Origin of the sequence: Micromonospora sp. NPDC049275, assembly GCF_043197115.1 — a bacterium.
Classification (GTDB): Bacteria; Actinomycetota; Actinomycetes; order Mycobacteriales; family Micromonosporaceae; genus Micromonospora.
Genome location: NZ_JBICSN010000010.1, coordinates 115,344 through 173,014, shown reverse-complemented (window position 1 = coordinate 173,014; position 57,671 = coordinate 115,344). Strand labels below are relative to the sequence as shown.

General features: G+C 72.3%; 8 protein-coding genes and 1 pseudogene (2 of these 9 cut by a window edge). 4 read left to right on the top strand and 5 right to left on the bottom strand.

Features of this window, described 5'->3' with window-relative positions; translation table 11 throughout:
* The 4 genes from ACGFIE_RS25530 to ACGFIE_RS25515 all read left to right on the top strand — a co-directional run.
* Positions 1-1,550 carry the 3' portion of an amino acid adenylation domain-containing protein gene (locus ACGFIE_RS25530; RefSeq protein WP_393298943.1) on the top strand. The gene continues 1,498 nt to the left of window position 1, outside the view, so the window shows 1,550 of its 3,048 coding nt (coding positions 1,499-3,048); the start codon falls outside the window, past its left edge; its stop codon occupies positions 1,548-1,550.
* Between the two features lie 32 nt (positions 1,551-1,582).
* A complete protein-coding gene (locus ACGFIE_RS25525; RefSeq protein WP_393298940.1) occupies positions 1,583-3,055 on the top strand; it encodes an FAD-dependent monooxygenase in 1,473 nt (490 codons plus the stop codon).
* A gap of 43 nt (positions 3,056-3,098) precedes the next feature.
* Positions 3,099-3,713 (top strand): TetR/AcrR family transcriptional regulator, encoded by a 615-nt coding sequence (locus tag ACGFIE_RS25520; protein ID WP_363689570.1) that lies wholly within the window; start codon positions 3,099-3,101, stop codon positions 3,711-3,713.
* Positions 3,714-3,834: 121 nt separating this feature from the next.
* The gene (locus ACGFIE_RS25515; RefSeq protein WP_393298937.1) at positions 3,835-5,379 is read left to right on the top strand and encodes an MFS transporter; all 1,545 of its coding nucleotides are present in this window, start codon (positions 3,835-3,837) and stop codon (positions 5,377-5,379) included.
* Between the two features lie 51 nt (positions 5,380-5,430).
* Here ACGFIE_RS25515 and ACGFIE_RS25510 read toward each other — a convergent pair whose 3' ends face one another.
* The 5 genes and pseudogenes from ACGFIE_RS25510 to ACGFIE_RS25490 form a co-directional block, all read right to left on the bottom strand.
* Positions 5,431-6,495 (bottom strand): methyltransferase, encoded by a 1,065-nt coding sequence (locus tag ACGFIE_RS25510; RefSeq protein WP_393298935.1) that lies wholly within the window; start codon positions 6,493-6,495, stop codon positions 5,431-5,433.
* Positions 6,496-6,524: 29 nt separating this feature from the next.
* Positions 6,525-7,691, bottom strand: a complete 1,167-nt coding sequence (locus ACGFIE_RS25505) for an acyltransferase family protein (RefSeq protein WP_393298933.1) — start codon at positions 7,689-7,691, stop codon at positions 6,525-6,527.
* Positions 7,688-16,030, bottom strand: a complete 8,343-nt coding sequence (locus ACGFIE_RS25500; RefSeq protein WP_393298980.1) for an SDR family NAD(P)-dependent oxidoreductase — start codon at positions 16,028-16,030, stop codon at positions 7,688-7,690. Before ACGFIE_RS25500 ends, ACGFIE_RS25505 begins: the two co-directional genes overlap by 4 nt.
* A gap of 3 nt (positions 16,031-16,033) precedes the next feature.
* A pseudogene (locus tag ACGFIE_RS25495) lies at positions 16,034-26,665 on the bottom strand (SDR family NAD(P)-dependent oxidoreductase); the annotation flags it as partial.
* A gap of 22 nt (positions 26,666-26,687) precedes the next feature.
* Positions 26,688-57,671, bottom strand: the 3' portion of a protein-coding gene (locus tag ACGFIE_RS25490; RefSeq protein WP_393298930.1) for an SDR family NAD(P)-dependent oxidoreductase. 4,092 nt of this gene lie beyond the right edge of the window; 30,984 of the gene's 35,076 nt are visible here — the last part of the coding sequence; the start codon falls outside the window, past its right edge; it ends in the stop codon at positions 26,688-26,690.

Below are 57,671 nucleotides of genomic sequence, written 5' to 3'. Positions count from 1 at the left end.
TGGTCGCCGCGGTGTTCGGGGTCTGGCTGGCCGGCGCCACCTATCTGCCGCTGAGCCCCGAGCATCCGGAGGAGCGGATCGCCTACCAGCTGGACGACTCCGGCGCGGCGATCGTGCTGGCCGGGCCGGGCGTCACGGTGCCCGGGGACCGGCGGGCGCTGCCACTGGTCGGCGTCGACGACGTGCCACCGGCCGCGGCCACGGTGCTCGCCGAGCCGCCGGTGACCGCCGACGACCTGGCCTACCTGATCTACACGTCGGGCTCGACCGGACGGCCCAAGGGCACCCGCATCACCCACCGCGCGCTGGCCAACCTGGTCACGCACTTCGCGGACGCGTTCGACGCCCGTGGCCGCTCGATGCTGTGGGTGACCACGTTCAGCTTCGACATGTCCACCCTGGAGCTGTTCCTGCCGCTCACCGCCGGCGGGACGCTGGTGATCGCCCCGGACGAGGCTCGCACCCGGGGCGCCGTGCTCGCCGAGGTGCTGGACCGCCACGACGTGTCGATCGTCTCGGCCACGCCCACCACCTGGCGGCTGGTCGCCGGCGACGTGGCCGACCGGCTGGACGGCCGCACGGTGATCACCGGTGGCGAGCCGCTGCCGCCGACGCTCGCCCGCCGGCTGACCGCGACCGGATGCGTGTTGTTCAACCTCTACGGCCCGACCGAGACCACGGTCTGGTCGACCGGCGGCGTGGTCAAGCCGGGTGACGAGGACGCGATCACCGTCGGCACGCCCATCGCCAACACGCGCGTGCACGTCGCCGGGCCGGACGGCGCGCCGCTGCCCCTCGGGGTGCGCGGCGAGTTGTGCATCGCCGGCGCCGGCCTGTCCGCCGGCTACCACGACCGTCCGGAGCTGACCGGGCAGCGGTTCGGCGAGAGCCCGGCCCTCGGTCGGTTCTACCGCACCGGAGACCTGGCCCGGTGGACGCACGACGGCCGGCTGGAGCTGCTCGGCCGGATGGACCGGCAGGTCAAGCTGCGCGGCAACCGGATCGAGCTGGGCGAGGTGGAGGAGGTCCTGCTGTCCCATCCGGATGTCACGGGCGCCGCCGTCGTCCTGGTCGGCGATCCCAGCGGCGACGGCGCGCTGTGGGCGTTCGTCACCGCGCCCGGCCGCCCCGACATCGCCGGCGAGCTCTGGGAGCACGCGCACCGGGTGCTGCCCAACTCGGCCGTCGCCCACGAGTTCGTTGTCCTGGAGGCCCTCCCGATGACCGGCAGCGACAAGGTGGACCATCCGGCGCTGCGCCGGCGGGCGGAGGAGCTGCGGGCGGCCCGGGAGGCGCCCGCCGGCGTTCCCGCCGGGGCCGCCGACGACCTCGCCGGCACGCTGACCGGCCTCTGGCAAACGCTGCTCGAGCGCGGCGACGTCGAGGAGGACAGCAACTTCTTCGCCCACGGCGGCCACTCGCTGCTCGGGGTCAAGCTGCTGCAGCAGGTGCACGAGAGCACCGGGGTGCGGCTCACGCTGAAGGACCTGTTCGACAACCCGACACCGGCCGGCCTGGCCGACCGGGTCCGTGCGGGCGTCGCGAGTTGAACGAGCACCGAAGGTACGCCACGATCGGCGCCATGGAGACCGACGTGGTGATCTGCGGGGGCGGCCCGGTCGGCCTCATGCTCGCCGGCGAGCTGCGGCTCGCCGGGGTGGGTGTGCTGGTGGTGGAGCGGCGTACCGGGATCGACCCGACGATCAAGGCGGGTGGCATCAGCACGGCCACCGTGGAGGCGATGTACCGGCGCGGGTTGCTGCCCGCCCTGGCCCGGCAGCGCCCGGCGTTCGCCCGGACGCGCCCCCCGGGAGTCCCCCGGCCGGCCGGGCAGTTCGCCGGGATTCCCATCGACGGCGATCTGATCGACACCGGCGATCCGGCGTTTCGCGACACCGGTCCGGCCGGCGAGCTCATGGTCGCGCAGCAGCGACTCGAGCAGGTGCTCGAGGACCACGCCATCTCCCTGGGCGCGGTGGTGCGCCGGGGTGTCGAGCTGACCGGGTTCGAGACCGATGACGGCGGCGTGACGGTCCGGCTCGGCCGCGAGAGCGTACGGGCAGGCTGGCTGGTCGGTTGCGACGGCGGCCGGAGCACGGTGCGCAAGCTCGCCGGGTTCGCGTTTACCGGCACCGGCCCCACGCTCACCGGCCGCCAGGCCGTGGTCGAGCTGGCCGACGCCGGGGGCCTGCGTCCCGGCTGGCATGCCGCGGCCGGCGGGCAGATCGCCTACTGGCCGATGCCGGGGCGGATCGTCACCGTCGAGTTCGACGGCCCGCCCGCCGACCGCGACGCACCGGTCACCGCCGCCGAGATCGAGGACAGCGTACGGCGGGTCAGCGGCACCGAGATCCGGATCGGCGAGGTCCGGACCGCCACCCGCTACACCGACAACTCGCGCCTGGCCACGACCTACCGCATCGGCCGGGTGCTGCTGGCCGGGGATGCCGCGCACGTGCACTCGCCGTTCGGCGGCCAGGGGCTCAACCTCGGTCTCGGTGACGCGGTGAACCTGGGCTGGAAGCTGGCCGCGACGATTCGCGGCGGGGCGCCCGGCGGCCTGCTCGACACGTACTCCAGCGAGCGCCGCCCGATCGCCGGGTGGGTGCTGGAGTGGACCCGCGCGCAGGCCGCCCTGATGCGCCCCGACGCCCACTCGGCCGCGTTGCGCGAGGTCGTCACCGGCCTGCTGGCCACCCGGGACGGTGCCACCTACGTGGCCACCCGCCTGTCCGGGCTCCGGCATCGCTATCCGGGCCTCGGGAGCCACCCGCTCGCCGGCACGTCGGCCCCCGACCTTGAGTTCGCCGACGGCACCCGCCTCGGCGAGCACCTGACCGCTGGCGGCGGGCTGCTGCTCGACCTCGCCGGGTCGGCGGCCGTGCGGGATCTCGCCATGGGCCGGGTCCGGACCCAGACCACCAAGTGTCCGGGCCGTCCCGGGCTCACCGGCGTGCTGGTGCGCCCGGACGGGATCGTCGCCTGGGCCGGTGAGGACGGCGCGACCGAGGGCCTGGAGACGGCGCTGACGACCTGGTTCGGAACTGCCTTGTAGGCAAAGTTGCCTTCAGGGCAATCGCGCGGGTACTGTTGCTCCCATGCCGGAGGAAGCATCGTTCGGGCTGCGCGAGCGCAAAAAGCTCGACACCCGCAAGGCCCTCAGTGATGCCGCACTCGAACTGATGTTCGAGCGCGGCCTCGACAACTTCGTCCGGGAGGACGTCGCGGCGCGAGCCGGGGTGTCCCTGCGGACGTTCAGCAACTACTTCGCCAGTAAGTACGACGCCCTGGCCTACCGAGTCAATCACCGCATCCACCGCAGTGCCGAGCTGTTGCGCACCCGCCCGGCTTCCGAACCGCTGTGGACCGCGATCGCCGAGGCCCTGATCGAGCCGCTGCGCGACGACGGAGTCCCGTTCGGCCGGCCGACCGACGAGCAGATCCTCGAGATCCGCAAGCTCAACGCGACGCCCGAGATGCAGGTCGCCCTGGCCCGCAACACCATCGACGACCTGGTCGAGGCGATCGCCGAGCGCACCGGCACCGACCCCAAGGTCGATCTGTACCCACGGCTCGTCGCCAACGTCACGATCGGCGCTGTCAACGCGGTCCTGAACCGTTACGTGCAGACCGACCCAACGGTGGCGATGTCGCGGGTGCTGCGCGAGGTGTTCGACGGCATCGCCGAAGGGCTTCCTCCACCACCCACGTAATCCGGCTCTTTCTCTTTTCGACGGCAGGCGGGCGCCATCGTGCGCCCGCAATGCCGCCTGCCCTCAGGAGCAACTCACAGTGACCAGTCAGCAACAAAATGCGACAGAAGGGCGAGACGCGATGTCCGAGACGACCACCGCCGCCACGGCCCCGCCGCCGGAGCAGGCGGCGGCATACCCTCGCTTCTTCAAGCTCGGGATCGCCGGCGCGCTGTTCGGCATGTTCCTCGGCATGATGGACAGCTACATCGTCGCCACCGCGCTGCCGAGCATCGTCGGCGACCTCGGCGGACTCAAGTCGATGACCTGGATCATCACGTCGTACGCGCTGGCGATCGCCGCCTCCACGCAGGTCTGGGGCAAACTCAGCGACCTCTACAACCGCAAGACCATGTTCCTGCTGTCGGTGGCGGTCTTCCTGGCCGGCTCCATGCTGTGCGGCCTGGCCCAGAACATGAGCGAGCTCATCGCCTTCCGGGCGTTGCAGGGCGTCGGCGCGGGCGGCCTGCTGGTCGGCGCGGTGGCGATGGTGCAGGCGCTCCTGCCGCCCAAGGAGTCCACCCGGATCTCCAGCTGGACCGGACTGCTGCTGGGCATCGCGCTCATCGCCGGCCCGCTCGTCGGCGGCGTCATCACCAGCTCGCTCAGCTGGCGCTGGATCTTCTACGTCAACGTCCCGTTCGGGCTGCTCTGCCTGCTCGGCACGGTCATCGGGGTCAACGTCCCGATGCGGCCGAAGGCGGCCAAGGTGCGCATCGACTACCTCGGCACGGTGCTGCTCACCGCAGCGGTGGTCTGCCTCACCCTGGTCACCGGCTGGGCCGGCACGAAGTACGCGTGGGGCTCCCCGCTGATCATCGGGCTGACCGCGGTGGTGGTCGTCGCCACTGCGGCGTTCGTCCACGTCGAGCGCCGCGCACCCGAGCCGCTGGTGCCGTTCCGGATGTTCGGCACCCGCAACTTCTCGCTCGCCCAGGTGCTCGGCTTCGCGTTCAACGTGACGATGGTCGCGACCGTCAACTTCCTGCCGCAGTACTTCCAGAGCGCCCGCGGCGTCGACCCGATCAAGAGCGGCTTCCTGCTGATCCCGATGATGGTCGGCATGGTGGTGGTCATGAACCGCAGCTCCGCCTACATCCGTCGGACCGGCCGTTACCGGATCCTGCCGATCATCGGCGGCGCCGGGGTCGTGGTCGGCATGCTGCTGGTGCTCCTGCTCGGGCCGGACACCAACCCGATGCTCGCCTCCCTGGTCGGAATCCCGCTCGGTGTCGGGCTCGGCTGCCTCATCCAGAACACGATCCTGATCATCCGAATGAGCGTGGAGCCGCGCGACATCGGCGCCGCCATGGGCATGGGCTCGCTGACTCGCACCATGGGCAGCGGCATCGGCGCGGCACTCTTCGGGGCTCTCTACCTCGGCGCCCTGACCAACACCTTGACCGACAGGCTCGGCTCGGCCGACCTGCTCTCCTCGGGCAGCACCCGGCTGGACCCGGAGGAACTCCATTCGATGGCCCCGGCGGTGCGGGCAGCCTGGTCGGCGGCGGTGACCCACGGCCTGCACGTCGTGGCCATCGGCACCGCGGTGGCCGGCGCCATCGCGCTGCTTTCCGCGTACTTCATCCGTGAGGTGCCGCTGGTCGACAACCGGCCGACGCGGTAGGACCACAGCGAAAGGGCGGGCCCGGTCACCCGGGCCCGCCCTTGTTCGTGCTCACTCGCCGGTGAGCTCACATTCGAACACGGTGTGGTTGCTGACCAGCTGGTCGACGGAGACCACGGTCAGGCCGGCCGCCTCGATCATCTTCTCCAGGTCCGCGCGGGTGAAGCCGGTTCCCTCCTCGCACACCACGCGCTGGAACATCGCGCGTACGGCGTCGAAGTCGGTCTCCACCAACGGCTCCAGCACCAGCAGCCGGGACGCGGCGCCGGTGCGGCGCATCGCCTCGGCGATCGACGTCAGGATCCGCACGCCGCTGTCGAACGTCCAGTCGTGCAGGACGTTCTTGAGAAGGTAGAGATCACCACCGCTGGGCACCTCGGTGAAGATGTCCGCGGGCTGGAAGCTCACCCGCGCGCTGACGTCCTCCCCGCGCACCTTCGCGAGCTGCTGCGGGCCGCGCTCGCAGACGCTGGCCCGGTCGGCGCACACCCCGTGCAGGTGCGGATGGGCGGCGACCAGGCCGGCCACCATGCCCGCCCCGCCGCCGCCGACGTCAACGACCGTTTGCACCCCGGAGAAGTCCCGCTGCCGCGCCAGCAGGGCCGCGACCGGACGGGACAGCTCCGCCATCGCCCGGTCGAAGATGGCCGCCGTCTCGGCGTTCTCCGCACGTTCGAGCCACTCGTAGAGCGACACGCCGAACACCGCCCGGAAACCCGAGCCGCCCGTACGCAGGGTCTCGCCCAGGCCGGCGAAGGCGTCGTCGTAGGTCTCCGCCATGAGGATGCAGTAGTTGCGCATCGAGAACGGGTGGTCCTCGCGCAGCGGCGCGAACTTCTCGGTCAGGCTGTAGCGGCCCTCCTCGTCCCGCTCGAACACGGCCCAGACCTTGAGCATCTGCAGGAGCCGGCGCATCACCTGGGGCTCCGAGCCGGTTCGGGCGGCGATCTCCTCGGCCGTCATCGGCTGCTCGGTGACCAGGTCGGCGATGCCGAGCCGGGCCGCGACCGCCAGGGCACGGGAGAACCAGCCGCTGCCGGCCAGCCGAGTCACGTGCATGTGGTTCATCTCGCTGCGATAGGCCTCGTCGAGACCGGTTGCGGTGCCTTGGGTCATGGTGACCTTCCGTTGGTCGTGGATGAGAATCACATCCCCGGCTCGGGGACGAGCTCGCGGGCGGCAACGGCCGGAGCGGACTGGCGGGGCCGCGGCTTGCTCCACCGCTTGCGGATCGGGTTCTCCACGTACGTGTAGAGGAGGCCGGCCGCGGCCACCGCGACGACGAGGATGAACACGGCCATCGCGATCGCGACGTGGGTGCTCCACGGGCCGCCGCCCAGCCAGTTCTGCAACGACTCCATGATCCGGCCGTGCAGCAGGAAGAACGCGTACGAGCAGGTGCCCAGCCACACCATGGCGCGACCACGCAGCGGCGACCACCGCTCCTTGAGGTCGAGCATGGCCAGCGCCGGGATGAGCAGCGCCACCGGGATCACAGTGACGGCGACCTGACGATACGACCACGGCAGCCCGGTGACGTCCGGCACGACGTACGCGACGGCCAGCAACACCAGCACCGGGAGCACGCCGAGGAGGCGGGGCCAGCGTTCGGTCTGGACGATCCGCGCCATGGCGATGCCGAGCGCGAACTCGAGCAGCCGAGTCGCCGGGAAGATGTAGACGAACCAGTACTGCGGCGCCGACACCGGGCCGACCATGCTGTGCGGCTGGTCCGGCACCACCAGCCGGCCGACCAGCGGCACCAGCCACACCGCGCCCATCAGCGCGACGGCGGCCGGCCACAGCGCGCCGCCCGGGACCCGCCGCGCCAGCCGGATCAGGAACGGGAAGCAGAGGTAGAAGAACGCCTCGGCGGACAGCGACCAGGCGATCGTGTTGACGCCGAACTCGATGCGCTGGTCCGGCGACCACGCCTGCAGCATGAGCAGGTTGATGAGGCCGTCCCAGATCCGCATGGTGGTGCTCCGGTAGTACAGGAGCACCAGATGGCCGACGAGGACGGCGAACAGGAACGCGACCACGTAGTTCGGGTAGATCCGGAAGAAGCGCCGGCGCCAGAATGTCCGGGCCGTGTCGTCCGGCCGCGCCGCCCAGGTGAGGCCGAAGCCGCTGGCGATGAAGAAGAAGTCGACAGCGGTCCAGCCGCCCTGGAAGAACAGCCGGTCGAAGGTGTGCTGGGCGGAGCTGTCGGAGAAGATCTGCGAGTTGCCGATGTGGCCCAGGAAGACCAGCATCGCGGCGACGAACCGGACGCCGGTGAGGGATGGCAGTCGGGACAGTGTGGCGGTCATCGGGGGGAAACCTCCAGTAGTCGTAGTAGATGCTCGGCCAGCTCCGACGCGGTCGGGCACTCGTAGACCACGTCCGGCGCGAGCTCGACTCCGATCTGCGCCGCCAGCCGGTTCCGCAGCTCGACCGCGGACATCGAGGACATCCCGAACTCGATGAACTGCACCTCCGGGTCGATCTCGGCGGCCGAGTCGAAGCTCAGCAGCGCTGCGGCCTGCTCGCGGACGAACTCGACCAGGAACAGCCTGCGGTCCTCAGCGGCGTCGAAGCGCCTGTGGAACGGCGACTCGTCTTCCTCTCCCTGATCGCCGCCGGTGGGGGCCGGTGCGTCGCGGAGTCCGGCCAGGGCGGCGAGCAGATCCTCGGGGCGGTGGTCGGCGGGCAGCCCGAGAACCTCGAGCAGGGCGGCCGGGTCACCGCTGTCCACCGCGTCCCACAGCGGGCCGCTCTCGCGGGCGGCCGGCGCCGCGAAGTCCGGCCAGTAGCGGGCGCGTTGGAAGGCGTACGTGGGCAGTGGAACCACCTCGCGCGCGCCGGCGACGGCAGCCCAGTCCACGGTGGCGCCCCGGGTGTGGGCCACGGCCAACGCGCCGAGCAGCGACGCCACCGGGTCGCGGTCGCGGCGCTGAACCGCCGCGCAGCCCTCCGGCACCATCGCCGAGAGCACCGCGTCCGGCCCCAGCTCCAGGAACGTGGAGACCCCGGCGGTCCGCAGCGCCGCCACACCGTCGTGGAACCGCACCGTGTCGCGCAGGTGCCGGGCCCAGTACTCCGGTGCGGTCAGGTCCGCGTCGCTCGCCACCGCGCCGGTCACGTTGGACACGATCGGAATCTGCGCCGGCCGGAACGTCAGGCTCTCGGCCACCGCGGTGAACTCGGCCAGCACCGGGTCCATCAGCGCGGAGTGGAAGGCGTGGCTGACGTCCAGCCGCCGGGTGCGGTGCCCCCGCGCCGCGAGCAGCCCGGCGACCTCGCCGACCGCCGCCTCCGGCCCCGAGACGACCACCGACTCCGGCCCGTTGACCGCGGCGACGTCCACCCCGCCGACCTCGTCCAGCGCCTCGCGGACGATCTTCTCGGATGCGCGAACCGACACCATGGCTCCGCCGGCCGGCTGGGCCTGCATCAGCGCGCCGCGGGCGACCACCAGCGTGGCCGCGTCGACCAGCGAGAGCACGCCGGCCACGTGCGCCGCCACCAGCTCGCCGATGGAGTGTCCGGCGAGGAAGTCGGGCCGGACTCCCCAGTGGCGCAGCAGGCGGTACAGGGCGACCTCGACGGCGAACAGCGCCGCCTGGGTGTAACCGGTCTGCCCGAGCAGCTCGGCGTCGCTGAGGATCACCTCGTGCACCGGCTTGTCCAGGTGCTGGTCGAGCTCGGCGCACACCTCGTCGAACGCGGCCGCGTAGACCGGGTACGCCTCGTACAGTCCCTGTCCCATCCGTAGCCGCTGGCTTCCCTGCCCGGTGAACAGGAAAGCCAGCTTGCCGGCCTGGGCCGTGCCAGTGACCAGGCCGTCCGCAGGCTCACCGGCGATCAGCGCGTCGAGCCCGGCGGCCAGGTCGTCGCGCCCAGTGCCGACGACCACCGCGCGGTGCCGGAACACCGACCGGGTGGCGGCCAGCGAGTAGGCGAGGCCGGCGACGTCGGCGTCCAGGTGGTCGCGCAACCGCCGGGCCTGCCCGGCCAGCGCGGCGGCGCTCTTGGCCGACAGCGCCCAGCCGAGCATCGGCGGGTGTTCCGGGTCGTCGGCCGGCCGGGGCGCCGCCGGGGCCTCCTCGATGATGGTGTGCGCGTTGGTGCCCCCGATGCCGAACGAGGACACCCCGGCCCGGCGCGGCCGGTCGGTCGCCGGCCAGTCCCGCGCCTCGGTGAGCAGCCGGACGGCACCCGCGGCCCAGTCCACGTGGGTCGACGGCTGGTCCACGTGCAGGGTGCGGGGCAGCACGCCGTGCCGTATCGCCTGCACCATCTTGATGACGCCTGCCATTCCGGCGGCGGCCTGGGTGTGGCCGATGTTGGACTTCACCGAGCCCAGCCACAGCGGCCGGTCCTCGGGCCGGTCCTGGCCGTACGTGGCGAGCAGCGCCTGCGCCTCGATCGGGTCGCCCAGCGTGGTCCCGGTGCCGTGTCCCTCCACCACGTCGACGTCCGCCGCCGCCAGGCCGGCCGTGGCCAGCGCCTGCCGGATGACCCGCTGCTGTGACGGGCCGTTCGGCGCGGTCAGCCCGTTGCTGGCGCCGTCCTGGTTGATCGCGCTGCCGCGCACGACGGCGAGCACGGGGTGACCGTTGCGGCGCGCGTCGGAGAGCCGCTCCAGCACCAGCAGCCCCATGCCCTCGCTCCAGCCGGTGCCGTCGGCGGCGTCGGCGAACGACTTGCAGCGGCCGTCCGGGGCGAGGCCGCGCTGGCGGCTGAAGTCGATGAACACGCCGGGGGTGGACAGCACGGTCACCCCGCCGGCCAGTGCGAGGGTGCACTCGCCGCGACGCAGCGCCTGCCCTGCCTGATGCAGCGCCACCAGCGAGGAGGAGCAGGCGGTGTCGATCGTCATCGACGGCCCCTCGAAGCCGAACGTGTAGGACATCCGGCCCGCCGCGACCGCGGCCGAAACCCCGGTGCCGACGAATCCCTCCAGCTCGCTGGGCAGGTTCTGGAGCTGCATGCCGTAGTCGTGGTAGGTGAGGCCGACGAACACGCCGGTCCGGCTGCCCCGGACCGAGGCCGGGTCGATGCCCGCGTCCTCCAGCGCCTCCCACGCGCCCTCGAGCAGCAACCGCTGCTGCGGGTCCATGGTCAGTGCCTCGCGCGGCGAGATCCCGAAGAAGGCCGCGTCGAACCCGGTGGCGTCCTCGACGAACCCGCCGTGCCGGGTGTAGGTCGCGCCCTGCTTCTCCGGGTCCGGGTCGTACAGCTCGTCGAGGTTCCAGTTGCGGTCGTCCGGGAACTCCGCGACGACGTCGCCACCGTCGGCGACCAGCCGCCACAGCTGCTCCGGGGAGCTGACGCCGCCCGGCATTCGGCAGCTCATGCCGACGATGGCGATCGGCTCGTCGTCCGCGGCGGCGACGGTCACGGACACGTTCGCCGCCCCGGGCACGTCGAGCAGCTCGGCCCGCAGGAACTCGGCGAGCACCGCCGGGGTCGGGTAGTCGAACACCAGGGTCGCGGGCAGCCGCAGTCCGGTGGCCGCGTTCATCCGGTTGCGGAACTCGACCGCGGTCAGCGAGTCGAAGCCGGACTCCCGGAACGCGCGCTCGTCGTCCACCGCGCCGGCGTCAGACAGGCCGAGCACCGCCGCGACGCGCGTGCGGACCAGGTCGGTCAGTGTGCGGAGATGTTCCGTCGCCGGCATCCGGGCCAGCCGGTCCCGCAGCTCGGAGGCCGCCGCCGCGTCGGTGCCGACGACCCGGCGGGACGCGTTCGGCACCAGGCCCCACAGGATGGACTGCACCGCGCCGAGCCGGGCAGCCGCCCGGAGCGCCCCGAACTCCAGCCGCACCGGCACGACGGTGGCCCCGCCGGCGGCGCACGCCGCGTCGAACAGTGCCAGGGCGGTCGGGGTGGACAGCGGGCCGACCCCGATCCGGCTCAGTCGTGCCCGGTCGCTCTCGTCGAGCCCGCCGGACAGCCCGCTGGCCTCGTCCCACAGGCCCCAGGCGAGCGACAGGGCGGGCCGCCCCTGCGATCGGCGGTGCTGTGCGAGCGCGTCGAGGAAGGCGTTGGCCGCGGCGTAGTTGCCCTGGCCGGGCCCGCCGAAGACGCCCGCCGCCGAGCTGAACAGTACGAAGGCGGTCAGCGGCAGGTCGAGGGTGAGCTCGTGCAGGACGACCGCCGCGTCTGCCTTGGGCCGCAGCACCGCGTCGATCCGCTCGGGGGTGAGCGAGCCGATGACGCCGTCGTCGAGGGCGCCCGCGGCGTGCACCACACCGGTCAGCGGATGCTCGGCCGGCACGTCCGCCAGCACGGTGGCCATGCGGGTGCGGTCGGCGGCGTCGGCCGCGACCATGGTCACGGCCGCGCCGAGCCCGGCGAGCTCCGCGCGCAACTCGGCCGCACCGGGGGCGTCGGGACCACGCCGGCTGGTCAGGATCAGATTGCGTACGCCGTAGCCGGTGACCAGGTGCCGGGCGAGAATCGCGCCGAGGGTGCCGGTGCCGCCGGTGATCAGCACCGTGCCGGACCCGCCCCACACATCCGCCGGCTCCTCCGGCGCGGGGACACGAGCGAGCCGGGGCACGTACGCGACTCCGCCCCGCAGCGCGATCTGCGGCTCACCCGATCCGATCGACGCCGTCAGAGCCGCCCATGACTCGGGCGTGCCGTCGGAGTCGATCAGCACGATCCCGCCGGGGTTCTCCGACTGTGCCGAACGGATCAGCCCCCAGACCGCCGCCTGCGCCAGGTTGGCGGGAGCCGGTTCGCCCGCCGCGACGGCACCCTCGGTCAGCACCACGAGCGGCACCCCGGCATGGCGATCGTCGGCTAGCCACTCCTGCACCCCGGCCAGCGCCTGCCCGGTTGCCGTCCGCGTCTCTTCCCCCGCGACGATCAAGAAGCCGAGGTCCGGAACGGTCTCCCCGGCTGGCACGACGCGCGCGCCGGCGGCCTCGAGGGCCGATCCGAGCCCGTCCGAGCCGGCGCCGAGCACGACGCAAGTCGCCCCGGCCGGTGCCGGCGCTGCGGCCGCCACCCGCACCCAGTCCATCTGGTACAGGCCGCCGCGCAACGGGTCGCCGGAGCGGCCCAGGGCGTCGGCCGTCAGCGGCCGCACGGCCAGGGACTCCACCGACGCGACCGGAACGCCGGCGCTGTCCGCCACGTCCACCCGCACCGAGTTGCCGGCCCCGGGCGACAACCGCACCCGCAGCGCGGCCGCGCCGGTGGCCTGCACCCGCACGCCGGCCCAGGCGAACGGCAGCTGCGCGCCGTCCCCGGCGGTGCTACGGACGGCGAGCGGGTGCAGGGCCGCGTCCAGCAGTGCCGGGTGCAGCGCGAAGCCGTCGGCCGGCCCGCCCTCCTCGGGCAGGGCGACCTCGGCGAAGATCTCCTTCCCGCGTTGCCACACCGCGCGCAGGCCACGGAACGCCGGCCCGTAGCCGACGCCGACCGCGGACACCCGGTCGTAGACGTCGGCCGGCGCCAGCGCGGTCGCCCCGGCCGGCGGCCAAGAGTCCACCTCGAACCGGGCCGGCGGCGCGTCGGTGGCCAGCACACCTGTGGCGTGCCGGGTCCACGGCTCGTCCGGGGCAGCGTCGTCGGGCCGGGAGTTCACGGTGAGCTCGTGCCGGCCCGCGCCGGCCGCGCGCACGGCCAGTTGTAGCTGCACGCCGCCCCGCTCGGGCAGCAGGAGCGGTGCCTCCAGGGTCAGCTCCTCGACGAGACGGCAACCGACCTCGTCCCCGGCCCGGACGGCCAGCTCGACGAACGCGGTGCCGGGCAGCAACACGTGGTTGCCCACCGCATGGTCGGCCAGCCACGGGTGGGTGCGCACCGACAGCCGGCCGGTCAGCAGCACCCCTTCGCCGTCGGCGAGCACCACGGCCGCGCCGAGCAGCGGGTGCGCAGCGGCGGCCAGTCCGAGCCCGGAGGCGTCGACGGCGCGGGCGGCGACCTTGGGCCAGTACGGCCGGCGCTGGAACGCGTACGTCGGCAGGTCGACGCGGGGCCGGGGGCCGATCAGGCCCGTCCAGTCGATGTTCCCGCCGTGCACCCACACCTCGGCCAACGAGGCCAGCATGCGGTCGGGGCCGCCGCTATCCCGGCGCAGCGAGCCGGCCACCAGCGCGGTGCGCACGCCCGCCCGGTCCAGGTTGTCCTCGATGTCGATCTTCAGGGTGGGGTGCACGCTCGACTCGACGAAGAGGCGGAAGCCCTCCCCGGCGAGGGCCTGGACGGCCGAGCCGAAGCCGACCTGTTCGCGCAGGTTCTCGTACCAGTACCCGGCGTCGGCCTCGGTCCCGGTGAGCCAGCGGCCGCGGACCGTCGAGTACCACGCGACGTCGCACGGGCGAGGCGTGACCGGGGCCAGCATCTCGGCGAGCCGTGCTTCGAGCACGTCCACCTGTGGCGAGTGCCCGGCGCAGGACGAGCCGACGCGGCGCACCCGGACCTGATCGGTGTCGTACGCGGCCACCAGCTCGTCAAGGGCGTCCAGGTCGCCAGAGACCACAGTCGCCGACGGCCCGTTCACCGCGGCGACGCAGAGCCGCCCGGACCAGCGGGTCAGCCGGTCCTCGACCTCGCCGACCGGCGACGGCACCCACGCCATGCCGCCGAGGCCGGCGATGTCCAGCAGCAATCGCGACCGCAGCGCCACGATCCGGGCGCCGTCCTCAAGCGACAGCGCGCCGGCGACCACGGCCGCGGCCACCTCGCCCTGGGAGTGCCCCACTACAGCGGCGGGCGTCACTCCGCTCGCGCGCCACACCTCGGCCAGGGACACCATCATCGACCAGAGCACCGGCTGGACCACGTCGATCCGGTCCAGGCCCGGGGCGTCCTCGTCGGCGCGCAGCACGGCCGTCAGCGACCAGTCGATGAACGGCGCCAGCGCCCGCTCGCACTCCGCCAGGCGGGCCCGGAACACCGGGTCGGCCTCGGCCAGCGCCAGGCCCATGCCCGCCCACTGGCCGCCCTGGCCCGGGAAGACGAAGACGGTCTTGCCCGGCTCGGCCGCGACGCCGCGCACCACGCCTGCGGCGGGTTCACCCGCGGCCAGCGCGGTCAGCCCGGCGAGCAGCTCCGCCGAGCAGGTGCCGACGACCACCGAGCGGTGCTCGAAGGCCGACCGGCCGGCGGCCAGGGACGCGGCCACCGCGGCCGGGTCGGCACCCGCCGCCTCGTGCTCCAGCAGGGCGCGGGCCTGCGCGCGCAGAGCGTCGGCACTGCGGGCGGACACCAGCCACGGCACCGCGGGCAGGCTCGGGGACTCCGACGTAGCGGCGGCGGGGGCGTCGTACTCCTCGATGACCACGTGCGCGTTGGTGCCGCTGAACCCGAACGACGAAATCCCGGCCCGCCGTGGCTCGTCGCCCCGGTCCCACTGGCGGGCCTCGGTGAGCAGCTCGACGTCGCCCTCGGTCCAGTCGATGTGCGGAGACCGCCGTTCCGCGTACAGCGTCCCGGGCATGACCCGGTGCCGCAGCGCCTCGACGGCCTTGACCAGGCCGGCCGCGCCCGCCGCGGCCTGCGCGTGCCCGATGTTGGACTTGACCGAGCCGATCCACAGCGGGCGGCCCGCCGGCCGGTCCTGGCCGTAGGTGGCCATCAGGGCCTGCGCCTCGAGCGGGTCGCCCAGCGGAGTGCCGGTGCCGTGCGTCTCCACCATGTCGACCTGGGCGGCGGACAACTTCGCGTTGGCCAGCGCCTGCTGGATCACTCGCTGCTGCGACGGGCCGTTCGGCGCGGTCAGCCCGTTGCTGGCGCCGTCCTGGTTGATCGCCGAGCCGCGGATGACCGCGAGCACCGGATGTCCCCGCCGCACGGCGTCGGAGAGGCGCTCGACCAGGAACATGCCGGCGCCCTCGGCGGCGGCCATGCCGTCCGCGTCGGCCGAGAACGCCTTGCACCGGCCGTCTCGGGCGAGCGCCCGCTGCCGGCTGAACCCGATGAACGTCCCGGGGGTGGAGAGCACCGTGACCGCGCCGGTGAGCGCCATCGTGCAGTCGCCGTCGCGCAGCGCGCGCACCGCGAGGTGCACGGCGACCAGCGAGGACGAGCAGGCGGTGTCGACGGTCGCGGCCGGGCCCTCGAGTCCGAGGGTGTAGGAGATGCGGCCGGACACGACACTGGTGGCCACGCCGGTCATCAGATAGCCCTGAAGCTCCGGTTCGGCCTGCGTCATGATGTTCATGAACTCGCCGCTGTTCGCGCCGATGAACACGCCGGTGCGGCTGCCGCGCAGGGTCTCCGCGTCGATGCCGGCGCTCTCGATCGCCTCCCACGCCGTCTCCAGCGCGAGCCGTTGCTGGGGGTCCATCCCGGCGGCCTCGCGCGGGCTGATGCCGAAGAACGCGGGGTCGAAGCCGGTCACCCCGTCGACGAAACCGCCCTGGCGGACGTACGACGTGCCCGGGTGCTCCGGGTCGGGGTGGTACAGCGACTCGATGTCCCAGCCCCGGTCGTCCGGGAAGCCGCTCATCGCGTCGGTCCCGTCGGCGACTACCCGCCACAGGTCGGCCGGCGAGCTGACCCCGCCGGGGAACCGGCAGGCCATGCCGACGATCGCGATCGGCTCGTGGTCCTTGTCCTGGGCCTGTTCCAGGCGCTTGCGGGTGTCGTGCAGCTCCGCGGTGACCCGCTTGAGGTACTCGACCAGTTTCTCCTCGGTCGCCATCAGCGGCTACCTCTCCTCGTTCGTGGTGGCCAGACCGAGCTCGCTGTCGATGAACCGGAGCACCTCGTCCGCGCTGGCGTTCTCGAGCTGGCCGGAGACATCGGATTCGGCGTCGCGCGTCTGTTTGCGCCAGGTCGACGACAGCTGACGTAGCCGTTCGGTGATCGTGTCGCGGCTGGTGGCCGTGCCGGCCGCCGCGGTCAGCGCCGCCTCGATCCGGTCGAGCTCGGCGAGCAGCAGTTCCTCGGGCGTCCGCGTCGGCGGGGCGATCTCGGCGAGCAGGTGACCGGCCAGCGCCTCGGGGGTCGGATAGTCGAAGACCAGCGTCGCCGGCAGCCGGATCCCGGTCGCCGCCACCAGGCGGTTGCGGAACTCGACTGAGGTCAGCGAGTCGAAGCCGATCTCGGTGAACGGGTTCCGCGCGTCGACCGACTCGGGCCCCGGGAACCCGAGGACCGCGGCGACATGGTCCCGGACGAGGTCCAGTACGGCCGGCATCCGGTCGCCCTCGCCGAGGCCGCTGAGCCGGTCGAGCAGCGTCGCCGCGCCGGAACCGCCGGACTCCAGCGTTCGCCGCGACGGCGCCCGGACGAGGCCGCGGAACAGCGCGGCCACTCCGTCGGCGGCCGCGGCCGTCCGCATCGCGGCGAGATCGAGCCGGATCGGCACCAGGGCCGGCTCGTCCGCGGCGAGTGCCATGTCGAACAGGGCCATGCCCTGGTCCGGGGTGAGCGCGCCGAAGCCGCCCCGCCGCAGCCGCCGCCGATCCGTGTCGTCGAGGTGGCCGGTGATGCCGGCGCCGGCGGCTTGTTCCCACAGTCCCCACGCGAGGGAGGTCGCGGCGTGGCCGGCCGCGTGCCGATGCTGGGCCAGCGCGTCGAGGAACGTGTTGGCCGCGGCGTAGTTGCCCTGCCCGGCGTTGCCCAACACGCCGGCGGCGCCGGAGTACAGGACGAACGCGTCGAGGTCGAGGCCCGCCGTCAGCTCGTGCAGATTGACCGCCGCGTCGACCTTGGGCCGCAGCACCCGTTCGACCTGCTCGGCGGTCATCGAGGCGACGACGCCGTCGGCGAGCACCCCGGCCGTGTGCACGACGGCGGTGAGTGGATGTGCCGCCGGGATCTCGGCGAGCACGCCGGCGAGCCCGGCTCGGTCGGCCGCGTCGCAGGCGACCACCCGGACGGTAGCGCCGAGCGCGGTCAGCTCCTGCGCGAGCGCGCCGGCGCCGGGTGCGTCCGGGCCGCGCCGGCCGGTCAGCACCAGATGGCGTACGCCGTGCGCGGTCACCAGATGGCGGGCGGCCAGCGAACCGAGCGCGCCAGTGCCGCCGGTGACCAGCACGGTGCCGTCCGGCCGGAGCGAGCGGGGCATCGTCAGGACCACCTTGCCGACGTGCTGTGCCTGGGCGAGGTGACGGAACGCGTCTCGGGCGCGCCGAATGTCCCAGGTCCGAACCGGCGGCAACGTCAACGAGCCCCGCTCGAACAGGGCGACGACCTCGCGGAGGATCTCGCCGATCCGGGCCCCGGGCAGCGCGGCCAGGTCGAAGCTTCGGTAGCGGACACCGGGGTGTGCCCGCGCGACCTCGTCCGGGTCGCGCGGATCGGTCTTGCCCATCTCGATGAACCGGCCGCCGCGGGGCATCAGGCGCAGCGACGCGTCGATCAGCTCGCCGGCCAGGGAGTTGAGCACCACGTCGACGCCCCGGCCACCGCTGCTGTCCCGGAAGGAGTCCGCGAAGCCGGGCGTACGGGAGGAGGCGATCCGCTCCTGCGGAATGCCCGCGTCCCGGAGCGCCTCCCACTTGCCCGGACCGGCCGTGGCGAAGACCTCGGCGCCGAGGTGCCGGGCGATCTGCACGGCGGCCGTACCGACACCACCGGCGGCGGCGTGCACCAGCACCGATTCACCGGCGGTCAGGCCGGCCAGGTCGACCAGGGCGTGATAGGCCGTGGCGTAGGCCATCGGCACCGACGCGGCCTCGGTGAACGACCAGCCGGCCGGGATGGGGACCACCCGGTCGGCGGTCGTGACCGCGGTCCTGCCCGAGCCGCCCAGCAGGATGCCCATCACCCGGTCGCCCGGACTCAGGCCGGTGACGTCCGGGGCGACCTCGACGATCACGCCGGCGCCCTCGCCGCCCATCTGCGCGTCCCCGGGGTACATGTCCAGGGCGATCAGCACGTCGCGGAAGTTGAGGCCGACGGCGTGTGGGGCGACCCGCACCTCCCCCGGCTCCAGCGTCCGGCCCTCCTCGGCCGGGGCCAGCACCAGGTTGTCCACCGTGCCGCGGCTGCTCACGGCCAGCCGCCAATTGCCCGGCGGAGGCACCAGGGTGGCGGGGACGGCGAGCCGCGGCGCGTACACCCTGCCCGCCCGCACCGCGAGTTGCGCTTCGCCGGTGGCGAGCGCGGCGGCCAGCGCGGCCGACGACGCGGCGTCCTCGTCGAGGTCGGCCAGCACCAGCCGGGCGGGATTCTCCGCCTGCGCCGACCGGATCAGGCCCCAGGCCGGGGCGTTGACCAGGTCGGTAGGGCCGGCCTCGCCGTCCAGCGCGACCGCGCCGGTGGTAACCACGACCAGGCGAGAGGACGCGAACCGCGGCTCGGCCAGCCACTCCCGCACGAGTGCCAGCGTGCGGCAGGTCGCTTCGCGGACCGCCGTGGCGAGGTCGCCGGTCTCGCCGGGTGCGGTCAGGCGGATCGCCACCAGCGGCGGCACGTCGGCCGTGTCCGGCAACGCGCCGGGCTCGGCGAAGACCGGCTCGGGTGCGGCCTCGGCGGTGGCGACGGGGGCCCACCGTACGGCGTACATCGAGTCGCCGGCCCCGGTGGTGACGGACCGCGCGGGCAGCGCGCGCATCGTCAGCGACTCGATGTCGGCCACCGGGGTGCCGGCCAGATCGGTGACGCTGATGGCGTAGGAGCCGTTGTCCCGCGCGAACAGCCGTACCCGCACGGACGTGGCCCCGGTGGCGTGCAGGCGTACGCCGGACCAGCTGAACGGCAGTCGCGCCCCGGTGTCACCGGTCGTTCCGGCCGCGATCACGTGCAGCGCCGCGTCCAGCAGGGCGGGGTGGAGCCCGAACCGGCCGGTCTCGGTGGCGTCCTCGGGCAGGGCCACCTCGGCGTACCGGTCGCTGCCGTTTTCCCACGCCGCCAGCAGCCCGCGGAACGTGGGTCCGTAGCGCATCCCGATACTGTCGAACCGGTCGTAGAGGCCGGTGACGTCGAGGCGTTCCGCTCCCGCCGGCGGCCAGGACGGCCCGGTCCCGGCGGCGGGAGCGTCCGCGCCGTCCACCAGGGTGCCGCTCGCGTGCCGGGTCCACGGGTCGCCCGGTTTCGACTGCCCCGGCCGGGAGTAGACAGCGACGGCCCGGCGGCCGGCGGCCGCCGCGTCGACGGCCACCTGCAGCCGCACGTCGCCGCGCTCGGGCAGCACCAACGGTGCCTCGAGGGTCAGCTCCTCGACGATGCCGCAGCCGGCCTCGTCGCCGGCGCGCACGGCCAGCTCGACGAACGCGGTGCCGGGCAGCAGCACCTGGCCGCCGATCTCGTGCTCGGCCAGCCACGGGTGGGTCTGCCGGGAGAGCCGCCCGGTGAGCAGGACGCTGTCGTCGGCGAGGGTGGCACCGGCGTCGAGCAACGGGTGGCCGGCCTCCTTGAGGCCGATCGACCCCGCGTCGCCGGCCGGCCGGCCGGGGCTCGCCAGCCAGAACCGCTGCCGCTGGAAGGCGTAGGTGGGCAGGTCGGCGTGCCGTTCCCGCGGTCCGAAGAGGACCCGCCAGTCGACGGGCCGGCCGGCGACGTGCAGGCGGGCGAGCGCCTCGACGAAGGTCTGCACCTCGTCGCGGTCCTTGCGGGCGGTGGGGATCGCCTCGGTCAGGCCGCTGAGGACCCCGTCGGGGCCGATCTCCACCGCGATGTCCGCACCGGCGGCGGCGACGTTGTCGGCAAACCGAACAGCCTGCCGGACGTGCTCCACCCAGTAACCCGGATCGGTCGGGTCACCGCTCATGGCCAGCGCGATGCTCGGCTGCCGATAGGCCAGGCCCTCGGCCACCTGCCGGAACTCGTCCAGCATCGGCTCCATCAACGGCGAGTGGAACGCGTGACTGACCCGCAACCGGCGCGTCCGCACCCCGACCAACGCCGCCTCGACCCGGGCCACACTCTCCTCAGCCCCGGAGACCACCACCGCCGACGGGCCGTTCACCGCCGCGATACCCACCCGCTCGTCGAGCAGCGGCACCACATCAGCTTCGGGGGCGGCGACCGCGAGCATCGCCCCACCCGCCGGCAACGCCTGCATCAACCCGGCCCGGGCGGCGATGAGCGTGCACGCGTCGTCCAGAGACAACACCCCCGCCACATGGGCAGCCGCGATCTCCCCGATCGAATGACCCACCAACACATCCGGCTCGACACCGAACGACGTCAGCAGCCGGAACAGGGCGACCTCGAAGGCGAACAACGCCGGCTGCGCGTTACCGGTCTCGCGCAGCTCCTCCTCGGACGAGCCCCACATCACGTCCCGAACGTTCAGGCGTTCCAGCACCTCGTCCAGGGCCTGAGCGAACACCGGGAACTCGGCGGCCAACTCACGGCCCATACCGAGGCGCTGACTACCCTGACCCGAGAACAGGAACCCCAGACGGCCGTCCACCGTCGCGGTGCCGCGCAGCACCCCCGGCCCGACCTCCCCGGCGGCGAGCGCTTCAAGTCCCGCGACCAGGGTGAGCCGGTCGGTCGCGACGATCGCGGCGCGGTGCTCCATCGGCGCCCGGGTCGCCGCCAGGGCGGCGCCGATCGCGGCGGTCTCGCCGCGCAGCTCGGTCAGCAGTTTCGCGGCCTGCCCGCGCAGCGCGTCCCCGGTCCGGGCGGAGATCAGCCACGGCACCACCCGCGGCGTCGGCGCCGGCGCCACGGCGGTCTCCGGCTCGGCCTGCTCGAGGATCACATGCGCGTTGGTGCCGGAGATGCCGAACGACGACACCGCCGCGCGGCGCGGCCGTCCCGTGTCGTCCCACGGCCGGGGCTCGGTCAGCAGCGCGACGGTGCCGGCCGTCCAGTCCACGTGTGCGGTCGGCTCGTCGACGTGCAGCGTCCTCGGGAGCGTCCCGTGCCGCATCGCCATCACCATCTTGATCACCCCGGCCACGCCGGCGGCGGACTGAAGGTGGCCGATGTTCGACTTCACCGAGCCGAGCCAGAGCGGCCGGTCCTCGGGCCGGTCCTGGCCGTACGTGGCGAGCAGTGCCTGCGCCTCGATCGGGTCACCCAACGTCGTGCCGGTGCCGTGCGCTTCGACCACGTCGACGTCCGGCGCGGACAGTCCGGCGACCGCCAGGGCCTCCCGGATCACGCGCTGCTGGGCGGGGCCGTTCGGGGCGGTCAGGCCGTTGGACGCACCGTCCTGGTTGATCGCGCTGCCTCTCACCACGGCAAGCACCGGGTGGCCGTGGCGGCGCGCGTCGGAGAGCCGCTCGAGCACCAGCATGCCGGCCCCCTCGGCGAGACCGAAGCCGTCCGCCGAGGCGGCGAACGACTTGCACCGCCCGTCGCGGGCGAGCGCGCCCTGCCGACTGAACCCGACGAACCCCAGCGGCGTGGACATCACCGTGGCGCCACCGGCCAGCGCCAGCGAGCATTCGCCGTTACGCAGGGCGTTCGCGGCCAGGTGCAGGGCGACCAGCGACGACGAGCAGGCCGTGTCGACAGTCAGGGTCGGGCCCTCCAAGCCCAGCGCGTAGGCGGTGCGCCCGGACACGACACTGCCCAGCGTGCCGGTCATGAGATGGCCGACCACCTCCTCGGACAGCTGATCGGAGCCACGGCCGTAGTGTTCGTAGGCGGTGCCGACGAACACGCCGGTCCGGCTGCCGCGCAGCGACTCCGGGTTGATACGGGCGTGCTCGAGCGCCTCCCACGAGGTCTCCAGGAGCAGCCGCTGCTGCGGGTCCATCGCGAGCGCCTCGCGGGGGCTGATGCCGAAGAACCCGGCGTCGAAATCGCCCGCCCCGTCGAGAAAACCGCCTTCCCGGACGTACGTCGTGTGCGGCCGGGACAGGTCCGGGTCGTAGATGGCGTCGACGTCCCAGCCCCGGTCCTCGGGCAGGAACGAGATCGCGTCGGCGCCGTCGGCGACGAGCCGCCAGAGGTCCTCCGGCGTGCGTACCCCGCCGGGGGCGCGCAGGCTCATGCCGACGATGACGATCGGGTCGCCGGCCTGCGGCGCGACTGCGGATCCCGGCTCGGCGGCGGGTCCGGGCTCGCCGAGGATCTGCCCGGCCAGCATCTCGGCCACGGCCCGGATGTTCGGGTGGTCGAAGATGACGGTCGTCGGCACCCGCGCGCCGGTGACGTCCTGCAGCCGGGCCCGCAGCTCGACCGCGGACACCGAGTCGAAGCCGAGGTCCCGGAATGCCCGGTCCGCCTCGACGTCGGCCGGGTCGCCGTAGCCGAGCACGACCGCGACCTGTTCCCGGACGAGGTCGGTGAGTAGGCGGAGGCGGTCCCGTTTGTCGAGCGGAAGCAGCCGGGCCTGCAGGGGCGACGTGACGTCCTCGGCAGCGCCGGGCCGGGCCTCGGCCGCGACGAGCGCGGCCACCTCGGGGATGCCGGCCACCAGCGGCCGGCTCCGGGCGGAGCTGAACAGCGGATAGAAACGTTCCCAGTCAACATCCGCGACGACCAGGTGGGTCTCCCCGTCGGCGAGCGCCTGGACGAGGCCCTCGACGGCACGCTCGGGTGCCATGAACGGCATGCCGCTGCGGCGTCCGTCGTCCTCACTGAGGAAGGAGGTCATGCCCCCGCCGGCCGCCGACCAGAACCCCCATGCCACGGCGGTGGCGGGCAGTCCCCGGCCGCGCCGGGCGACGGCCAGTCCATCGAGGAACGCGTTGGCAGCGGCGTAGGCGGCGTTGTTGCCGCTCCCCCACACTCCGGCGCCCGACGAGAACAGCACGAACGCGTCCAGTTCCCGGTCGGCGAACACGTCGTCGAGCACCGCCGCACCGATGAGCTTGGCCGCGGTGACGGCTTCGAGCTCCTCCGGGCCGAGCAGGTCGATCCGCTTCATGTGCGGGATCCCGGCGGCGTGGAACACCGAGCGGATCACGTCGCCGCCCGCCTCGATCCGGGCGGCCAGCGCCGCGACCGCCTCCGCGTCGGCCACGTCGCACGCTTCCACCGTGACCCGTACGCCGCTGCGCTCCAGTTCAGCGACCAGATCGGCCGCCCCCGGGGCCCGGTCGCCACGTCGGCCGGTCAGCACGATGTGCCCGGCGCCGCCGGTCGCCAGCATGCGTGCCACGTGGGCGCCGAGGCCGCCGGTGCCGCCGAAGACCAGGGCGGTGCCCCGGGCCTGCCACGTGGCGTCGGCGCCGGTGGTGCGGGGCGCCCGGGTGAGCCGCCGGGCGTACAGCGCCGACGAGCGGACCGCGAGCTGGTCCTCGTCGCCGACGCCGGCCAGGGCGGCGGCGAGGCGCACGCGGGCGGGGACGTCGATGTTTTCCGGCAGGTCGATCAGGCCGCCCCAGCGCTCCGGGTGCTCGAGCGCGAAGACCCGGCCGAGGCCGCACACCGCGCTCTGCCCGGGCGCGCGGAGCGGATCGGATCCGCCGACCGTCTCGGCCGTCTGGGTGGCGAGCCACACCGGCGCGGCGATCTCGGCGTCGCCGAGGGCCTGCAGCAACGACAGCGTACGAACCAGCCCGGAGTCCGCCGCGGCGAGCAGGGACAGCACACCCGCGGGGGCCTCCTGCCCGGGCAACAGGTCCGCCAGCGGGTCCCGGTCGAGCTGGTCGCCGAGCTCGATGAGCCGCACCTCGGCGCCGTGCTCGGTGAGCGCCGTGGTGACGGCCGCGACGAGGTCGTCATCGGCGGCGGCCACGATCCACCACAGCCCGCTGAGCTTCGGAGCGGCCGTGGTGAGCGCCACCGGCGTCCAGGTGATCCGGTACCGCCAGTTGTCCAGTTCGGACCGGGCGGGCTGCGGCGCCACCGGGTCCAGCCAGAACCGCTGCCGCTGGAAGGCGTAGGTGGGCAGGTCGAAGCCGCGTGGGGAGACGCCCGCGAAATAGGTGCGCCAGTCGACGCGTACGCCGCGGGTCTGCAGCCGGCCGAACGCCTCGATGAGGAACCGGACCTCGTCGCGATCCCTGTGCGCCAGCGGGACGAGCACGGCCGACTCGTCGCCGGCGTGTTCCAGCGCCTGCTCGGCGAGGCCGGTCAGCACGCCGTCCGGGCCGATCTCCACAAGGATGTCGGCGTTCGTGGCGGCGAGGTTGTCGGCGAAGCGAACGGCCTGCCGGACGTGCTCGACCCAGTAACCGGGGTCGGTCGGGTCACCGCTCATGGCCAGCGCGATGCTCGGCTTCTGGTAGGTCAAGCGTTCGGCGACCTGCCGGAAGTCCTCCAGCATCGGCTCCATCAACGGCGAGTGGAACGCGTGACTGACCCGCAACCGGCGCGTCCGCACCCCGACCAACGCCGCCTCGACCCGGGCCACGCTGTCCTCTGCCCCGGAGACCACGACCGCCGACGGGCCGTTGATCGCCGCGATGCCGACCTGCTCGTCGAGCAGCGGCAACACGTCGGCCTCGGGGGCGGCGACCGCGAGCATCGCCCCACCCGCCGGCAACGCCTGCATCAACCGCGCCCGGGCGTCGACCAACGCGCACGCGTCATCCAGGGAGAAGACCCCCGCTACGTGGGCAGCGGCGATCTCCCCGATCGAGTGACCCACCAACACATCCGGCTCGACACCGAACGACGTCAGCAGCCGGAACAGGGCGACCTCGAACGCGAACAACGCCGGCTGCGCGTTACCGGTCTCGCGCAGCTCCTCCTCCGACGAACCCCACATCACCTCCCGCACATCGAGACGTTGCAACACCTCGTCGAGGGCGTCGGCGAACACCGGGAACTCGGCAGCCAACTCACGGCCCATGCCGAGTCGCTGACTACCCTGACCGGCGAACAGGAACCCCAGCCGGCCGGCCGTGCCGCTGCCGGTGTGCACACCGGCGGCCGGCTCCCCGGCGGCCAGGGCACGCAGTCCCGCCAGCAGCTCGTCGCGGTTCGCCCCGGTGATGACGGCCCGGTGGTCGAGCACGGCCCGGGTCGTGGCGAGCGCGGCCCCGACCACGTCGGCCGGAGCGGCCCGCTCGTCGAGCCGGTCGAGCCGGTCGAGCAGCCGGGCCGCCTGCGCGCCGAGCGCGGCGGAGGTCCGTGCCGACAGCAGCCACGGCACGGCCGGGGGCGGCGCCACGGCCGGCTCGGCCGCAACCTCCTCCAGCGGAGCCTCCTCGATGATCACGTGGGCGTTGGTGCCGCTGAACCCGAACGACGAGATGCCGGCGCGGCGCGGGCCGTCCCCACGCCGCCACGGCTTGGCCTCGGTGAGCAGCCGCACGTCCCCGGCCGACCAGTCCACGTGCGGGGACGGGCGATCGGCGTGCAGGGTGCGCGGCAGCACGCCGTGCCGCATCGCCATCACGGTCTTGATCACGCCGCCGACGCCGGCCGCGGCCTGGGTGTGCCCGATGTTGGACTTGAGGGAGCCGAGCCACAGCGGATGGCCCTCGGCGCGCTCCTGTCCGTACGTCGCGAGCAGGGCCTGCGCCTCAATGGGGTCGCCCAGCACCGTGCCGGTTCCGTGCGCCTCGACCATGTCGACCTGCGACGCGGACAGGCCCGCGTCGGCGAGCGCCTGGCGGATCACCCGCATCTGCGACGGGCCGTTGGGCGCGGACAGACCGTTGCTCGCCCCGTCCTGGTTGATGGCGCTGCCGCGCAGGACCGCCAGCACCTGGTGGCCCTGGCGGCGGGCGTCGGACAGTCGCTCGAGGACCAGGACGCCCACGCCTTCGGCCCAGCCGGTGCCGTCGGCGCCCGCCCCGAACGACTTGCACCGGCCGTCCGGGGACAGCCCGCGCTGCCGGCTGAACTCGATGAACGTGCCCGGCGACGACATCACCGTCACGCCGCCGGCGAGCGCAGCCGAGCATTCCCCGCGCCGCAGCGCGTTCGCCGCCAGGTGCAGCGCCACCAGCGACGACGAGCAGGCGGTGTCGACCGAGACGGCGGGGCCGTTGAGGTCGAGCGTGTAGGCGACCCGGCCGGAGACGACGCTGCCGATCGCCTCGCTGCGGTAGTAGTCGTGGTACATGACCCCGGCGAACACCCCGGTGCGGCTGCCCCGCAGCGACGCCGGGTCGATGCCGGCTCGTTCGAGCGCCTCCCACGAGGTCTCCAGGAGCAGGCGCTGCTGGGGATCGGCGCTGACGGCCTCCCGCGGCGACATGGCGAAGAAGCCGGGGTCGAAATCGGCGGCGTCGTACAGGAAGCCGCCGTGCCGCGTGTACGCCGTGTCCGGGTGCTCGGGATCGGGGTGGTAGACGTGCGGGTCCCAGCCGCGATCGGCCGGGAACTCACCGATCGCGTCCACGCTGTCGTCGACCAGCCGCCAGAGGTCCTCCGGGGAGGTGACGCCACCCGGGTAACGACAGGCCATGCCGACGATCGCGATCGGCTCGTGGTCCTTGCCCTCGATCTCCCGCAGCTGCTGACGGGCCTCGTGCAGATCCGCCGTGACGCGCCGGAGGTAGTCCCGGAGTTTGTCCTCGCCTGCCATGTCGTCCCCTTCGTCGCGTCGTTCAGAGTTCGTTGTCGATGAAGGCGAAGATCTCGTCGTCGCTCGCCGATTCGATGTGTTCCTTGACGCTGTCCGCGGTCCGGTCCCCGTCGCCGAGACCGGCCAGGATCTCCCGCAGCCGCGCGGTGATCCGGCCCCGCGCGTCGCTGTCCGCGCCGACCTTCGACACCGAGTTCTCGATCCGGTCGAGCTCGGCGAACAGGCGCAGCTCCGCGGCCTGGTCGCCGGCCGCGCCGTCGAACTGTCCGAGCAGGTGGGCGATCAGCGCCGCCGGACTCGGGTAGTCGAAGATCAGCGTCGCGGGCAGCCGCAGACCCGTCGCGGCGCTGAGCCGGTTGCGCAGCTCGACCGCGGTGAGCGAGTCGAAGCCGAGGTCCTGGAACTGCTGCTCCTCGGCGATCGCGGACCCGTCGGCGAACCCGAGGGTCGCGGCAACCTGGCCGCGCACCAGGCCGGACAGGACGCTCTCGCGCTCGGCGGGAGCCATCGCGGCCATCCGGCCGGCGAACTCGCCGCCGGCGGCGACTCCGGCCGCGGAACGCCGTGCGGAACCACCGACCAGCCCGCGCAGCATCGCCGGCAACGCCTCGCCGGCGGACGCCAGCACCCGCAGATCGAGGGTGACCGGCACGAGCGCCGCGCGTTCGTGGGTCAGCGCGGCGTCGAACAGCGCGAGGCCCTCGGCCACGGTCAGCGGCACGATGCCGGTGCGGCGCATCCGCTCGGCGTCGCGGTCGGCCAGGTCGCCGGCCATGCCGCCGTGCGACCACGGACCCCAGGCCAGTGACGTTCCGGGCAGCCCGGCGGCCCGGCGGTGCTGGGCCAGCGCGTCCAGGTAGGCGTTGGCCGCGGCGTAGTTGGCCTGGCCGGCCCCGCCGAGCACCCCGGCCACCGAGGAGAACAGCACGAACGCGGTGAGATCGAGCCCGGCGGTCAGCTCGTGCAGGTGCCACGCCGCGTCCGCCTTGGGCCGCAGCACGGCCGTGAGCCGTTCCGGGGTGAGGCTGCCGATCAGACTGTCGTCCAGCACGCCGGCCAGGTGCACGACGGCGGTCAGCGGCCGCTCGGCCGGCACCGCCGCGATGAGCGCCGCGACCTCGTCACGGACCGCCACGTCGCAGGCCACGATGGTCACGTCGGCGCCGAGCGCGGTCAGCTCGGCCCGTAGGTCGTTCGCTCCGGCGGCATCCGCGCCCCGGCGGCCGGCCAGCAGAAGATGCCGTACGCCGTGCGCCGTGACCAGGTGCCGGGCCACCAGTGAACCCAGGGCGCCGGTGCCACCGGTGACGAGGACGGTGCCGTCCAACATCGGGCGATCGGCCCCGGACGCGGTGGCCCGGGATAGCCTCGGCGTGTACACCCGGTCGCCGCGCACCGCCAGCTGCGGTTCGCCGGCCCGCAGGGCGGCGCCGATCAGCTCGGTGCCGGCCGCGCCGTCGGAGTCGAGCAGGACGAAGCGGTCCGGGTTCTCCGTCTGCGCCGCCCGCACCAGTCCCCACACCGCCGCCTGCGCCGGGTTCACGTCCTCGTCCGGGGTGACCGCGACGGCGTCGCGGGTCATCAGCGCCAGCCGGGCCGGGGCGAAACGCTCCTGGGCCAGCCAGTCCCGCACGAGCGCCAGCGCCCGCTCCACGGAGCGGCCGTCGAGGTCGGCGAGCACCCATCCGCCGTCCACGTCGCCCACCTCGGCCAACTCGGTCACCCGGGTAACCGGGGCGGGACCGTCGCCGTGGGCCACCGGCGTCCAGTCGACCTGGAACAGGCTGTCCCGGCCGGCCGGGCCGCTGACCTGTTCGACCGCGACCGGCCGCAGGACCAGGCTGTCGACGTCGAGCACCGGGGTGCCGGTCTGGTCGGCGGCCGTTATCCGCACCGCGCCGCGAGCCCCGGCCGAACTCGCCCGCACCCGCAGGTGCCTGGCCCCGGCGGCGTGCAGCACGACCTGGTTCCACGCGAACGGCAGGTTGGTGCGGCCGGGGCCGGCGTCGTCGAGAAAGTCCCCGAGCGCGATCGCGTGCAGCGCGGAGTCCAGGAGCGCGGGGTGCAGGCCGTACCGCTCGGCGTCGGCCTGCGCGGGCTCGGGCAGCACGATCTCGGCGAACACCTCGTCGTCGCGCCGCCACGCCGCGGTCAGGCCGTGGAAGATCGGGCCGTAGTCGACTCCGGTGCCGCCGTCCGTCCCGTAGAAGCCGTCCACGGCGACGGGGGTGGCGTCCACCGGCGGCCACTGGGTGAGATCGGCGGAGGGCCGGGCCGCCCGCTCGGTGAGCACACCGGTCGCGTGCCGGGTCCAGCCGCCGGCGCCGCGGTCGGGCCGGGAATGGATCTCCACGGCCCGGGCGCCGTGCTCGTCTGCGGCACCGACGACCACCTGCACCTGAACACCGCCGTCGGCGGGGACCACCAGGGGCGCCTGGAGGGTGAGCTCGGCGAGGACCGGGCAGCCGGCTTCGTCGCCGGCCCGCACGGCCATCTCGACCAGGGCGGCGCCCGGCACGACCACGGCGCCGCCGACCCGGTGGTCGCCCAGCCAGGCGTGCGTGCCCAGCGCCAGGCGGGCCGTACAGACCACTCCGCCGGTGTCCGGCGCCGGCACGACCACCGAGAGCAGCGGATGCTCGATCGCGCTCAGGCCGACAGCCGCCAGGTCGCCACCCACCGGCCCGTCGAGCCAGAACCGCTCGCGCTGGAACGCGTAGGTCGGCAGAGCGACCTGCCGGGCGGCACCGAACAGCGCGCGCCAGTCGACGGGCCGGCCGGCGATGTGCAGCCGCCCGAGCGCCTCGACGAACACCTGCGCCTCGTCGCGGTCCTTGCGGGCGGTCGGTATCGCCTCGGTCAGACCGCTGAGAACGCCGTCGGGTCCGATCTCCACCGCGATCTCGGCGTTCGCGGCGGCCACATTGTCGGCGAAACGAACAGCCTGCCGGACGTGCTCGACCCAGTAACCCGGATCGGTCGGATCGCCGCTGACGGCCAGCTCGACGACCGGCTCCTGATAGCTCAACCCCTCGGCCACCTGCCGGAACTCCGCAAGCATCGGCTCCATCAACGGCGAATGGAACGCATGACTGACCCGCAACCGGCGCATCCGCACCCCGACCAACGCCGCCTCGATCCGGGCCACGCTGTCCTCAGCCCCGGAGACCACGACCGCCGACGGGCCGTTGACCGCCGCGATACCCACCCGCTCGTCGAGCAGCGGCACCACATCAGCCTCCGGCGCAGCAACCGCGAGCATCGCCCCACCCGCCGGCAACGCCTGCATCAACCGCGCCCGGGCGTCGACCAACGCGCACGCGTCATCCAGCGACAACACACCCGCCACATGGGCGGCCGCGATCTCCCCGATCGAGTGACCCACCAACACATCAGGCTCGATGCCGAACGAGGTCAGAAGTCGATAGAGAGCAACCTCGAAAGCGAACAGCGCCGGTTGGGCGTTGCCGGTCTTCTGCAACTCCTCCGGGTCGGAGCCCCACATCACGTCCCGGACGTTCAGGCGTTGCAGCACCTCGTCCAGGGCCTGAGCGAACACCGGGAACTCGGCGGCCAACTCACGGCCCATACCGAGGCGCTGACTACCCTGACCCGAGAACAGGAACCCCAGCCGGCCGTCCACCGTCGCGGTGCCGCTGAACACCCCCGGCCCGGCCTGCCCGGCGGCGAGCGCATCCAGCGCCGCCAGCAACCGGTCGCGGTCGTCGCCGACCACCACCGCGCGGTGCGTCAGGGCCGCCCGGCCCGAGGCCAGCGACCAACCCACGTCACGCGGGTCCGCCTCCGGCCGGTCGGCCAGCCAGGCGCGCAGCCGATCCGCCTGCGCACGCAGGGCCTCGGGCGACCCGGCGGACAGCGTCCACGCCAGAGTCCCCGCCGGCGACCGCTCCGCGACCGGGACCTCGGTCTCGGGTGCCTGTTCGAGGATCACGTGCGCGTTGGTGCCGGAGATACCGAACGACGACACACCCGCCCGTCGCGGCCCCTCGCCGGCCCACTGCCTCGACCGCGTCAGCAGCTCGACCGCACCCGCCGACCAGTCCACGTGCCGCGACGGCTCGTCAACGTGCAGCGTCTTCGGCAGCGTCTCGTGCCGCATCGCCATGACCATCTTGATCACACCGGCCACACCCGCCGCCGCCTGCGTGTGACCGAAGTTCGACTTGACGGATCCGAGCCACAGGGGCCTGTCACGATCCTGGCCGTAGGTTGCGATCAGGGCCTGGGCCTCGATCGGGTCGCCTAGCGTCGTGCCGGTGCCGTGTGCCTCCACCACGTCGACGTCCGCCGCGTTCACTCCCGAGTTGGCCAGGGCCTGGCGGATCACCCGCTGCTGCGAGGGCCCGTTCGGCGCCGTGATGCCGTTGGACGCGCCGTCCTGGTTGACCGCGGAACCCCGTACCACCGCAAGGATCTGATGGTTGTTGCGTCGCGCGTCGGAGAGCCGCTCCACCAGCAGCACACCGACACCCTCACCCCAGCCGGTGCCATCCGCCGTGTCCGCGAACGCCTTGCACCGCCCGTCCGGCGAGAGACCACGCTGACGGGAGAACTCGATGAACGTGCCCGGCGTCGCCATCACCGTGACACCACCAGCCAACGCCAGATCACACTCACCCGAACGCAACGACTGCACCGCCATGTGCAGAGCCACCAACGACGACGAACACGCCGTGTCCACACTGACCGCCGGACCCTCGAACCCAAACGTGTACGACACCCGGCCCGTGATCAGACTCCCACTGCCGGTCGCACCAGGCAGAGACAGGCCGTAGTCGTGATACATGACGCCCGCGAACACACCCGTGCGGCTCCCCTGCCGAGACCGCGGATCGATGCCCGCGTGCTCGAACGCCTCCCACGACGCCTCCAGCAGCAACCGCTGCTGCGGGTCCATACCGAGCGCCTCACGCGGCGAGATCCCGAAGAACGCCGGATCGAAATGCGCGGCGTCATACAGAAAACCACCGGTCCTGGTGTACGTCTTCCCCGCCGCACCCGGCTCCGGATCGTAGAGGCCATCCAGATCCCAACCCCGATCGACCGGGAAGTCCGACATCGCGTCCACCCCGCCAGCGACCAGCCGCCACAGGTCCTCCGGCGTCTCCACCCCGCCCGGGTAACGACACGCCATACCCACGATCGCGATCGGCTCATCACTGGTCACCGCGGCCGTAACCACTTCCTGGACCGCGCCGCCACCGCTCAACTCGGATTCGATGTGCCGGGCGACGGCCAACGCGTTCGGATAGTCGAACACCAACGTCGCCGGCAACCGCAAACCCGTCGCCGCGTTCAACTCATTACGCAACTCCACCGCGGTCAACGAATCAAACCCGAGCTCCTGAAACGCCCGGCCAGGTTCGACCGCCGCACCCGAGGCATGCCCGAGAACCCCCGCAACCTTCTCCCGCACCAACTCCAACACCTGCGGACCAGACAACGTGACAACCGAACCCGCCGCGACCGCCCGGACCGCCTGACGCGGCCGCCGCACCAGAGCACGCAACAGCGCCGGAACATCAGAGCGACCACGCAACCCGGCAACATCCACCGCCAACGGCACCAACACCGGTTCACCACTCGACAGCCCCGCATCGAACCCGGCCAACCCGTCCGCCACCGACAACATCGGCAACCCCTGCCGGCGCATCCGCTGCACATCCGCCGCAGCGAGTTGCTGCGACAAACCCGTATCGGTGTCCCACAAACCAAACGCCAGCGACGTCGCCGCCAACCCGAGCCCACGACGATAAGTCGCAAGCGCATCCAAGAAGACATTCGCCGCCGCATAAGTGCCCTGCCCCGCCGCCAGCACCAAACCACCAGCCGACGAGAACAACACGAACGCCGCCAAATCCAGATCCGCGGTCAACTCATGCAAATGCCACGCCGCATCCGCCTTCGCCGCGAACACCCGATCAAAACGCTCCGGCGACAACGAACCCACCAAACCGGTATCACCCACACCCGCCGCGTGCACCACCGCCGTCAACGGATGCTCCACCGGAACCGACGCGATCAACTCCGCAACCGCAGCCCGATCAGACACATCACACGCCACCACCGTCACCGACGCATCGAGATCCCCAAGATCAGCCGCACCCGGCGCCTCCACGCCACGACGACTGACCAACAACAGATGCCGCACACCACGCCCGACCAAATGACGAGCAACCAGAGCACCCAAACCACCCGTACCACCAGTGACCAGAACCGTGCCCTCCGGATCCAGCCCCACCAACCCCGCAGCGACCCGCCCCGACCGCGAACCAGGCGCGCCAACCACCACGCCATCCACCGACCCCAGGACCGACCCGACACCCGCCGCCGACTCACCAGCCGCCAGCACCGGCGAGGCCGCCGAAACCCGCACCAACCGCGGCACCAACACCACACCCGAGCGAACCGCTACCTCCGGCTCACCCGAGGCCACCACCACCGACAACAACGACTCACCCGAACCATCCAGATCAACCAACACGATCCGGCCCGGGTTCTCCGCCTGCGCCGCACGCACCAAACCCCACACCGGCGCCACACCAAGATCAACCCGCTCATCAGGGCCCACCGCCACCGCACCCCGCGTCACCACCACCAACCGAGAACCCCGCTCCTCGGCCAAAAACTCACGTAGCCGCCCCAACACCGACACCGCCGACGCCCGAATCGCCGCCGGCACATCCGCACCGCCGGTGGCCACGTGGAACACCGTCCACGGCGTCTCCGGGTCGTTAGTGGTGGACGAAGCGGGCAGCCAGCTCATCCGGAACAGGGTGTCCCGACGGCCCGTCAGCTGGTCGGCGGAGACCGGGCGCGACACCATCGAGCTCACCGTCACGGCCGGCGCGCCGGTGTCGTCGGTCGCCACGATGGCGCCGGTCGACCGGACGAGGCGCACGCGCAGCCGGGTCGCACCGGCGGCATGCACGTTGACCCCGGACCACACGAACGGCAGCACCGTCGTTCCGTCACCGGTCTGCCGGTCTGCGGCCAGCAAGGCGTGCATGGTCGCGTCGAGCAGGGCCGGGTGCACCCCGAACCGGGCGGCGTCGGCGATCGCCGACTCCGGCAGCTCGACCTCGGCGTACACCTCGTCGCCCTGCCGCCACACCGCGCGCAGGCCGCGGAAGACCGGGCCGTACGCGTATCCGCGGTCGAGCAGGGAGTCGTATATACCGTCGATCGCGACAGCCGTCGCGCCGGCCGGAGGCCAGGCGGTCAGATCGGCCGTGCGCGCCGGTTCGGTGGTGCCGAGGAGGCCGGAGGCGTGCAGCAACCAGGTGCCACCGGCGTCGTGTTCCCCGCGGCTGTGCACCGTCACGGCCCGGGAGCCCGACTCGTCCGGCGCGGCCACCGTCAGACGCAGCTGGACCGCGCCGTGCTCGGGTAGAACGAGCGGCGCCTGCAGGGTCAGCTCCTCGACGACCGGGCAGCCCACCTCGTGGCCGGCCTGCAGCACCATCTCGAGCAGACCGGTGCCCGGCAGGAGCACGGTGCCCAGCACCTCGTGGTCGGCCAGCCACGGGTGGGTCGGCAGCGACAGCCGGCCCGAGAAGAGGTAGGAGTCGCTGCCGGGCAGTTCTGACACCGCGGACAGCAGCGGGTGTGCGACGGCGCTCATTCCGGCGGCCGCCACGTCCCCGACGGCGGGCCCGGACTCGAGCCAGAACCGTTCCCGTTGGAACGCGTACGTCGGCAGTTCGATCGACCTGGCCGGTTCGCCGAGGTACGAAGCCCAGTCCACGGCGACGCCGCCGGCGTGCAGCCGGGCGAGCGCCTCGACGAACACCTGCGCCTCGTCGCGCCCCTTGCGGGCGGTCGGTATCGCCTCGGTCAGACCGCTGAGAACGCCGTCGGGTCCAATCTCCACCGCGATGTCGACGTTCGCGGCGGCCACATTGTCGGCGAAGCGAACGGCCTGCCGGACGTGCTCGACCCAGTAACCGGGGTCGGTCGGATCACCGCTGACGGCCAGCTCGACGACCGGCTCCTGATAGCTCAACCCCTCGGCCACCTGCCGGAACTCCGCAAGCATCGGCTCCATCAACGGCGAATGGAACGCATGACTGACCCGCAACCGGCGCATCCGCACCCCGACCAACGCCGCCTCGACCCGGGCCACGCTGTCCTCAGCCCCGGAGACCACGACCGCCGACGGGCCGTTGACCGCCGCGATACCCACCCGCTCGTCGAGCAGCGGCACCACATCCCCCTCGGGGGCGGCGACCGCGAGCATCGCCCCACCCGGCGGCAAGGCCTGCATCAGCCGCGCCCGGGCGGCGATAAGCGTGCACGCATCGTCGAGGGAGAAGACCCCCGCGACGTGGGCGGCCGCGATCTCCCCGATGGAGTGCCCGACCAGGACGTCCGGCTCGACCCCGAACGAGGTGAGCAGTCGGTGGAGAGCCACTTCGAACGCGAACAGCGCGGGCTGGGTCATCCCGGTCTCGTTCAGCTCGGCGCCGGAGTCGGCGAACATGACGTCGCGTACCGGGTGCGGCAGCAGGGGATCCAGCACCCGCGCGATCTCGTCGAGCGCCTCGGCGAACACCGGGAACGCGGCCGCGAGGGAACGTCCCATGCCGGCGCGCTGACTGCCCTGGCCGGCGAAGAGGAACCCGACCCGGCCACCGTCGCCGGCGCCCGTGACCACTCCGCCGGAGGGCTCGCCGGCCGCGAGGGCGGTGAGGGCGGACCGCAGCTCGTCCCGCGAGGTGCCGAAGACCACCGCGCGCTCGGCGAGCCGGGCCCGCGTCAGCAGCGCGGCGCCCACCGTGGCGGGATCCGCATCGTCGTCCACGTGCGCCAGCAGCTTGGCCGCCTGGCCGCGCAGTCCGGCCTCGGAGCGCGCGGACAGCAGCCACGGGACGACCGGCAGCTCACGGCGTACGGCATCGGTGGTTCCGGTCTCGCCCTGCTCGATGATCACGTGCGCGTTGGTGCCGGAGATGCCGAACGACGACACACCCGCCCGGCGCGGCCGGCCATCACCGGTCCACTCACGCGGCTCGGCCAGCAACTCGACCGCCCCGGCCGACCAATCGACGTGCCGGGACGGCTCGTCGACGTGCAGCGTCCTGGGCAGCACGCCGTGACGCATGGCCATGACCATCTTGATCACACCGGCGACACCGGCGGCGGCCTGGGTGTGCCCGAAGTTCGACTTGATCGAGCCCAGCAACAACGGCCGTTCCCGGTCCTGACCGTAGGTCGCGATCAGGGCCTGCGCCTCGATCGGGTCACCAAGCGTCGTGCCCGTTCCGTGCGCCTCGACAACGTCGACGTCTGACGTGGACAGACCCGCGTTGGCCAGCGCTTGCCGGATCACCCGTTGCTGCGAGGGCCCGTTCGGGGCGGTCAACCCGTTGGACGCGCCGTCCTGGTTGACCGCGGAACCCCGTACCACCGCAAGGATCTGATGGTTGTTGCGCCGCGCGTCGGAGAGCCGCTCCACCAGCAGCACACCGACACCCTCACCCCAGCCGGTGCCATCCGCCGTGTCCGCGAACGCCTTGCACCGCCCGTCCGGCGAGAGACCACGCTGACGGGAGAAGTCGACGAACAGGGTGGGGCTGGCCAGCGTGGTCACGCCGCCGGCCAGCGCGAGATCGCATTCGCCGGAGCGCAGCGCCTGCGCCGCCATGTGCAGCGCGACCAGCGACGACGAGCAGGCGGTGTCGACCGTGATGGCCGGCCCTTCGAAGCCGAACGTGTACGCAACCCGGCCCGACGCCACCGCGCCCGAGTTGCCGGTGCCGATCATCCCCTCGATGTCGTCGGGGACCTCGGACAGCCGGGAGACGTAGTCGTGGTACATGACGCCGGCGAACACTCCGGTGCGGGAGCCGTGCAGCGACGTCGGGTCGATGCCCGCGCGCTCCACCGCCTCCCACGACGTCTCCAGCAGCAACCGCTGCTGCGGGTCCATGCCGAGCGCCTCACGCGGCGAGAGCCCGAAGAAGGCCGGGTCGAAATTGGCCACGCCGGCGAGGAATCCGCCGCTGCGGGCGTACGACTTGCCGCGCGCCTCCGGGTCCGGGTCGTAGAGGCCGTCGAGGTCCCAGCCCCGGTCGGACGGGAAGTCCGAGATGGCGTCGACCCCGCCGGCGACCAGCCGCCAGAGGTCCTCGGGCGTCTCCACCCCGCCCGGGTAACGACACGCCATGCCCACGATGGCGATCGGCTCGTCGTTCGCGGCCACCGCCACGACGGCCTCGGCTGCCGCGCCGCCGCCGGTCAGCTCGGATTCGACGTGCCGGGCGACGGCCAACGCGTTCGGATAGTCGAACACCAACGTCGCCGGCAACCGCAAACCCGTCGCCGCGTTCAACTCATTACGCAACTCCACCGCGGTCAACGAATCAAACCCGAGCTCCTGAAACGCCCGGCCAGGTTCGACCGCCGCACCCGAGGCATGCCCGAGCACCCCCGCAACCTTCTCCCGCACCAACTCCAACACCTGCGGACCAGACAAAGTGACAACCGAACCCGCCGCGACCGCCCGGACCGCCTGACGCGGCCGCCGCACCAGAGCACGCAACAACGCCGGAACATCAGAGCGACCACGCAACCCGGCAACATCCACCGCCAACGGCACCAACACCGGTTCACCACTCGACAGCCCCGCATCGAAACCGGCCAACCCGTCCGCCACCGACAACATCGGCAACCCCTGCCGGCGCATCCGCTGCACATCCGCCGCAGCGAGTTGCTGCGACAAACCCGTATCGGTGTCCCACAAACCAAACGCCAGCGACGTCGCCGCCAACCCCAACCCACGACGATAAGTCGCAAGCGCATCCAAGAAGACATTCGCCGCCGCATAGGTGCCCTGCCCCGCCGCCAGCACCAAACCACCAGCCGACGAGAACAACACGAACGCCGCCAAATCCAGATCCGCGGTCAACTCATGCAAATGCCACGCCGCATCCGCCTTCGCCGCGAACACCCGATCAAAACGCTCCGGCGACAACGAACCCACCAGACCGGTATCACCAACACCCGCCGCGTGCACCACCGCCGTCAACGGATGCTCCACCGGAACCGACGCGATCAACTCCGCAACCGCAGCCCGATCAGACACATCACACGCCGCCACCGTCACCGACGCATCGAGATCCCCAAGCTCGGCCGCACCCGGCGCCTGCGCCCCACGACGACTGACCAGAAGCAGATGCCGCACACCACGCTCAACCAAATGACGAGCAACCAGAGCACCCAAACCACCCGTACCACCAGTGACCAGAACCGTGCCCTCCGGATCCAGCCCCACCAACCCCGCAGCGACCCGCCCCGACCGCGAACCAGGCGCGCCAACCACCACGCCATCCACCGACCCCAGGACCGACCCGACACCCGCCGCCGACTCACCAGCCGCCGGCACCGACGAGGCCGCCGAGACCCGCACCAACCGCGGCACCAACACCACACCCGAGCGAACCGCTACCTCCGGCTCACCCGAGGCCACCACCACCGACAACAACGACTCACCCGAACCATCCAGATCAACCAACACGATCCGGCCCGGGTTCTCCGCCTGCGCCGCACGCACCAAACCCCACACCGGCGCCACACCAAGATCAACCCGCTCATCAGGGCCCACCGCCACCGCACCCCGCGTCACCACCACCAACCGAGAACCCCGCTCCTCGGCCAAAAACTCACGTAGCCGCCCCAACACCGACACCGCCGACGCCCGAATCGCCGCCGGCACATCCGCACCCGAAGCAGGAACCCGCAACACGACCCACTCCGACGACTCAACGCCACCACGAACGGCCGGCGACGGCGACCACTCCGTGCGGAACAACGCGTCGCTGCCGGTCTCGAGCTGTCCGGCCGCCACCGGGCGCATCGTCAGGGAGCCGATGTCGGCCACCGGCGCGCCCGTTCCGTCGGCGACCGTCAACGTGACCGTGTTGTCGCCGGCGCGGGTGACGCGTACCCGCAGGGTTGTCGCGCCGGCGGCGTGCACGGTGATACCGGTCCACGCGAACGGCAGGACCGGCCGTCCCGCCTCGGTGTCCACGTAGTCGCTGACGCTGATGGTGTGCAGGGCCGCATCGAGCAACGCGGGATGGATACCGAACCGTGCCGCGTCGTCATGGGCCGGTTCCGGCAGGACGATCTCGCCGTAGACGGCGTCGGCGGTGCGCCAGGCCGCCCGCAGACCCCGGAACAGCGGTCCGTAGGCCAGGCCGAGCTCGGCGAGCTGGTCGTAGGTGCGGCTGACGTCGACCGGCTGCGCGCCGGGGGGCGGCCACGCGGTGAGGTCGCCGGCCGGGCGTTCGGTGCGGTCGGCGAGCAGACCGTCGGCGTGCCGGGTCCAGTTCTCGCCGTCCGCGCTGGACTGTATGTCCACCGTGCGTACGCCGTCGTCGTCCCCGCCCACCACGACCTGCACCTGCACGCCGCCGTGTTCGGGGAGCACCATCGGCGCCTGGAGCGTCAACTCGGCCAGGACCGCGCATCCGGCCTCGTCCCCGGCGCGGACAGCCATCTCGACCAGGGCCGTACCGGGCACGACGAGCACACCGTCGACGAGGTGGTCGGCCAGCCACGGCTGGGTCGCGGCCGAGAGCCGGCCGGCCATGAACAGCCCACCGGTGCCGGGCAGCTTGGTGACCACGCTGAGGAGCGGGTGCTCCGCCGGGCGCAGACCGGCCGCGGTCAGGTCGCCGGAGGCGGGCGGGCCGTCGAGCCAGAACCGCTCGCGCTGGAACGCGTAGGTGGGCAGTGCCACCGGCGGCGCCGATCCGAGCAGCTCCCGCCAGTCAACGGGGTGGCCGGACACGTGCAGCCGGACGAGCGCCTCGACGAACGAGCGTGCCTCGTCACGATCCTTGCGGACGGTCGGGATCGCCTCGGTCAGACCGCTGAGAACTCCGTCGGGTCCGACCTCCACCAGGACACCGGCCTCGGCGGCGGCCACGTTGTCGGCAAACCGAACAGCCTGACGTACGTGCTCGACCCAGTAACCCGGATCGGTCGGCTCACCACTCATGGCCAGCGCGATACTCGGCTGCCGGTAGGTGAGCTCCTCGGCCACCTGCCGGAACTCGTCCAGCATCGGCTCCATCAACGGCGAGTGGAACGCGTGACTGACCCGCAACCGGCGCGTCCGCACCCCGACCAACGCCGCCTCGACCCGGGCCACACTCTCCTCAGCCCCGGAGACCACCACCGCCGCCGGGCCGTTGACCGCCGCGATCCCGCAGAACTCGTCCAGCAGCGGCACCACATCGGCCTCCGGCGCGGCGACCGCGAGCATCGCCCCACCCGCCGGCAACGCCTGCATCAACCGCGCCCGAGCGTCGACCAACGCGCACGCGTCATCCAAGGACAACACACCCGCCACGTGGGCGGCCGCGATCTCCCCGATCGAGTGGCCCACCAACACATCAGGCTCGATGCCGAACGAGGTCAGAAGTCGATAGAGAGCGACCTCGAACGCGAACAGGGCCGGTTGGGCGTTGCCGGTCTTCTGCAACTCCTCCGGGTCGGAGCCCCACATCACGTCCCGGACGTTCAGGCGTTGCAGCACCTCGTCCAGGGCCTGAGCGAACACCGGGAACTCGGCGGCCAACTCACGGCCCATACCGAGGCGCTGACTACCCTGACCCGAGAACAGGAACCCCAGCCGGCCGCCCTCCCCGGACCGGCCGACCACCACACCAACGGCCTGCTCGCCCGCGGCGACGGCGCGAAGCCCGGCAACCAGCTCGTCCCTCACCGATCCGACGACGGCGGCACGGTGCTCCAACGCGGCACGACGACCGTGCAGGGCGGCCCCCAGCGCGGCGACGTCGACGTCACCCTCCACAAACGACAGAAGCTTGGTCGCCTGTGCTCGCAGCCCAGCCGCCGACTGCGCGGAGATCAGCCACGGCAGCACCACCGGCGCGGGCTTTTCCATGACCGGTATCTCGGTCTCGGGTGCCTGTTCGAGAATCACGTGCGCGTTGGTCCCGGAGATACCGAACGACGACACACCCGCCCGTCGCGGCCGGTCGGCGGTCCACTGCCGGGTGTCGGTCAGCAACTCGACCGCGCCGGCCGACCAGTCCACGTGCCGGGACGGCTGGTCCACGTGCAGGGTCTTCGGCAGCGTCTCGTGCCGCATCGCCATGACCATCTTGATCACACCGGCCACACCCGCGGCCGCCTGGGCGTGCCCGATGTTCGACTTCACCGAGCCGAGTCGGAGCGGACGGTCCGCCGGCCGGCCCTGGCCGTAGGTCGCGATGAGGGCCTGGGCCTCGATGGGGTCACCTAGCGTCGTGCCGGTGCCGTGTGCCTCCACCACGTCGACGTCCGCCGCGTTCACTCCCGAGTTGGCCAGGGCCTGGCGGATCACCCGCTGCTGCGAGGGCCCGTTCGGCGCCGTGATGCCGTTGGACGCGCCGTCCTGGTTGACCGCGGAACCCCGTACCACCGCAAGGATCTGATGGTTGTTGCGTCGCGCGTCGGAGAGCCGCTCCACCAGCAGCACACCGACACCCTCACCCCAGCCGGTGCCATCGGCCGTGTCCGCGAACGCCTTGCACCGCCCGTCCGGCGAGAGACCACGCTGACGGGAGAACTCCACGAACGTGCCCGGCGTCGCCATCACCGTGACACCACCAGCCAACGCCAGATCACACTCACCCGAACGCAACGACTGCACCGCCATGTGCAGAGCCACCAACGACGACGAACACGCCGTGTCCACACTGACCGCCGGACCCTCGAACCCAAACGTGTACGACACCCGGCCCGTGATCAGACTCCCACTGCCGGTCGCACCAGGCAGAGACAGGCCGTAGTCGTGATACATGACGCCCGCGAACACACCCGTGCGGCTCCCCTGCCGAGACCGCGGATCGATGCCCGCGTGCTCGAACGCCTCCCACGACGCCTCCAGCAGCAACCGCTGCTGCGGGTCCATACCGAGCGCCTCACGCGGGGAGATCCCGAAGAACGCCGGATCGAAATGCGCGGCGTCATACAGAAAACCACCGGTCCTGGTGTACGTCTTCCCCGCCGCACCCGGCTCCGGATCGTAGAGGCCATCCAGATCCCAACCCCGATCGACCGGGAAGTCCGACATCGCGTCCACCCCGCCAGCGACCAGCCGCCACAGGTCCTCGGGCGTCTCCACCCCGCCCGGGTAACGACACGCCATACCCACGATCGCGATCGGCTCATCACTGGTCACCGCGGCCGTCACCACTTCCTGGACCGCGCCGCCACCGCTCAACTCGGATTCGACGTGCCGGGCGACGGCCAACGCGTTCGGATAGTCGAACACCAACGTCGCCGGCAACCGCAAACCCGTCGCCGCGTTCAACTCATTACGCAACTCCACCGCGGTCAACGAATCAAACCCGAGCTCCTGAAACGCCCGGCCAGGTTCGACCGCCGCACCCGAGGCATGCCCGAGCACCCCCGCAACCCTCTCCCGCACCAACTCCAACACCTGCGGACCAGACAACGTGACAACCGGCCCGGCCACCGCAGCTCGCGCGGTCGTCCGGGGCCGCCGAACCAGACCACGCAACAACGCCGGAAGGTCGGTGCGATCACGCAGGGCGGCGGTGTCGACCCGCAGAGGTACGAGATTGGCCACGCCCCCAGACAGCCCGGCATCGAAACCGGCCAACCCGTCCGCCACCGACAACATCGGCAACCCCTGCCGGCGCATCCGCTGCACATCCGCCGCACCCAACTGCTGCGACAAACCGGTGTCGGTGTCCCACAACCCGAACGCCAACGACGTCGCCGCCAACCCCAACCCACGACGATGCGCCGCCAAAGCGTCCAGGAAAACGTTGGCCGCCGCATAAGTGCCCTGACCCGCCGCCAAAACGAGACCACCAGCCGACGAGAACAACACGAACGCCGCCAAATCCAGATCCGCGGTCAACTCATGCAAATACCACGCCGCATCCGCCTTCGCCGCGAACACCCGATCAAAACGCTCCGGCGACAACGAACCCACCAAACCCGAATCACCAACACCCGCCGCGTGCACCACCGCCGTCAACGGATGCTCCACCGGAACCGACGCAATCAACTCCGCAACCGCACCCCGATCAGACACATCACACGCCACCACAGTCACCGACGCATCGAGATCCCCAAGATCAGCCGCACCCGGCGCCAGCGCCCCACGACGACTGACCAGAAGCAGATGCCGCACACCACGCCCGACCAAATGACGAGCAACCAGAGCACCCAAACCACCCGTACCACCAGTGACCAGAACCGTGCCCTCCGGATCCAGCCCCACCGGCACCGACCCGGACTCCGCCGAGACCCGCACCAACCGCGGCACCAACACCACACCGGAGCGAACCGCTACCTCCGGCTCACCCGAGGCCACCACCACCGACAACAACGACTCATCCGAACCATCCAGATCAACCAACACCACCCGGCCCGGGTTCTCCGCCTGCGCCGCACGCACCAAACCCCACACCGGCGCCACACCAAGATCAACCCGCTCATCAGGGCCCACCGCCACCGCACCCCGCGTCACCACCACCAACCGAGAACCCCGCTCCTCGGCCAAAAACTCACGTAGCCGCCCCAACACCGACACCGCCGACGCCCGAATAGCCGCCGGCACATCCGCACCCGAAGCAGGAACCCGCAACACGACCCACTCCGACGACTCACCACCACCACCAAGGGCCGGCGACGGCGACCACTCCGTACGGAACAACGCGTCGTTTCCGGCCCGGAGCTGATCGGCCTCCACCGGCCGGGACGCCAGGGACTCCACGGTCAGCACCGGCGCGCCGGTCTCGTCGGCGGCCACGATCGCGCCGCTGGACCGGGAGATCCGCACCCGCAGGCGGCTCGCGCCGGTGGCGTGCAGGCGCACCCCGGACCACGCGAACGGCAGCACCGTGACCGTTCCCCGGTCGGTGGCCAGCAGCGCGTGCATGGTCGAGTCGAGCAGCACCGGGTGCACGCCGAACCGCCCGGCGTCGGTGGCCATCCGCTCGGGCAGGACCACCTCGGCGAACACCTCGTCGCCTCGTTCCCATACCGCGGTGAGGCCGCGGAAGGCCGGGCCGTAGGCGTAGCCGCGCTCGGCGAACACGTCGTAGGCATCGTCCACGCCGACCGCCGTGGCGCCGGCCGGTGGCCACTCGTCCAGCCGGACTCCGGCTTCGGCCGTGTCGTGGCCGAGCGTGCCGGATGCGTTCAGGCTCCAGGCGCCGTCGTCGCGGCTGTGGACGGTCACGGCGCGGGTACCGGTCTCGTCCGGCGCGGCGACCACGACCCGGATCCGCGTGCCGTGCGGGGGCAGCAGCAGCGGCGCCTGGAGGGTCAGTTCCTCGAGAACCGGAGTGCCCACCTCGTGGCCGGCCTGGAGGGCGAGTTCCACCAGGCCCGCGCCCGGCAGCAGCACCGTGCCCAGCACCTCGTGGTCGGCGAGCCACGGCTGCGACGACGGTGACAGGTGTCCGGAGAACACGTACGTGTCGCCGTCGGGAAGTTCCGTTCCGGCGGGCAGCAGCGGGTGCTCGATCGCGGTCAGTCCGACGGCGGACAGGTCACCGGCGGCGGGGGCGGGCTCCAGCCAGTACCGGTCCCGCTGGAACGCGTAGGTCGGCAGCTCCGCGAAGGGGCCGGCCACGCCGGTGATGGTGGACCAGTCGACGGCGCTGCCCGAGATGTGCAGGCGGGTGAGCACCTCGATGAAGCTGTGCACCTCGTCGCGGTCCTTGCGGGCGGTAGGTACCGCCTCGGTCAGCCCACTGAGAACACCGTCGGGGCCGATCTCCACCGCGACCTCGGCGTTCGCGGCAGCCACATTGTCGGCGAAGCGAACGGCCTGCCGGACGTGCTCGACCCAGTAACCGGGGTCGGTCGGATCACCGCTGACGGCCAGCTCGACGACCGGCTCCTGATAGCTCAACCCCTCGGCCACCTGCCGGAACTCCGCAAGCATCGGCTCCATCAACGGCGAATGGAACGCATGACTGACCCGCAACCGGCGCATCCGCACCCCGACCAACGCCGCCTCGACCCGGGCCACACTCTCCTCAGCCCCGGAGACCACCACCGCCGCCGGGCCGTTGACCGCCGCGATCCCGCAGAACTCGTCCAGCAGCGGCAGCACATCGGCCTCCGGCGCAGCAACCGCGAGCATCGCCCCACCCGCCGGCAACGCCTGCATCAACCGCGCCCGAGCGTCGACCAACGCGCACGCGTCATCCAGCGACAACACACCCGCCACATGGGCGGCCGCGATCTCCCCGATCGAGTGGCCCACCAACACATCAGGCTCGATGCCGCACGAGGTCAGAAGTCGATAGAGAGCAACCTCGAAGGCAAACAGGGCCGGCTGCGCGTTGCCGGTCTTCTGCAACTCCTCCGGGTCGGAGCCCCACATCACGTCCCGGACGTTCAGGCGATGCAGCACCTCGTCCAGGGCCTCGGCGAACACCGGGAACTCCGCGGCCAACTCACGGCCCATACCGAGGCGCTGACTACCCTGACCCGAGAACAGGAACGCCAGCCGGCGTCCCGTCCTGGCGGTGTCCCGCAGTCCGGCCCCGCCCGCGGCGAGCGCTTCCAGTCCGGCCACGAGGTCGGCAGCGTCTCGGCCGACCACCGCCGCACGGTGCTCCATCGCCGTACGCGTCACCGCCAGCGCCGCGCTCACCGCGACGACGTCGTCCCGGCCGTCCACGACGGACAGGAGCTTGGCCGCCTGGGCGCGCAGGCCGTCGGCGGTGCGCGCGGAGAGCAGCCACGGCAGCACCGCCGGTGCGGGGCGCCGCACGATCGGCACCTCGGCCTCGGGCGCCTCCTCGATGATCACGTGCGCGTTGGTGCCGGAGATGCCGAACGACGACACACCCGCCCGGCGCGGCCGGCCATCACCGGTCCACTCACGCGGCTCGGCCAGCAACTCGACCGCCCCGGCCGACCAATCGACGTGCCGGGACGGCTCGTCGACGTGCAGCGTCCTGGGCAGCACGCCGTGGCGCATCGCCATGACCATCTTGATCACACCGGCGACACCGGCGGCGGCCTGGGTGTGCCCGATGTTGGACTTGATCGAGCCGAGCAGCAGGGGCCGTTCCCGGTTTTGGCCGTAGGTCGAAATCAACGCCTGCGCCTCGATCGGGTCACCAAGCGTCGTGCCCGTTCCGTGCGCCTCGACAACGTCGACGTCTGACGTGGACAGACCAGCGTTGGCCAGGGCCTGGCGGATCACCCGTTGCTGCGAGGGCCCGTTCGGGGCGGTCAACCCGTTGGACGCGCCGTCCTGGTTGACTGCGGAACCCCGTACCACCGCAAGGATCTTGTGGTTGTTGCGCCGCGCGTCGGAGAGCCGCTCCACAAGCAGCACACCGACACCCTCGGACCAGCCCGCGCCGTCCGCTCCGGCGCCGAACGCCTTGCAGCGCCCGTCCGGTGCGAGCCCGCGCTGCCGAGAGAACTCGATGAACGTGCCCGGCGTGGCCATGATGGTGACACCGCCGGCGAGCGCCAGGTCACTCTCACCCGAGCGCAGCGACTGCACCGCCAGGTGCAGCGCGACCAGCGACGACGAGCAGGCGGTGTCGACCGTGACAGCCGGGCCCTCGAAGCCCAGGGTGTAGGCGACCCGGCCGGACACCACGCTGCCAGAACTGCCGGTCCCGATGAGCCCTTCCAGCTCACCACGGGCGCGCGGCGACAGTGATCCGTAGTCGTGGTACATGAGGCCGGCGAACACACCCGTCCGGCTTCCGCGCAGCCGAGCCGGGTCGATGCCGGCCCGCTCGACCGCCTCCCACGAGGTCTCGAGCAGGAGGCGTTGCTGCGGATCCATCGCCAGCGCCTCGCGGGGGCTGATGCCGAAGAACCCGGCGTCGAAGAGCGCCGCATCCCCCAGAAAACCACCATGCCTGGTGTACGAGGTACCACGGTTGTCCGGATCCGGGTCATACAGCGCATCCAGATCCCAGCCCCGGTCGCCCGGGAAATCCGAGATGGCGTCCACCCCGCCGGCGGTCAGCCGCCACAGATCCTCCGGCGACTCCACCCCACCCGGATAGCGGCACGCCATGCCCACGATCGCGATCGGCTCGTCGTTCGCCGGCGCCACCGCCACGACCTCCTGGACGGCCCCGCCGCCGCCGGTCAACTCCGACTCGATGTGCCCGGCCACGGCCAGCGCGTTCGGGTAGTCGAACACCAGCGTCGCCGGCAACCGCAGACCGGTCGCCGCGTTCAGCTCATTACGCAGTTCCACCGCGGACAACGAGTCGAACCCGAGTTCCTGGAACGCCTTCGCTGGATCGACCCGGTCCGGCGACGCGTAGCCGAGCACTGTTGCGACCTTCTCCCGCACCACATCCAGCAGCGGCCGCCCCGGTTCGCTCCGGTCGTGGTCGGCGACCGACCGGCTGACCCGGGGGGCCACGAGCCCGCGCAGCAACGCCGGAACGTCGGCCCGGGTTCGCAGCGCGGCGGTGTCGACCCGCAGCGGAACGAGGGTCGCCTCGGCGGTCGTCAGGCCGGCGTCGAACGCGGCCAGCCCCTCCTCGACCGACAGCGGCGGAATTCCCTGCCGGTGCAGGCGGTCGAGGTCCACGGCGCCGAGCTCGCGGGTCAGGCCGGTCTCGGTGGCCCACATGCCGAACGCCAGGGACGTGCCCGGCAGCCCGGCCCGGCGGCGGTGGAGGGCCAGCGCGTCGAGGAAGACGTTCGCCGCCGCGTACGAGCCCTGGCCGGCCGCCAGCACCAGACCACCGGCCGACGAGAACAGCACGAACGCCGCCAGGTCCAGGCCGGCGGTCAGCTCGTGCAGGTGCCAGGCCGCGTCCGCCTTGGCGGCCAACACCGGCGCGAGACGGGCCGGGGTCAGCGAGCCGACGAGGCCGTTGTCGCCGATTCCGGCGGCGTGGACCACGGCGGTCAGCGGATGCTCGGCCGGAACCGACGCGATCAGGTCGGCGACGGCGCCCCGATCGGCGACGTCACAGGCCACCACCGTCACCGACGCGCCCAGCTCCAGCAGGTCGTCGGCCCCGGGCGCGTCCGCGCCACGACGGCTGACCAGGAGCAGGTGCTGCACGCCGTGCTCGGCGACCAGCCGCCGCGCGACCAGGGCGCCCAGACCGCCGGTGCCGCCGGTCACCAGGACGGTGCCCTCCGGGTCGAGCAGAGCCGGGCCGGGCTCGCCGGCGGCCCGCTCCAGGCGCGGCGCCAGCATCACGCCGTGCCGGATCGCCAGCTCCGGCTCCCCCGAGGCAACCGCGGCCGCCGGGATCGAGTCGTCGTCGTCCAAGTCGACCAGCACGATTCGGCCCGGGTTCTCTGCCTGCGCGGCCCGCACCAGACCCCACACCGGGGCCTGGCCGAGGTCGACGTCCTCGTCGGGGCCGGGCGCCACCGCGCCCCGGGTCACCACGACCAGGCGGGCTCCCGCCGACCGGTCGTCCGCCAGGAACTCCTGGATCCGTTCGAGCACCGCCGTCGTCACCGTCCGGACGGCCGCCGGCACGTCGCCGGCGGACCGGGGCACGTCGAAGCGGGACCAGTCTCCGGCCGGCCGGCCGGGATCGGACAGCCGGGTCCATCCGGTGCGGAACAGTGGCGGGTTCGCGACGGTCCGCCCGGCGCGGGTCGCCCGGAACGCGAGCGAGCCGACGTGCGCCACCGGCGCCCCGGCCGAGTCGGCAACCTCGACCGTGACGGTGTTCGGGCCGGCCGCCGCAACCCGCACACGCAGCGCCGTGGCCCTGGTGGCGTGCAGGGCGACCCGCTGCCACGAGAACGGCAGGAAGGGCTGGCCCGCGACGGTCTCGTCGAGGAAGTCGCCGACGCCGGCGGTGTGCAGTGCCGCGTCGAGCAGGGCCGGGTGCAGACCGAAGCGGGCCACGTCGTCGTGCCCCTGCTCGGGGAGGACGATCTCGCCGTAGACCGCGTCCAAGCCGCGCCAGGCCGCTCGCAGCCCCTGGAAGAGCGGGCCGTACCGCAGGCCGAGGTCGAGGAGCCGGTCGTAGAAGCCGTCGAGGTCGACGGGCTGGGCGCCGGAGGGCGGCCACGCGGTGAGGCCGGTGCCCGGCTGTGCGGCATCGGCGGTGAGCAGACCGGTCGCGTGGCAGGTCCAGGTCTCCCGGTCGGGGCTGGAGTGGATCGCCACGGTTCGATCGCCCCGACTGTCGGGGCCACCGACGACGACCTGGACGTGGACGGCGGCGCCGTCCACGAGCACCATCGGCGCCTGCAGGGTGAGTTCGGCCAGGGCGGTGCAGCCGGTCTCGTCGCCGGCGCGTACGGCCATCTCCACCAGCGCCGTGCCCGGCACGACGAGCGTGTCGTTGACCAGGTGGTGGGTCAGCCACGGGTGGGTGGCCGCCGACAGCCGGCCGGTCAGCAGCAGACCGCCGGTGCCGAGGATCTCGGTGACCGCGCCGAGCAGCGGGTGGTCGGCGTCGCCGAGCCCGACCGCTTCGGCGGTGTCCCGCACGGTCACGGCGTCCTGCCAGAACCGCTCGCGCTGGAACGCGTACGTCGGAAGTGGGACGCGCCGGGCCGTTCCGAACAGGCCGGTCCAGTCGACGGCGACGCCCGCGACGTGCAGGCGGGCGAGCGCCTCGACGAACGACACCACCTCGTCGCGGTTCTTGCGGGCGGTGGGGATCGCATCGGTCAGGCCGCTGAGGACCCCGTCGGGGCCGATCTCCACCGCGATGTCCGCACCGGCGGCGGCCACGTTGTCGGCGAAGCGAACAGCCTGCCGGACGTGCTCCACCCAATAACTTGGGTCGGTCGGGTCACCGCTGATAGTCAACGCGATGCTCGGCTGCCGATAGGCCAGGCCCTCAGCCACCCGCCGGAACTCGTCCAGCATCGGCTCCATCAACGGCGAGTGGAACGCGTGACTGACCCGCAACCGGCGCGTCCGCACCCCGACCAACGCCGCCTCGACCCGGGCCACACTCTCCTCAGCGCCGGAGACCACCACCGCCGACGGGCCGTTCACCGCCGCGATACCCACCCGGTCATCGAGCAGCGGCACCACATCAGCCTCCGGCGCAGCAACCGCGAGCATCGCCCCACCCGCCGGCAACGCCTGCATCAACCGCGCCCGAGCGGCGACCAACGCGCACGCGTCATCCAGAGAGAACACACCCGCCACATGGGCGGCCGCGATCTCCCCGATCGAGTGGCCCACCAACACATCAGGCTCGATGCCGAACGAGGTCAGAAGTCGATAGAGAGCAACCTCGAAAGCGAACAGGGCCGGTTGGGCGTTGCCGGTCTTCTGCAACTCCTCCGGGTCGGAGCCCCACATCACGTCCCGGACGTTCAGGCGATGCAGCACCTCGTCCAGGGCCTGAGCGAACACCGGGAACTCGGCGGCCAACTCACGGCCCATACCGAGGCGCTGACTACCCTGACCCGAGAACAGGAACCCCAGCCGGCCGTCCGCCCGTGCGGTGCCGCTGAACACCCCCGGCCCGACCTCCCCGGCGGCGAGCACCTCCAGCGCCGCCAGCAACCGGTCGCGGTCGTCGCCGACCACCACCGCGCGGTGCGTCAGGGCCGCCCGGCCCGAGGCCAGCGACCAACCCACGTCACGCGGGTCCGCCTCCGGCCGGTCGGCCAGCCAGGCGCGCAGCCGGTCCGCCTGCGCACGCAGGGCCTCGGGCGACCCGGCGGACAGCGTCCACGCCAGAGTCCCCGCCGGCGACCGCTCCGCGACCGGGACCTCGGTCTCGGGTGCCTGTTCGAGGATCACGTGCGCGTTGGTGCCGGAGATACCGAACGACGACACACCCGCCCGTCGCGGCCCCTCGCCGGCCCACTGCCTCGACCGCGTCAGCAGCTCGACCGCACCCGCCGACCAGTCCACGTGCCGCGACGGCTGGTTCACGTGCAGGGTCCGCGGCAGCACACCGTGCCGCATCGCCATGACCATCTTGATCACACCGGCCACACCCGCCGCGGCCTGGGCGTGACCCATGTTCGACTTCACCGAGCCGAGCCACAGCGGCCGGCCCGAGTCCCGGTCCTGGCCGTACGTGGCGATCAGCGCCTGCGCCTCGATCGGGTCGCCCAGCGTCGTGCCGGTGCCGTGCGCCTCCACCACGTCGACGTCCGAGGTGGTGAGGCCGGCGTTGGCCAGCGCCTGTCGGATGACCCGCTCCTGGGTGGGGCCGTTGGGCGCGGTGATGCCGTTGGAGGCGCCGTCCTGGTTGATCGCGCTGCCCCGGACGACGGCCAGGACGTCGTGGCCGTTACGGCGGGCGTCGGAGAGCCGTTCGACGAGCAGCACGCCCACGCCCTCGGCCCAGCCGGCACCGTCGGCCGTGTCGGCGAACGACTTGCATCGGCCGTCCGCCGACAGCCCGCGCTGCCGGGAGAACTCAATGAACATCCCCGGGCTGGCCATCACCGTGACACCGCCGGCGAGGGCCAGGTCGCATTCGCCGGTGCGCAGCGCCTGCGCCGCCAGGTGCAGGGCGACCAGGGACGACGAGCACGCCGTGTCGACCGTGACGGCGGGGCCTTCGAGTCCGAGCGTGTAGGACACCCGCCCGGAGATGAGGCTGCCGCCGCTGGTCCAGCCCGGCTGACCGAGGCCGTAGTCGTGGTACATGACGCCCGCGTACACGCCGGTGCGGCTGCCCCGACGGGAGTGCGGGTCGATCCCCGCGTGCTCGAACGCCTCCCACGACGCCTCCAGCAGCAACCGCTGCTGCGGGTCCATGGTGAGCGCCTCGCGCGGCGCGATCCCGAAAAACTCCGGGTCGAAGTCGGCGGCGTCGTACAGGAACCCACCCGCCCGGGTGTACGTCTTGCCCGGCACGCCCGGCTCCGGGTCGTAGACCTGCTCGACGTTCCAGCCTCGGTCGTCGGGGAAGCTCGAGACGGCGTCCACCTCATCGGCGACCAGCCGCCAGAGCTCCTCGGGTCCGGTGACGCCACTCGGGTAGCGACAGCCGATGCCGACGATCGCGATCGGCTCGTCGTTCGCCGCCGCGACCGGCACGGCCTCGGGCGAGGCGCCACCGCCGGTCAGCTCCGACTCCATGTGCCGCGCGACGGCCTGGGCGTTCGGGTGGTCGAACACGAGGGTGGACGGCAGTCCCAGTCCGGTGGCGCGGTTGAGTTCGTTGCGGAGCTCGACGGCGGTGAGCGAGTCGAAGCCCAGCTCCTGGAAGGCCCGACCGGGCTCGATGGCCGCTGTCGACGCGTGCCCGAGGACCTGCGCGACCTTCTCCCGGACCAGCTTCAGAACGGTACGGGCGCGCTCTCCCGCCCCCATCGCGGCGAGCTGCCGCGCCAGCACGGACGTGGCCGCACCGGCATCGGCCCGTGACGCCTGGCGCCGCTGCCGCACGAACCCGCGAAGGACCGCGGGCAGGTCAGCGCGCTCACCCAGCGCGGCCGGATCAACCCGCAACGGCACCAGCACTGGTTCGTCGCTCGACAGCCCCGCATCGAAACCGGCCAACCCGTCAGCCACCGACAACATCGGCAACCCCTGCCGGCGCATCCGCTGCACATCCGCCACACCAAGGTGCTGCGACAAACCCGTATCGGTGTCCCACAAACCAAACGCCAACGACGTCGCCGCCAACCCCAACCCACGACGATAAGTCGCAAGCGCATCCAAAAAGACATTCGCCGCCGCATAAGTGCCCTGACCCGCCGCCAAAACGAGACCACCAGCCGACGAGAACAACACGAACGCCGCCAAATCCAAATCCGCGGTCAACTCATGCAAATACCACGCCGCATCCGCCTTCGCCGCGAACACCCGATCAAAACGCTCCGGCGACAACGAACCCACCAAACCGGTATCACCCACACCCGCCGCATGCACCACCGCCGTCAACGGATGCTCCACCGGAACCGACGCAATCAACTCCGCAACCGCACCCCGATCAGACACATCACACGCCACCACCGTCACCGACGCATCGAGATCCCCAAGATCAGCCGCACCCGGCGCCTCCACGCCACGACGACTGACCAACAACAGATGCCGCACACCACGCCCGACCAAATGACGAGCAACCAGAGCACCCAAACCACCCGTACCACCAGTAACCAGAACCGTGCCCTCCGGATCCAGCCCCACCGGCACCGACCCGGACTCCGCCAAGACCCGCACCAACCGCGGCACCAACACCACACCGGAGCGAACCGCTACCTCCGGCTCACCCGAGGCCACCACCACCGACAACAACGACTCATCCGAACCATCCAGATCAACCAACACGATCCGGCCCGGGTTCTCCGCCTGCGCCGCACGCACCAAACCCCACACCGGCGCCACACCAAGATCAACCCGCTCATCAGGGCCCACCGCCACCGCACCCCGCGTCACCACCACCAACCGAGAACCCCGCTCCTCGGCCAAAAACTCCTGCAAACGCCCCAACACCAACACCGCCGACGCCCGAATCGCCGCCGGCACATCCGCACCCGAAGCAGGAACCCGCAGCGCAACCCAATCCGACGACTCACCACCACCGGCAACCACCAAAGGCGACCACTCCGTGCGGAACAACGCGTCGTTTCCGACCCGGAGCTGATCGGCGGAAGCGGGCCGGGACACCAGGGACTCCACGCTCAGCACCGGCGCGCCGGTGACGTCGGTGGCGAACACCGAGACCTCGCGGTCGCCGGGCCGGGTGAAGTGCACCCGCAGCGACGCCGCGCCTGCCGAGTGCAGGGTGACGCCGGTCCAGGTGAACGGCAGGACGGTCTGCTCGGCGGTGCCCCGGTCGCGGTCGTCCAGCAGCGGCGCGTGCATGGCGGCGTCCAGCAGGGCGGGGTGCAGCCCGAACCGCGCCGCGCTGGCGGGCACCGTCTCCGGCAGCTCGACCTCGGCGTAGACGTCGGTGCCGCGCCGCCACACCGCGCGCAGGCCGCGGAAGGCGGGTCCGTAGGCGTAGCCGCGGTCGAGCAGGAACTGGTAGGCGTCCTCGATGCCGACGGCGGTGGCGCCCGGCGGCGGCCATTCCGCCGGTGCGGTCGCCGGGGGTTCCGCCGCGGGCCCGAGCTTTCCCGTGGCATGCGCCGTCCAGGTGCCGTCCACGTCGTCCGCGCCGCGGGTGTGGATGCGGATGTCCCGGACGCCCAGTTCGTCCGGCCCGCCGACGGTCACCCGCAGGTGCAGGGCGCCGCGGTCGGGTAGCACGAGGGGGGTGCCCAGCGTCAGTTCCCGGACGGCGGGGCAGTCGATCTCGTGCCCCGCCTGCAGGGCCAGTTCGAGCAGGCCGCTGCCGGGCATCAGCACTGTGCCGAGCACGTCGTGATCGGCGAGCCACGGTTGGGTGGCCACCGACAGGCGGCCGGTGATCGTCACCCCCGCCGTGTCGGGAGTCGAGACGAGCGCGCTGAGCAGCGGGTGGTGGATCGTGGTGAGACCGGCGGCCGCGACGTCACCGGCGGCCAGCTCGGCCGCGGGCCAGTAGCGGTCGCGCTGGAACGCGTAGGTCGGCAGCGCGACATGCGGCGCGGATCCGAGCAGTTCCCGCCATTCGACGGGACTGCCCGAAACATGCAGGCGGGCGAGCGCCTCGACGAACGCCTGAGCCTCGTCGCGGTCCTTGCGGGCGGTGGGGATCGCCTCGGTCAGGCCGCTGAGGACCCCGTCGGGGCCGATCTCCACCGCGATGTCCACACCGGCGGCGGCGACGTTGTCGGCAAACCGAACAGCCTGACGGACGTGCTCCACCCAGTAACCCGGATCGGTCGGGTCACCGCTCATGGCCAGCGCGATACTCGGCTGCCGATAGGTCAAACCCTCAGCCACCTGCCGGAACTCCTCCAGCATCGGCTCCATCAACGGCGAGTGGAACGCGTGACTGACCCGCAACCGGCGCGTCCGCACCCCGACCAACGCCGCCTCGACCCGGGCCACACTCTCCTCAGCCCCGGAGACCACCACCGCCGACGGGCCGTTCACCGCCGCGATACCCACCCGCTCATCGAGCAGCGGCACCACATCAGCCTCCGGCGCGGCGACCGCGAGCATCGCCCCACCCGCCGGCAACGCCTGCATCAACCCGGCCCGGGCGGCGATGAGCGTGCACGCGTCATCCAGAGACAACACACCCGCCACATGGGCAGCCGCGATCTCCCCGATCGAATGACCCACCAACACATCCGGCTCGACACCGAACGACGTCAGCAACCGGAACAACGCGACCTCGAACGCGAACAACGCCGGCTGCGCGTTACCGGTCTCGCGCAACTCCTCCTCCGACGAACCCCACATCACCTCCCGCACATCGAGACGTTGCAACACCTCGTCGAGAGCGTCGGCGAACACCGGGAACTCGGCAGCCAACTCACGGCCCATACCGAGGCGCTGACTACCCTGACCCGAGAACAGGAACCCCAGCCGGCCACCGTCCCCGGACCGGCCGACCACCACACCAACGGCCTGCTCGCCCGCGGCGACGGCGCGAAGCCCGGCCTCCAGCTCATCCCGCAGCGAACCGACGACGACGGCACGATGCTCCAGCGCGGCACGACGACCGTGCAACGCGGCCCCGACCGCGGCGACGTCGACGTCACCGTCACCGTCGGCAATCGACAGGAGCTTCGCCGCCTGGGCCCGCAAGCCTTCCACGGAACGCGCGGAGATCAGCCACGGCACCACCGGCAGCGAGCGACGCCCGGCCTCGCCCGGCTCCGGCTCCCCCTGCTCGATGATCACGTGCGCGTTGGTGCCGGAGATACCGAACGACGACACGCCCGCCCGTCGCGGCCGGTCAGCGACCCACTGCCGGGTGTCGGTCAGCAACTCGACCGCCCCCGCCGACCAGTCCACGTGCCGCGACGGCTCGTCCACGTGCAGCGTCTTCGGGAGGACCCCGTGCCGCATCGCCATGACCATCTTGATCACACCGGCGACACCCGCCGCCGCCTGCGTGTGCCCGAGGTTCGACTTGATCGAACCCAAGAACAGGGGGCGTTCCCGGTCCTGACCGTAGGTCGCGATCAGGGCCTGCGCCTCGATCGGATCACCCAACGTCGTACCGGTACCGTGCGCCTCCACCACGTCGACGTCGGCCGCGTTCACTCCCGAGTTGGCCAGGGCCTGACGGATCACCCGCTGCTGCGACGGGCCGTTCGGGGCGGTCAACCCGTTGGACGCGCCGTCCTGGTTGACCGCGGAACCCCGTACCACCGCAAGGATCTGGTGGTTGTTGCGCCGCGCGTCGGAGAGCCGCTCCACCAACAGCACACCAACACCCTCGGCCCAGCCAGTGCCGTCGGCCGAGTCCGCGAACGCCTTGCACCGACCGTCCGGCGAGAGACCACGCTGACGGGAGAACTCCACGAACGTGCCCGGCGTCGCCATCACCGTCACACCACCGGCCAACGCCAGATCACACTCACCCGAACGCAACGACTGCACCGCCATGTGCAGAGCCACCAACGACGACGAACACGCCGTGTCCACAGTGACCGCCGGACCCTCGAACCCGAACGAGTACGCCACCCGACCGGAAACCACGCTGCCGGAGTTGCCCGTGCCGACGAGCCCCTCGAGCTCGCCGCTCGCGTGCAGCGACCCGTAGTCGTGGTACATCAGGCCGGCGAAGACACCCGTGCGTGATCCGCGCAGCGAGGTCGGGTCGAGCCCGGCCTGTTCGGCGGCTTCCCACGAGGTCTCCAGCAGAAGCCGCTGCTGCGGATCCATCGCCAGCGCTTCTCGCGGGCTGATCCCGAAGAACCCGGCATCGAACGACGCCGCATCCCGCAGAAAACCACCATGCCTGGTGTACGAGGTACCACGGTTGTCCGGATCCGGGTCGTACAACCCGTCCAGGTCCCAGCCCCGGTCACCCGGAAACTCCGACACCGCGTCGACCCCGTCGAACACCAGCCGCCACAAATCCTCCGGGGACTCCACGCCACCCGGGTAACGGCACGCCATGCCCACGATCGCGATCGGCTCGCCACTGCCCACGGTGGCGAGAGCGACCGTGGCCGGCACGATCGCGGTGCCGGACAGCTCGGCCGCCAGGTAGCCGGCAACGGCCCGTACGCTCGGATGGTCGAACGTCAGGGTGGCCGGCAACCGCAAGCCGGTGGCGGTGGCGAGCCGGTTACGCAGTTCGATGGCGGTGAGGGAGTCCAGCCCGAGGTCCTGGAACGGCTGCTCCACCGCGATGGCTTCCCCACCGGTGAAACCGAGGGTCGCGGCGACCTGCTCCCGCACCAGATCGGTGAGCAGGGCCCGGGTCTCGTCGGGGGTGCTCCCGGCGAGTTGGACCGTGTGCGGGGTCGCGGCCCGGCGGGGCAGGGCGCGGACCAAGCCGCGGAGGACGGCGGGCAGGGCGTCACCGGCCGCAGCCGGCGGGCGCGGGTCGAGCCGCATCGGGACGAGAAGCGCGTGGTTCCGGGCCAGAGCCGCGTCGAACAGGGCCAGTCCCGCGTCCACCGTCAGCGGGACGACGCCGGTGCGCCACATCCGGTCGACGTGGGCTTCGGCCAGCCGTTCGGCCATGCCGCCGGTGCCCGTCCACGGTCCCCAGGCCAGCGACGTGCCAGGCAGGCCGAGGGCGCGACGGTGCTGCGCCACCGCATCCAGAAACGCGTTGCCGGCCGCGTAGTTGCCCTGGCCCGCGCCGCCGAGCACGCCGGCGGCCGAGGAGAACAGCACGAACGCCGACAGTTGCCGGTCCCGGGTCAGCTCGTGCAGATGCCAGGCGGCGTCGGCCTTGGGCCGCAGGACGGCCGTCAGCCGCTGCGGCGTGAGCCCACCGATCGTGGAGTCGTCGAGCACACCCGCCGCGTGCACCACGGCGGTCAGCGGATGCTCGGCCGGCACCGCGTCGATCAGCGCCGCGACCTCGGAGCGGACGGCCACGTCACACTCGGCGAACGTCACGTCGGCGCCCAGGGCGGCCAGCTCGTCGCGGAGCTCGCCGGCCCCCAGACTGTGACCGCCACGCCGGCTCACCAGCAGGAGGTGTCGGACGCCGTGCCCGGTCACCAGGTGGCGGGC

What these genes read in the sequence shown, in the direction of transcription:
- ACGFIE_RS25505 (WP_393298933.1), bottom strand. Translation starts at nt 7,691, where the DNA reads ATGACCGCCACACTGTCCCGACTGCCATCCCTCACCGGCGTCCGGTTC.
- ACGFIE_RS25520 (WP_363689570.1), top strand. Translation starts at nt 3,099, where the DNA reads ATGCCGGAGGAAGCATCGTTCGGGCTGCGCGAGCGCAAAAAGCTCGAC.
- ACGFIE_RS25525 (WP_393298940.1), top strand. Translation starts at nt 1,583, where the DNA reads ATGGAGACCGACGTGGTGATCTGCGGGGGCGGCCCGGTCGGCCTCATG.
- ACGFIE_RS25510 (WP_393298935.1), bottom strand. Translation starts at nt 6,495, where the DNA reads ATGACCCAAGGCACCGCAACCGGTCTCGACGAGGCCTATCGCAGCGAG.
- ACGFIE_RS25515 (WP_393298937.1), top strand. Translation starts at nt 3,835, where the DNA reads ATGTCCGAGACGACCACCGCCGCCACGGCCCCGCCGCCGGAGCAGGCG.